Raw genomic sequence first — 57,671 nt, forward strand, 5'->3', positions numbered from 1 at the left:
TGCTTGAGGAGTGAGAATTTCAGCTAATAAGACCACGTCCAACCGCCAGTCTTTTCGGGATCATAGACAACTTGGCCCGAATCGAAGGGCGAATCGAGCATGAGTTGTCCGTGCACGGTATCGCCGGCACCTACGGCGATATCCAGTGCGTTCGGCACCTCGCAAGAGTAGGAGGCAATAGTATCCAGTTGGTAACTAACATTCTTGTTCTCCCCCGCGGATACTCCGAAGGCCGAAGCATCTAAAGGCATCAACGCAACATCAGCATCCACGGCATCCGCTGCCGAAGCGGCCAGGGTAGCGCTGACGTCTAACAATAAGAATGACCCGTTCTCAGGTTTGATAGTTTCCCCGAAACCACGCAGTGTGCAGCTTTTGAGTACCTGCACTTTGTTAATAGTGATTTTGAATGAAGGTTCTTTTTGACCTTCTACGGTGAGTTTCCCTGCCTCGCCAAGTTCTTTCACCACTTGTGATTCCGAGTCTACGTATACTTTCATTCCGGTTTGCGGGTCGGCCGCAGCCACACCGGCTACCTGGCCCTCCTGAGTTTCTACAGCTTGGGCCGCAGGGGTTTCGTTGTGTTGATTTACCAGCACCGCAGAGGTGACGGTGCCCGCGATTACTATGACGGCGGTAGCCGTTCCGATCAGTCGCTTTTTCTGGTTCATGGTGGGGTCCTTCCCCTTTGGTCTCCTCGAAGACGATTTGAAGAGAGTTAAGAACGTTGGAGGAAATCACCGGAGGAAATATACCGGCCGGAATTCTTCACGACTTTCTCAGATTCGCTGGTGGTCTTATATGTCCACGACTCAGACCCATCAGTCATGCGGACTTTTTGCCTGGTGTACATAGGCTTACCGTTGTATTTCAACTGGCTTTCGTAGACATCAAGCTTTTGAAGCATGTTTGATCCACGAGTATCCGAATATTGGAACTGTTCGTTGACCACGGTTCCCCCACCGTTAGTGAGGAAAGTCCAGTTAGGATTCCACAACTGATACAAAGAGGAACTAGCAAAACGTTGATTCATAATCTTCTGCTGGAAACCTGCCATCAGGTTGTAGGCTGACTGTCCAGTGCGCAGGGTGCCGTATACGGCTACTGAATAGGGGCCATCACGGCGTAAATCGTAGGACTCATTGACGTAGCCGGTGTAATTGCCGTACTTAACTCGGACCCATCCACCATCAGCCTTACCGGTGATGGTGACCTTGTCTCCCTTTTTCAAGGTGACCAGAATACTGTCATATGGATCGCTGCGCGGGGTTTTACGTAAGGGAGCATTCTTTGCAGCAAAACGGCCATAAGGAGATACCGAGATGGTCTCGGGAATCGTTCCAGCGGGCTTAGTACGGTCAGTAACACCGGTCCAAACCCAACGACCGTTTAGCAAAATCTCGTCACGGCGATTTGCCGAACTCCACGCACCCCAGCGCACCTTAGTACCACGGGTAATGGTGCCAACTTTAGTATCACTGGATTTGTCTGCACGGTTGTAGGTGCTACCGGTTTCTTGGGCATAACGGTATTCCCGGGCAACATATGGCTTTTGGGTTACGGGGCTCCACACCCACCGGCCGCCAACCAGAATCTCATCGCGTCGATTGGCCGAATCCCAGCGCCGGTATTCATACTTTTCCGAGTGGTGGATGCGTCCAACAACTTTGGAATTGGACTTGTCCTGGTGGGAGTAGACTGAACTGCTCTTGGCCACATAACGGTAAGCCTTAGCGGGGCGCGCCTTAGTGACCTTGGAGGAAGGCACCCAGCCGTAGTAATACGCGGTCTTGATCTGCGACCACGAGCCACTGACATTGAGCAGGCTCACCTGGGTGCGGAAGTTCACGCCGCCCACCGCGCGATTAAAGTTGGGTTCGGCGAAGATCTGAGTAAAAGAGGTCATGTACCTGACCGATAAGTCTTTGGTGTAAGTCCGCGTTTCCAGAAATTGACTCGCTGCCCATCCAGTTTTGGAACCCCAGGTGAGTTGGCTCCAACTGCCACTCTTCTTTCCAGTCAGCTTCACCACGGTTCCCTTGGTCATGACGCCATAGGATGTGGAACTGGTGGAAGCCTTAGCGCGAAGATTGAGATTTGCGGTGGTTCGCGTCTCGGTCACTTTGGTGATGTATTTGGATGGCGGTGCGTTCTCGTCGTCGTAGGTGCCGGTGGCGACCAGTAGGTTTTTGCCTTCCACTGCTGCGTGGGCCAGCGGCTGCGTGATGACCGGAGCGCTAAGGCCGAATGTCAGTAAAGCGCATAAGGTCACCCACGCGGTCACAGAATTGTAGGATTTTGGTTTTGAAGGTTCCATGGGATATTCCTTTGATCCCCGCGCCATTGCGGGAGCTCATTTTCTCCGGGCGTCAGCTGCCTGCAAAGTGACCCGGTGTGGAGCCTTTGATCATAGGCTCATCTATCCATTAGTACAACACTTATATGTTTAACTAGTTTATGGACAGGCTGGTTTCAGTTAAGCCAAAAGGCATCCGTGTCTGACGCCGGTTAAAGCGCCAGACACGGATGCCTAGTGAGAACCTCGAAGGATTAGCCTTCGAGTAGTGCGTCTACGAATGCTTCAGGATCAAACGGTGCAAGATCATCTGGACCTTCGCCTAGACCAACAAGCTTCACCGGTACACCCAGCTGACGCTGGATGGCCACGACAATACCGCCCTTGGCGGTGCCATCTAGTTTGGTGAGCACGATGCCCGACACGTTGACTACCTCGGAGAACACCTTGGCCTGAGCCAAGCCGTTCTGGCCGGTAGTCGCGTCCAAGACCAACAGGACTTCATCAATGGCTGCCTTCTTCTCAACAACACGCTTGATCTTGCCCAGCTCATCCATCAGGCCGACCTTGTTCTGCAAACGTCCGGCGGTGTCGATCATGACAATGTCGACTTCCTGATCAATACCAGCAGATACAGCTTCAAAAGCTACCGAGGCTGGGTCTGCGCCATCAATGTGAGAACGCACGGTTGGAACACCAACGCGGTCTCCCCAGGTTGCCAGCTGTTCAGCCGCTGCCGCGCGGAAGGTGTCAGCTGCACCGAGCAGCACGTCCTTGTCTTCAGCAACGAGCACACGGGCCAGTTTGCCGATGGTGGTCGTCTTACCGACACCATTAACACCAACCACCATGATGATGCTTGGACGGCCCGGGTGTGGTTCAGGCAGGTAGCTACGGTCCAGAGTTGGATCCACAAGCTTCAACAGCTCTTCGCGGAGCATTGCCTTCACCTTGAGCGGGTCCCGGCTACCTTCAATTTTCACGCGTTCACGCAGTGCGTCAACGAGTTCAAGGGCAGGCTCGGTACCGAGATCCGCCAACAGCAGCGTCTCTTCGATTTCTTCCCAGACATCCTCATCAATTGAGTCTTGGCTGAGCAGGGCCAGTAGGCCCTTGGAGAACATGTTGTTCGACTTGGTCAGGCGAGCGCGCAGACGGGCAAGGCGACCCTGGACTGGCTCTGGAACATCCAGTGCCGGTGCGGCGGGGGCCGCTGGCTCTACCGGAGGTTCTTCGGTCAGTACCGTGCCGTCTGGGGACTGCCCAGCAGCTGGGGTCTCACTCGTTTCGGTACCTGCGGCGCTAGATGGCGAATCATCTGCGTCGCGCTCGGAGGTGTACGGAGTCTTGGGCTTACGCCCCTTGGCCACAAACGCGATGACAGCAATGGCCACCACGGCAATGACCGCGACAATGATAATGGTAAGTAATAGCGATTCGGTCACGAGTGAAATTCTCTCATAGTCTGCTCTGGCCAATACTGTGAGGCACCCTTCGAGTCCTCGGTCACCTGTTAAAGACGAGTACGCCTAGAGAGCATAGACTTGCGTTGGCGTTCATGCCAGTAGATTTGCAGTTCTAGAGAAAGGTCCTTCCTTACCGTAATTCAGGGGTAGGGAAACGGTCATCATGCAGCGTCAACGTTCGTCTAAGTCACGCCCTCCTATCCCACGCGAAATAGCAATTCTTTTGGTTGCAGCTTTCATCATTGCTCTCGGTTTTGGGCTGATTGCACCGATCCTTCCGCAATATGCAGTGAGTTTTGATGTTGGTGCCGCGGCGGCCAGCGTGATTGTCTCTATCTTTGCCTTTACTCGGCTCATCTTTGCCCCGGTGGCAGGAATCCTGGTGGGGAAACTAGGCGAACCGCGCATCTACGTCACCGGAGTACTGCTGGTGGCGGTCTCCACACTGTTATGTGCCGTGGTTCAGGACTACACACAGCTGCTCATTGCCCGTGGACTGGGTGGCTTTGGTTCCACCATGTTTACAATCTCTGCGATGGCGCTCATTGCCCGGCTGGCACCTAATGAATCACGCGGCCGCATCTCTGGCATGTATGCCGGCTCTTTCCTTTTGGGCAACGTCATTGGCCCGGTGCTTGGCAGCCTGCTGGCTCCCTTTGGCATGCGCATCCCATTCGTCATTTACGGTACCGCGTTAGTCATCGCGGCCGCGGTGGTCTATTTTGCTTTGGGACGACGGCGCGACTTGGATAAGGATCCAACGAAGTCCGGTGCAATGTCAGCGGTAGAAGTAGTGACCACTCGTGAGGCACTGAGCTCGCCGGCTTACCGTGCGGCGTTGGCCTCCGGTTTCAGCTACGGCTGGTTGGCCTTTGGTATCCGCACCAGCATGATCCCACTGTTTGCTCTTGCGGTCTTCGGTGAAGACCTCGGCCCGAAAGTCGCCGGCATCTCGTTGGCAATCTTCGCCGTGGGCAATGGCATCGCGCTGACATTCTCTGGAAAACTCACCGATTCGATTGGGCGCAAGATCCCTATCTTGGTGGGCATGGTGGTCCTTCTGGGTTCCATTGTGGCCATGGGTTACTTCACTTCGTTGACCGGGTTTATCTTCTTCTCAATTCTGGCTGGTTTTGGTGGCGGCATCTTGGGCCCTGCACAGCAGGCTGCGGTGGCAGACGTCATTGGTTCAGGACGTAATGGTGGCAAGGCATTGGCCGGCTTCCAGATGTTTACAGATCTTGGAGCAATTATCGGCCCACTAATAGCCGGAGTGATGGCAGATGCCATCAGCTACCAGGTGGCGTTGAGTGCTTCGGGTGCGGTCTGTTTGATTGGTGTGGTCGCTTGGCTCCTGGTACCAAAAACGATTCGTCCCGTCGCAGTAGAGCCTGAGCCGACGGTCCAAGGCAAATAACCGTTGGATCTCGTCTCCTTTCGACCACCAACGAGACTTTCCTGACTGGCCTTTATATACTGTGAGGAATCACCGATCACACTCGCAATTCTTCACAGGAGATTTTATGCCTGAAAACCGCTTTGCAGGCAGACGCCTGCTCGCGTTATCGCTCGGGGCCGCGCTGGTCCTGCCGCTGGCTGCAACCGCTCCAGCAGTAGCATCACCCACCAAGGAAACAGCTCCTAGCGTTTCAAGCTCCGCTACAGCGAGTCCGTCTCCAGCTGAGTCCAGCAAACCGGAAGCACCGCAGACTCCTGAACCAGCGAGCACGCCAAGTGTTGCCAGTTCAGCAGCAAAGGCTATTGAACAAGGACTAACTCAAAAGACGGATCTCTCGGCCAAGGAAAGAATTTCCTTGGCCGCTTTGGCGCTAGATGCTTTAGACAAAGATTTCATTGACGCCACCATGGGCCAAGGCCAAAAGCGCATCGATGAGTCTGGAGATCCAGCTGCTCCGACACTTGCCGAACTTGCTACTCTCGCACAAGAAGTAGCCACTGACACAGAGCAGAATCTGGATCTTGCAGTACCAGGCTCACTTGAAGATCTCCGCACCTGGCGTCCACCGGGAACTTTGGGCATCGACGTTTCCCACCATCAAGGGACCATCGATTGGAAACAGGCTTATAACAACGGTGCACGTTTTGGCTACATCAAGGCCACGCAGTCGTGGCCTACGTCCTTGTTCAAAGATTCACAGTTCAACACAAACTACGCCGCTTCGGGTTCTGCGGGCGTAATTCGCGGTGCCTACCACTTTGCAATGCCCGCGCACTCCAGTGGAGCTACCCAAGCTAAGGAATTCCTCGCTAATGGTGGCGGGTGGACCGCGGATGGCAAGACCATGCCACCACTGCTAGATATCGAGTGGAATCCATATAAAGCGAAAGATTACCCTCAGGGTAAAGGCGATATCTGCTACGGTCTGAGCCCGGCACAGATGGTGACCTGGATCAAGAGCTTCGGCAATACCATCAAGGCCAGCACCGGCCGCTTGCCAATGATCTATACCGCTCAGTCATGGTGGGATCAGTGCACCGGTGATTCCGAGGCCTTCAAGTACTGGCCGCTGCATGTTTCGGTCTTCCCTACTTCGGATACCTCGACCAAGAATCCGCGCGAGCTTCCCGAAGGCTGGAAGACCTTTAACGTCTGGCAGTACGCGTCAAACTCAAACCTTATTGGTAATGCAAAGAATGTCGATGCCAATGTTTGGAACGGCAATCTGACGTCGCTGAAGGATTTCGCCAAGAATACCCGCAGCACCCCATACAAGATGGTGACCTCTTATTTGGGCGACATGGACGTCTGGCCAACCCGGTTAGATCCCGTACGCCTATATGGAAACCGCTGGTTTGATACTCCTGTAGCAATTTCCAAGCGCACATTTCCTTCCACTGCTTCCACCGTGGTGATCACCTCGGGTGAACGCTTCCCCGACGCTCTGGCAGGTTCCCCTCTCGCGGCTTTGAAGAACGCACCGCTGTTACTGACGCAGAAGAACGAACTACCTGCTTCGGTGGCAACAGAACTCAAACGCCTCAAACCCAAGAACATCATTATTCTCGGTGGCCCCATTGCCATCAGTGAATCCACCGTCAAGACGATTAAAACCTACGGCCCGGTGACCAGGGTATGGGGTAATGATCTCTACGACACCAGCGCATTGATTTCTAAGAAATGGCAAACCTCTAATCAGGTATTTTTGGCGACCGGTGAACGTTTTGAAGACGCGATGTCTTTGGCAGCAGTGGCTTCCGGGCGTGAAGCTCCGATGTTGCTGACTAAAAAGGCCTCCGTGCCAGCAGCAACTATTCGTGAGTTGAAGCGTTTGAAGCCAACGCGGGTTTATATGGCCGGTGGCCCACTGACTATCTCAGCTAATACTGAACGCCAGGTACGTGCCGCCGTTCCCAATGCAAAGATCATCCGCTTTGAAGGTGCTACTCGTTACGACACCAGCGCCCTGATTGCAAAGACTTTCTGGACCAAGGGTTCGCAACGTCAGTTCGTTGCTACCGCAGATGATTTCCGTGATGGTCTGACCGGCGCTGTAATCGCTTCTTACAACGATGCACCATTGTTGCTGACGAAGAAGGATTGCATGCCTTCCTCCGTGGCCGGTGCCATGCGTTCCATGAAGGGCTGGACCAATATCCTGCTCGGTGGACCGAAGGTCTTGGATGAGACCGTGGCCTATAAAACGAATGGCCAGCAGAATATCTGCTGACCATGCTTAGCTAAGTACTTTTGGAAGGCTCGGAGGGTTAGTCTCTCCGAGCTTTTCGCGTATCTACACTCAGATATCCATAGGCGGTGCGGTAAGCACGCACTCCCCCGTGTACAACTTCAGCCGTATGCTCTGAGACTCCAATTCTGCGCAGATCCTTCACGGAGTAGCGCACGCGTGCATTACCCAGACGCGCAATCTTATCAATCAAGTCTGACAAAGCGAACGTCGCCACATAGGTATGTGGATCGTTACCGGCGACAAGCTCGGCCTCGACGAATTCGGCCGATTTCCGATCTTCAAAATATAAGACGCTCGGCACCACAGCGCCTGCTGGTGAGGCGATAACCAGCTCCAGCGTGGAATTTGTGGCGGAAATACTCTGGACCACGGGATTCGCAGCAGCTTCTATTTCCGCACTTGCCAGACGTTCTAAGCCCGCCACGTCCCCATTGATGATCAGCTCCACTTTTATGAGCCGAGTTGGGTTGAAGACGCTTTGGGGTTCGGTACCGATGAACTCGTTGAGGAACTCACCGTGGTGCTCTACCCATGCCTGGCGGGCCTCCGGCTCGTAACGCATGAACCGGCGACCTTCATAGAAGGACAAAGCTTTCCGGGAAAAGAGTCCAGCTAGGAGACGGCGGGTGTATTCGGCGTCTTTGCCGGTATGAGCGCTGACTGTTTGGGCGATATGCCGCAGCGAGCCGACATAGCCAGCCGGGTCGATTAGTCCCACACTAATATTTTGTCCGTCAGAGCGCAGACGGATTTCGTAGTAATCGTAATCGGCAAGAATACTGATGCGTTCTGCAGCCACATAAGCCTGAACCATGGCCATGCCATCTTCGAGACGCACTTTATCTTCGCGGAATCTGATGTTGTGCTTTTCCATGAGTTCACGGCGAATCATCTTCTGCGGAGAAAGTGATTCCAGCGCTAATTCCAACGAGATTTCCGGACGAGTTTTGGAGAAAAATCCGGCCTGTACCCGACGTCCGCCAATTCCCACCATACGTGGAATAAGGATATCCAGATCGTGTTTAGCTGCGTAGGACGTCATGCGCCTCAGGGCTTCGGTTCCCAACCGATCATCGGCATCACAGAAGAAGACGTATTTACCCCGAGCAGCATCCATGCCCACGTTGCGAGGTTTACCGGGCCATCCGCTGTTCGCCTGATGAATGATGGTGAAGTTTGAATTGCGTTTGGCATACGTATCAAGAATCTCGTTGCCGTAGTCGGTGGAGCCGTCATTGACTGCAATGACTTCAAATCTATCGGCTGCCAGATCCTGAGTTTCCAACGAGTTCAGCAACTCGGTGAGGTAAGGCATGGAGTTATATACGGGGATAATCACGCTGACCAAAGGGGCCAAGTCGCCTTTCGAGTCCGCGACCGCCGATTGCAGTTTCTCGGGGACTGGCGAAACAACATTTTTGTCCCGCTTAAGATTCTTAAAAAACGCCATATTAACCCGCATTATCACTTGTCACGAAGCTGAACTTGATAGTCCATGACAAGTATATCCAGAGCCTACGAGTAGTTGCTAAACAGGTTCCGGTCGCGCCAATTTCTGGCTAATAACGGTCGAAACTCCGTCGCCGCGCATGGTCACGCCATACAGCGCATCTGCAACTTCCATGGTCTTCTTCTGATGGGTGATGACAATCAGCTGAGACGCTTCACGAAGCTCTTCAAAGATCGTGATGAGTCGGCCCAAATTCACATCATCGAGTGCCGCTTCGACCTCGTCCATCACGTAGAACGGCGAGGGGCGCGCCTTGAAGATAGCAACCAGCAATGCTACGGCCGTCAAAGAACGTTCACCGCCAGAGAGCAATGAAAGTCGTTTGATCCGTTTCCCTGCAGGACGAGCTTCGACCTCAATGCCGGTAGTCAACATATTCTCCGGATCAGTGAGGACAAGCTGTCCTTCTCCCCCAGGGAAAAGACGCTCAAAGATTCGTTTGAACTGCACAGCGGTGTCGTTGTAAGCCTCGGTGAAAACCCGCTCCACGTGAGCGTCTACATCCTTGATGATCTGTTGCAGGTCATTACGCGACTTCTTCAGGTCCTCCAGCTGTCCGCTGAGGAATTTGTGGCGTTCTTCTAAAGCAGCAAATTCTTCCAGCGCCAACGGGTTGACCTTGCCAAGTGCCGCTAAGTCCCGCTCCGCTTTCTTCAGACGCTTCTCTTGCTCAGCTCGGTCAAAGGGCTTGGTACCGATGAGGTTGCCCTCGTCATCAACATTCTGATGAAGTTCTGCCCACTTATCTTCTGGATCAACATCCTCAGGAATCAGTTGATCCGGACCAAAGTGTGCAATCAAATGATCTGGAGTGAATCCAAGATCTTCTAAGGACTTCGTTTCTAGAGTTTCAATACGAAGCCTCAACTCAGCACGAGCCATCTCGTCACGGTGCACCGCGTCAGATAGGCGAGCAAGTTCTGCGGTGAGTTGTTCTGCCTGGGTACGTTGGCTCGATAGTAGCCGGTCCAGCTCACCCTGCTTGCCGGTGAGCGTCTCTCGTTCCTTTGCCGCGATATCTACGGATATTTCAATGAAACGCAAGACCCGTTCGGCTGCCTGCTCGACACGTTGCGCGTTAACAGCCTGAGCCCGGCGATCTTCCGCCCTCCGCGCTGCGACCTCGCGGTGGGAACGTTCTGCTGCTGCGGTTCTGCGTAGGCCCTCAACACGGGAACGCAGACCGCTAACACGCTCCTCACTACTACGCAGTGCCAACCTGGCCTCCAGCTCACGCTGTCGGGCCGCCGAGGCAGCGTCTGCCAAGGCCGCACGTCCGGCATCATCTATGGAGTCTTCATCTTGGTCCTCGGAGGCCAGTTCCATGCGCTCGGTGATTTCTTCAAGAGATTCCTGTTCAATCTCAAGTTTTTCTCCGGTCGTTTGTATCCGCTGGGCCAACGCTTCTTTGTCGGCGCGCGCGGTACGTAGCTTGTGCCCAAGTTTTGCTAAGTATGTGGAGATCTCGTCGATGGTGGCATCTGACTCTGCTAGCGCTCCTTGCGCATCCTCAAAGGCGAGCTGGGCTTGTGAGAGCAATGGTGCACGTTCGGCTAACTGGGCCTCGCATTCACTAAGTTCATTGCATGCAGTAGTTAGTTCCGCCGCGGTTTGTTCCACTAGTGCTTGTTGGGCAATGAGCGAAGCCCCGGCAGAATCTCCTACAGAACTACGTAGGGCTGAGACCGTGGCACCATCCAAGGTGGTGATTTGTGCTTTGGGATGTGCCTCTAGTAGTTCACTGGCTTCGTCTAGGTGTTGTACTACGTAGTGATTAGCAAAGATCACATCAAGTAGAGCATTCAGCATTGGGTCTGCGGAGACAACTTCGCGCGCAGATATTCCAACAACTGAGTTCGTGAGGCCGCGGGAGCTCTCTACGGACGCGTGAACAAAACTAGCATGAGTCGAATGATCATTTGCCAGTGATTTTAAGAGCTGCAACGCAGATGCTTGGTCGCGTGCAACCAGGGCTTCGGCTGATTCTCGGAGAATTGCCGAGATCGCTTGTTCATAGCCAGCGGAAACCGAAATAAGTTCGCCTAGCCGACCCAAAATTGCTTCGGGAGCCTGAGAGATGATCTGTTCAGATTGATCATCTCGTTTGGTGTTGAGTTGCAGTGCATCGAGGCGTGCATTGAGCCCAGATATTTGGACCGAAAGTTCTCTTTCGCGAGCCGAAGTTTCAGACTGAGCTTTTGAGAGGAGCACATAGTCTGACTCTGCCCGTTCAAATTCCTCATTGAGCGTGGACTCTGTGGCCAACTTCTGTTCAAGCTCTGCAGAGAGCTCGGCATGTGATCTTGCATCAGCCTCTAAGTCCGCATCAAAGGAACGCAGCCCGTCTTGTAAGCGTGCAATTTCTGCGTGTGTCACATCAACTCGGCTTCGCGCCGAGGCCACCTGTGAGGCAAGACGCGACATGCCCTCACGTCGGTCAGCGGCTGCGCGCAGCATGGCTGCCATTCGCTGCTGTTCCGCGCGGGCTTGTTCTTCGGCATGCTCCTTGGCTTCGATAGCCTCCGCGAGAATCTCATGGCGGTCCTCTACCGACTCTTCAAGCTCTGCGAGTTCTTCGGTTAGGCGTTCAGCCTGCGCTTCGAGTCGGTCAGGGTCACGGCTGGAATCAAAGTGGGTCTGATTTCCTTCGAGAAGCTTTCCGCGTTCCCTGGCTAGGGCCGCCAGAGAACGGAAACGCTCTCCCTGCGTAGTCAGCGAGACCCAAGTTTCGTTGATCAAGCTAAGCCGGGGCGTGAGTAGCTCAATTTCTTCACTCAGCTTGCTTACGTGTGTTTTCACATGTTCAAGGCGCTGAGTGGTTTCCTGTTGACGGGCCTGGATTTTGGTCTCATCATCAATATCCTGGGCAAGCTTATTATTCAGAGAAACAAGATCGTCAGCCAAAAGCCTAGCTTTTGCATCGCGTACGTCCAGTTGTACGCTCTGCGCACGACGGGCAATCTTTGCTTGTCGCCCTAAGGGTGCTAATTGCCTGCGTACTTCCGAGCTCAAGTCTTCAAGACGGTCTAGATTGCCTTGCATACCTTGAAGCTTACGTAGTGTCTTTTCTTTACGCCGGCGGTGTTTGAGTACGCCGGCGGCTTCTTCGATAAACCCACGGCGGTCTTCAGCGGTGGCATGTAAAATTTTGTCGAGCTGGCCTTGACCGACAATGACATGCATTTCTCGGCCCAGTCCGGAGTCTGAGAGTAATTCCTGGATATCAAGCAGTCTGCACGACGAGCCATTGATAGCGTATTCGGATCCACCGGCACGGAACAATGTTCTAGAGATTGTCACTTCGGCATAGTCGATAGGAAGCTTTCCATCAGCATTATCGATGGTCAACGAAACATGGGCGCGGCCTAGCGGAGCACGGCCAGAGGTACCAGCAAAAATGACATCTTCCATTTTGCCGCCACGAAGGGTCTTAGCTCCCTGCTCCCCCATAACCCAGGCGAGCGCATCCACGACATTAGATTTGCCTGAACCGTTAGGTCCTACAACGGCAGTGACGCCCGGCTCAAACTCAAACGTGGTCGCTGAAGCAAAAGACTTGAATCCGCGAACGGTGAGAGTCTTCAGATGCACGGCGTAAAATTCCTATGTTTGGTCTAGTGTCGATATGGTTGACTAGGGAAAGCTATCCAATTCCTGCTCGTAATTCTAGCGAAGCGATGCCACGATTGGGTGATTCCCGCTCGCAATCACGAGAACGAATAATGAGGGATTGGTCTAACCATGAGTGTTTTAGCCCAGATTGAACAATGGCCGGTAGATAACGCGGTATCTGTAGTCATCAATGGGGACGGCGCGATAGTGGCCGAGCATGGAGATACCACGCGTGTTTACCCTCTGGCCTCAGTTACCAAACTGTTGAGCACGTACGCCTTCCTTATCGCTCTTGAAGAAGAAGCAATCACGTTAGAGGATCCAGCGGGTCCTGAAGGTTCAACGGTCCACCATCTACTTGCGCATACGGCCGGATATGACTTTGACTCGACAACTATCCGTTTCGCGGTAGGAACTAAACGAGGATATTCAAACACCGGTTTTGAAGTTCTAGCCGAACATCTTGAAAAAGAAACCGGAATGAGCTTCTCGGAGTATGCGCAAGAAGCCGTATTCACTCCTCTAGGTATGAGTAACACGGAGATTGCCGGTAGCTGCGCCAAAGACGGGCGATCAAACGCTTCGGACCTTGCGTTGTTTGCTGCTGAACTACTCAACCCCACGCTAATAGCGGCAGAAACCATGCATGATGCCACCCGCGTGCATTTCGAAAATCTTGCGGGGATCTTACCTGGTTATGGGCGCCAAAACCCGAATGATTGGGGTCTAGGATTTGAGATCAGGTCAACAAAAAATCCTCATTGGACTGGTCAGAACCACCCATCAAGCACCTTTGGACACTTCGGACAGTCCGGCACCTTCCTATGGGTTGACCCGGAACATCGTCTTGCCTGCGTGACGCTCACTGATCGAAAATTCAGTAAATGGTCTTTAGCTATCTGGCCGGATTACAACAAATCAATTTTAACAGACTATTCCTAGCGCGAATTACATTAGTCAACATTTAGTATTATATTTAATCACAATACAATTATTCTATAACGGAATAACATAAGTCAGGGAAAACTCCATGAAACCTAGCAATTATCGCCAGTGGAAAGTCCTACATTATTGGTGGGACAACATTGAGGACTTCTCAAATCGTTGGAAAGGTCTATCAGGTATTCATTCCGTAATTTTCCCGGGATCGCCCCGTCCTATAGATATCTACGTGAATGAGCATGTGCATAATGCCGAGCAAAAAGCGATTACGACGTTTTTCAGTGGAGCGATCTCAAGCCGCGGAAATAAACAGGGCCCCTTCTTTTCCGGTATTAAATTGAGTTCCCAGAATAATTTACCCATGATCAGCATCGCGGATTCGAGTTTGGATGATGATCCAGAACTGAGTCTGGCATGGTACACCGGCGGAGCTCATGATAACTTCGAAGCTAATCTCACCACTATGCTCAACGCGATAGCGGACTCATTGAAAACTGAGTTAATTCTAGTTGGCGGTTCCGGTGGTGGATATGCTTCATTGAACTACGCTAAACGCTTGGCAAAGCCGGCGACTGTTGTAGTTTGGAATCCACAAACGGATATTTATAGCTACTACGAGCGTTTCGTCAAAGCATACTTGAAAAGTCGATTTAATTTTGCGCATTCAACGCTTGCCCAAGATAACTGGAAGCAGTATTGCAGACCACGAACGGATAAATTAGTAAGCACAAACGTTCTCGTGCCTGAGACAATCAATTCGATCCGGCGCTTGGTTTACTTACAGAATAAAACCGACTGGCATCTTCAAAAACATCTATCACCACTGTGGTCCAAAATATCAAAGCATCCCATTGAGCCAGGGGTGCATGCATATACCGATCAGCATATTTTCGCGGTGCAAGATTTTGCAGAAGGTCACAACCCTCCAGACTCAAACCTAATAGCCTCGATTTTGCTTCAACTTTCAAATACAGACATGAAAGCAATCGATGTTCAACTCGATCTGGCACCAAATTCTGGTTCACAATACTAACTTATTCGCAAAGTTGCCCTCCACAAACGAATTAGGATTTCACCGTTTTTATCCATAACTAAAGGATCGTCGAATGACCAATACCATGTTAGTAGCACCCGTAATAGTTAGCACTCCAGCGCGCAAAAACGACCTCGAATCCGCAGCTAAAGTAATGAGCGATGAGCCGCCAGTCAGACGGGGGAATAGGGAATTCTGGCTCGACGGAAGCGTCGTAATTTCAGGAATTGCTGCACTTAGAACAGCAGATCTCGAAATCTGTATTCCGCGTTCCGCCGCAGAGTGGAAAATTCAGCAAATTGCAGATTGGTGGGCAATAAATGCTAAAAATCCTGGTGCACTTTATATCCACGACAATAGTGAAGGGTGGAGCGCCTGTTTACCTGATCCTTTGGGTGGTGCGCTTGCCTTTACATTACAACGAGATGGGCACGTTTTTGTAAGCACAAGTACAACCGCGCTCGTCACCAAAGCAGCAGACCACGGAATCAAAGTCTCAAAAGACCCATTGTTTCAAATTGAACGGTTGCTACTGGGAAACGGTGGCCTCGTAAATAACAGTTTTGAGAATGTTCATAGCATTGAACCCTTTCAGTATGTATACATTTCTGATAACCAAGCGCAAAACCGTGCATATAAGTCAACGCATAGTCTAATGGCGCTCACAAACTTCGAATTGTTTCAGATGCTTCGAAACGAAGTGCTAAGTACCATTTCGGCATTAGTCAATTCTAACTCCGATCAAGTGATCTCACATTTAACCGGTGGATTCGATTCGCGTATCGTATTGTCTGCGATATTGCATCTCGGTGTTGAAGATCGCACACTACTTTTCTGTTCCGGCCCGGAGGGCTCGACAGATCGTGTCATTGCCGATGGCTTATCTCGACAGTTCGGCTTACGTCGAACGTTGGGCGCAGGCCTGACCCCTGCGCCCACGACCAACATGTCAGAGCGATTAATGGGACCACTATTTGCAAGTGGCGGTATCACCAATACTGGACCGTTAGGCAGAGAAGTTTCAGCGAATGTTGTAGCAATGGGGGGTGGATACGGTGAAGTGCTACGTACTTTTTATGGCAATCGCGAAATAACCTCAGAAGGTAGCCTAAGTGACGAACTAATACTTAAGCGTTATCTTCCTTTCGATTCGCAAGCGAATAAGCATATTTCTCCAGCGGCGATTAGCACTCTCGGTTCTAAGCTAATCCAAAACTTTCGACGCATAAACACGATTTACGACGACCCCGAGTTTCTCGGGGATGCATACTATACTCACACCAGAAATCGCTACCATATTGGTCAATCCTCGCTTTTGTGGAGCAGAATTGGTTCTAGGTTCGATCCACTATATTCGCTCGCCGGTTTTGAACTCTCTCGTCGCGCTACCCAAAGTACAAGGGCAGCGAACGAAATTGGACATGATCTCATGGAGTCTTTTTCATCCAAACTTCTAGAATTTCCATTTGACTACGAGCGCTTCAGTGACGAACTTCTAAAACGGCGCAAAAAACCGGTTCAAGCATCTTGGCCAAGCACCTCCAGAAAAATTTCGTTTGAAGAATCTATTCAGCCGAAGACCGTAAGTGAAAGCAAATTTCTGAACGCTCTTTCCGGTCTCGATATCCCACAACCACAGCACACAACTGCGCAACGTCAAGCCATGACGGCTCAGGCCAACAAGCAAGGTGTAAATTTTTGGCAAATCATGTATAAAACCACAGGTCAAGAGCTTCTTAGAAAGGCATTCGAGACTTCGCCATCAAGTCCAGTGTATGAATACATTGATCCAAATTATATTAAGTCAATTGCAAGCAAGCCGAGCCTCAACAAGAGAGAGCTTAGAGACCTCTACTCACTTGGAAGTATTATTACCTGGTGCAGTCTCGGGTAGTCGTTCATAATGGATTCTAAAAATTGATGTGTCTCGTATAATAAACAAAAATTAGTTTATTAGTCTTGACACATCAATTATAGATACTTAACTTTTATTCAATCTTTGTTGTATCTCTTTCCCTATCCATTCATACGCCCCCGCGGAGTAATGGTATTGAGCAATGCCCCACTGATGCTGACGAGTTGTAACGGCCAGCCTTTCAGGCATATCAATAACTTCAAGGCCTGTCCTGCTGAGAATTTGAGATAGGTTTGCTATTTTTAGCGACATATCTCTCGCGGAAATACCGCGAAACACGGGAACCTCGGTGCCTTCCACAGAAGTAGCAGCCCATGGCGTATTAATGACTAGAGTTTTCTCAGAAAGACCGAGATTTTCTAAATAATTGTAGAATTTTAAAGCGGCGTTTTCCCAGAAAGAAGTATGCCTTTCTGTTCCAATCTCAATTCTTCCCGGCTTCGGACTCACCGCATTCAGCCATTCTGAACGTGAAAGCTCTACAGAACTCGTCACGAAAGAGTTATCGGGTAATTTGTGAACACCTAGTCTTTCATCAGTAAGGTCCACTAGTAACAAATCAATGTCGTCAGCGTGTTCTCTGAGTGATTTTAATAAATTAGAATCCAAATCACCGGTCAGCATCCGATTTTGAAAATTGGAATCTAAAGGTGGGCCTTTGGTCAAGGATGAAGGCCGATTCATTGCGCTTATGAGAGACTGACGGGCTACGTATCCGAGCAGGTTGCAACTATCCGGGAGATACTGAAATGTGTCACGGCTTACGCAGCTACCGTAAATGAAGAGATTAGGCATACATCTAAACTACAGCAATCTGGTGCTTCGCATTAGAGTACCACTGGATGCTAAAATTAACACTATGGCTTTACGTACGAGAAACATCGAAAAATACAGGTTGAATGGCGTCCGCACTTTTACGACAATTGAAGCGCTTCTCGCGAGTCCGATTAGACCTGGTCTAAATTCAGTTAAGTCAAACAATCGATTCTTTGACTTTTTTTTCGAAGACCGAGGCTCGAATGTCACTTTGGTCGCCTTTCACGCAGCTCTAGGAACAAAAACAGAGCATTACCCTATATTCTCAGGACACAATTTTGCCAAAGAACTAGGCGTCAATCTACTTTCATTTGCAGATCCTGCATGTGGCGGCGCAGAATCGATGCTAACATTTTGGCATCAATCCACTAAACGTGTTGATTCTTCAGCTTTCATCGTAGATATTGTCAAGAATATTGTAAATTCTAGCTCCGGTAGAAACCTTATCTTCTTCGGCTCATCCGCAGGCGGATTTGCAGCTCTCCGTTACAGCGCTTTATTTGCTGGTTCCGTATGTGTCGTAATGAATCCGAGAATAGAGTTAGAATCCAAACCATACAGGTTTGACTCATATTCTCGAAGAGCATTCCCTGGGTGGTTGCCTGAACAAGTAGCTAAAAGATTTCCTACCAGCATGTCGAATTATTACTCGATTCCTCGAAAAAACAAGGTTTTTTATCTCCAAAATTCGAACGATGAGCTATATTTTAATTTTCATTTTATGCCATTTAAAGTTGCAACTAAAAGTCGAGATAATATTCAATTCAAAATTGAAAATTGGGGTAAAGGTCATGTCGTTCCACCTAAAAACGAGTATATGGATCTACTGAAGCAACTCGTCTCATCTGCACCGAACTGGTCGTCCAGGCCGGATGGATTCATCAACGGAGGAATGATTGACAATGACGGCTCTCAGCACACGCCCTCAAAATCGGTGGCAGTGATTCACCAAGAAATTGAGCGTATCCATTCACAAATCAATGATATCGACAAAAAATCAGTTGCTCCAGAACTTAGGCAAATCCTACAAGTAGCATATTCGGATTTGGAAATGCTGATTAAGGATTTGGCATAACTCTTTGAGAGAACACTCCTGTTTACTCACGTGTTTAAACGTATGCAAAAGCGTTGACTCCACATCCTCGGTTACAAAATTTATTCGTATTGAAACGAAGCGAAACGCAGCCTGATCAACGCCGGGGCCGTGGCTGGCGCAATGGGCAACTGTAAGATGAACGTCCCATAAATGGGTCACGGCGGATAAGCGATTCACGGCCGTTGTCGGCGCAACGAAGACACGGCTTGCTTTCGCGACCGTAGGCATTGAGCGACCGCGAAAAGTAACCGCTTGCACCGTTGACATTGACGTATAACGAATCAAAGCTAGTTCCGCCCGCTTCCAGCGCCCGGGTCATTACATCGACCAGGGCTTCGTCCAGTCGTGTAACTTCTGGACGTCGCATAGTTGCTGTATTTCTCAGCCCGGAAAGACCCGCCTGCCACAACGCTTCATCGGCGTAGATGTTCCCCACCCCGGAGATAATTCCCTGGTCAAGGATGGCACGCTTTAGATCTGTGGAGCGTTTACGTAGTGCCAAGTACAGATCGTTTTGGTCTCTATGTGGATCCAAGACGTCGCGGGCGATGTGCGAAGCAGCCTGAGCAATGAACGGCTGACTACTACCTGCTCCTCCAGGGTATCCGTCTGTTGTGAGCACTAACGGGGAGAGAAACATCCCGCCGAAAATACGCTGGTCAACAAAACGCAGTTCGCTAGGCGCATCAGAGCGCTCGGCAAGAGATAGGCGCACCTTGAGATGTTTTTCATCCTCAGCATCAGGTTCTTCGACGAGTAACTGCCCGCTCATCCCTAGATGAGCTACGAGTGCTGTAGGTTCTGGCAGTCCTTCGAGATCCATCCAGAGAAATTTGCCGCGGCGCGCTACTGATCTTAACGTGCAACCGGTGAGCGTTTCTTCAAAGTCTTGGGCGCCATCGATGTGCCGGCGAACCGAACGCGGATCAAGTACCTGTACGGACTCAATTAAACGGGCCCTAACCCACTTGTCGAGTCCGACGCGTACTACTTCTACTTCGGGCAGCTCAGGCATGACGCAACTCTAATTTGTCGGGAGGTCTTCACCGGGGTGAAGCATATTCCAGGTATTGCGCGCGGCTTCTTGTTCGGCTTCCTTCTTAGAAGGGCCAGTGCCAGTGCCATAGACCTTGTCTGCAATAAGAAGTTCAGCCACATAGGAGCGTGCATGGTCTGGGCCAGAGCCGGTGACCGCATATCGCATATCGCCATTTTTGGCGGCTGCGACTTCTTCTTGAATGACGGTTTTCCAGTCGGTGGCAGCGCCGAGCAACTGGGGATCCGAAAGAAGCGGTCCAATAAAGCGCATGACCATTTGGCGTGCTTCGTCCATGCCGTGGGACAGGTAGACAGCACCAATGAGTGCTTCCATGGTGTCGGCAAGGATGGAGGACTTATCTGCACCATTGGACTGGCTTTCGCCACGCCCTAAAAGAATATGTTTGCCGACTTCTAGCTCACGAGCAATGCTAGCCAGTGCGCGCGTGCTGACAACCGCGGCACGACGCTTCGCAAGATCACCCTCGGCAAGATCCGGGGAGCTTTTATAGAGATGTTCTGCAACGCAGAATCCCAGAATGGAGTCGCCGAGGAACTCTAGGCGCTCATTGGTGGGTATGCCACCGTTTTCGTAGGAATACGAGCGGTGGGTCAATGAAAGATGAAGCGTCTCGGAATCAAGTTCGATTCCGAGACGCTTCAAAAGTTCTTCTTTAGAAGACATGTCTTAGACGTCTGCTACCTTGCGGCCCTTGTATTCAAGGAACAACTCGGTACCTGCTGAGTCAGTGACAACCTTTGCCTGGTGAGGCAGGCTGTAGGTAACGCGACCGTTTTCCATGGTTTTCACCAAGCTCGGCGCGGTAGCCTTCCACTGTGCACGGCGGGCACGAGTATTCGCACGGGACATCTTCCGCTTTGGAACAGCCACGACTACTTCTCTTCTCTCTCGTCTGACGTTTTGTCTGTTGCCACATCTTCTGTGGCGGCCTCGGACAACTGCGCAAGCGCTGCCCAACGAGGATCAACTACCTCGTGGTGGTGCTCAGGATCATCATTTAGGTTGGCTCCGCATTCATTGCAAAGTCCTAAACAATCGTCCCGGCATACCGGCTGAAACGGCAGGACAGTTCCCACTGCGTTCCGCAATACCGGATCGATGTCCATGTGGTCACCGATAACCCAATACTGATCTACATCATCATCTTCTTCGAATTCATCACTATCTTCATAGTAGAAGAGTTCCTGAATATCAGCCCCGTACTTGAACCCGATAGGATTCAGGCACCGTCCACATTCGCCAGCGATTTCCACCGTGGCGATGCCGGATACCAAAATGCCCTCGTGTACAGCTTCAAGGCGAAGATCTAAGGAAACCTCAGATCCTCCACGAATACCAATGAGTGCGTTACCCACATCTGCGGGTGCCGGGACTTGCTCGTTGAGAGTCCTCATGGATCCTGGTGCACGACCGAGCTCCATGGCTGATATAACCAATGGCGACTTGCGATCGAGTTCGCCGTGTGACGATCGATCAGAACGCTTACCGCTAATGATGACTCCTACTTATACATAGTCCGACATTTCATCTTAGCTTGCGCGGAGCCTAGTTCCCAAACTGAAAACCGTTCCACGCACTAAGATTCATTGTTGCACTGAACACACTTTATCCCACGGACAGCAGAAGCAGGAAGTTGAACACCCCTGCACTAGGGCATGTCTTTTGGATAAACAATGGATCTCACGCATAGGATTGACTCAGCTTTCATCATCACTAAGGGTTCTCATGCGTGCTTTACCAGTCTTGGCCAGTGCAGTTGGCTTCGCTAAAAAACGTCTCATAGCGCGACAACAACGCGTTCAAGTTAATCGTTATGCGAAGCATCTGTTCCATCTGCCACAAGGCGAGCAACGCTACCGAGTGGGACTGTACTTTGCAGACGACATGGTCAATGCTTATCAATTGCGTCAGTGGTACGCGCCGTTACAACAGCTGGCACAATCAGTTCCGGTAGTCGTTATTGCTCGCCAGCCCGGGACAGCATTGGCGCTATCTGAAGAATGCCCCTTGCCGGTACATCTTGCACCAACAATCGGAGACGTCGAAGCTTTAGTTGATTCACAACGTATAGATGTTGTGTTTTACGTCAATCAGAACATCAAGAACTTCCAGATGATTCGATTCAACGAACCTGACCATGTGTTCATCTGTCATGGCGAAAGCGAAAAGGCGTACATGTGGTCAAATCAGTTGAAGTCTTATGATTATGTTTTTGGTGCTGGCACGGCAGCACGGGATCGACTAGCGAAAAATTTGCGTAACTACGACGCCACAGCGCGCACCCGTCTCGTGGGGCGTCCACAGATAGACACTGAGTATCTGGCTCCCTATTCATTGAATACCAAGCTACCCACCGTGTTGTATGCCCCTACCTGGGAGGGTGACCGTCCCTCAATGAATTATGGCTCGGTAACTAGTCACGGCGTCAAAATTATTGAATCACTGATTGCCGACGGCGGCTTCAACGTTATTTTCCGTCCGCACCCTCGTTCCGGGGTCAACGTAGAAGAATACGGTGCTGATGTTGCCCGGATTCGGCAAAAACTATCTGAAGCGAATCCTGGTTCAGCAGGGCGACTGCTTTTTGACGACACCGCGCATTGGGGTTGGCAGTGGTCCAAGGCTGACGCGTGTATTACAGATATCTCCGCTGTTGCCTATGACTTCCTTGCCACCGGCAAACCTATTTTTATTACTACTCCGGTGTCGCCCGAAGCAGTCGTGGCGGACTCTCCTGCGCTAGAGCAACTGCCCAGTCTGAGTTCAGTACAGGCTGAGAATGCGGCAGAGCTAATTCACCAGGCGCTGGAAATGGAAGACGCCGAACGTAACGCTCTGATTGAGCGTTACTTCGGCGACATCACTCCAGGAGCCAGCATGTCCAGGTTTATTTCTGAAACGCTGGACTTGCTGGAAAGCTAGTTATTTATTGCCCTACATGCGCGGGTTGACTCACTAGTGATTCAAACTGCCTTAGGGCTCGTTTCTGATACCTAGCAGCATCAAAGTCTCGTTCGGCTCGATAGCCTTCAAGGTGCTTTTCCATACCCTCTTTTAGCCCTGCAACGGAATTCTCTACTAGTAGTCCGTAGCCGCCAATAAGCACACTATGTGAACCTACAACGTCAGTAGAAATCGCTGGAAGGCCCAGCATCATTGCCTCAATCATGGCTAGACCCTGCCCCTCATAGTCAGATGAGAACACAAAACAATCTGCCGATTTTAAGGTAGGGAATGGGTTGGCCAGTAGTCCAGTAATAGCGACTTTGCCTTCCAATTCCAGCTGGATGATCTGTTCTTCTAGGCTCATTCGTAGTGGGCCATCCCCGATGAGCAGCAAGCGTGTGTTCGGATGAGTTGCATGAACCTCCGCGAATGCACGCAAGAGTTTGGCTTGTCCTTTTTCTGGGGAAAGACGCGCCATATTGGCGAAGACCGTTAAGTCTTCGCCGGGGAACTCATGCACCGGTTCAGAGAGCTCTGACCATTGCGCAGGTTTGACGAGGTCCAACAGATTCTCGGAAACGGTAAACGAAGCCGGGTCGATATCAAACCGTTGACCCAATTCTCGTTCGTTAACTTCACCAACACTATCCGTGACGGACACTAAGCGATCATAATGTGGGTAGGTGGCGAAGAGTCCGGGCATACTGCCAAAGCGTAGAAGCCACTCGCCTACCATATCGTTGTGAAGGTAAATGCACGTCTTAGTTGCGTGACTGTGAGCGGCACCAAACAGTGCGGCCCAGAACCGCGAGTATCCTTCAAAGTTAATCGCGACATCGAATTGCGCGTCACCAAAACTGCGACGCATTTCTCTGACCATGGTGTTGAAATGAATTTTTTCTGCCTCGGGCGAGCTGAATCCACGTTGAGCATGATAGGAATCCGAAACCCAGCGTTCCTCGGCGGACATGGCAGTGGCGCCCGCGCGCGGAAGCACCTGCACATGGCCCGGTAGCGAGTTGAGAATCTCCAGCGCTGCCGGGTCAGCAGCCGTTGCATTCATGTCTACCGCCACAGTGACCAAGTACTTACTTGGGTCCAGCGAACCAATCAAGTTAACAAATGCTGTGGCAATGCCGTTGGGCTTAAACGGGCCCTGATAGAACAACAATTTGGTGCGACGGTCCAATGCAGGAACAAGCACCTGTGAAGCATCGTCAAAGAAGAAGAACTCAATCACGCGCTTACTGGCTGCCCCATCCTCCATTGGCGCGAATTTAGCAACGTTATCCGCAAAGTTTTCATGCAATTCGGCCGCAGGAGCATCCAGCACCTGGTGCAATTCATCAACTAACTCGTGGATGCTGTCGCTGACCGGGCCTGGCCACGTTGCCCTGTCGAAATACAGTCCACGTTCGGAATCATAAGCTTCAAAGTCCGGCGTATAGAAGAGAACTGGTTTACGGGCTGGCAAGTAGTCGTAGAAGATCGAGGAGTAATCGGTGATGAGCACATCAACTACAGCCAGTAGCTCATTGGTATCGATTGAAGCAGGCACAATTGTTGCGTTTAGTTCTGCATCACCAATGAGTTGCTCGGCAAAGCGGTGGGCACGAAACAGCATGTGATGCTCGCCCTTGGCCATCTGAGCAACGTCCGAGACTAGAGAATTCACATCGTAGCTTCGGTCGTTGAGCTGGCCACGCCAGGTAGGTGCAAAAAGAACCACAGGTTCTTCACTCTGTGAATCAATTCCAAGCAGACTGAGGATCTCGTCTTTTCGTTGTTGGGTAAGATTCAGCATCGAGTCAATTCGAGGGCTGCCAGTCAAGGCGACCTTGGCCGGGAAGATTCCATCCAAGTCATGGTCTATAGAGAGGGTCTTCAACGTGTGTTCGTTGGGCACCATCATGTGCGTGGTTTGCAGGAAATTGCGCTGCACATTCCTATGCTCGCCAACTACACCTTTAACCAGTTTGCCCATAAATTTCAGCGGCGTGCCGTGCCAGGTATTAAGTACTTGTTGTCCCTCACGACGCGCATAATATGTGGGGAACGTTGCGTTATTTACGAGGTACTTAGCTGTACCGAGCAATCTAATGTAAGCATCCGAATGTTGCTTGATGATTGCTACGTCGCTGTAGTCCGCCAGTTGTGCGGGAGTCTGCGTATGGTCGTTATAAACCCATGCGTAGCGAAAACCCTCAAAACGTGGATCGTTGCGCATCTGGAGGAAGATCGCCAAAGGATGACAATGAATGTTCTTACCATGGGAGGATTCAAAAACTATGAGCTTTTCGTCCAACGGCAATTGTTCGGTTGCATGAATGAATAGTGCCCCACGATGACGTCCTACACCTTTGAGCGCGTTCCCGATTCCGGCGACTGAGATTTCGTTGAAAAGTAGCATATTCTCAAAGTATTCGCAGGCCTGTTGTGGCTCACCAATTTTACTCAGAGCCTGACCGGCGCGGGCTTGCCACATACGCTGGGTGGTTGAGGTGTGCCACAAAGCGTCCTGGTATGCATTTGCGGCTTGCTGCCATTGCCCACGCTCCTCGGCGCTTTGGGCTAGTGCGATACATTCTGCGGCGCGTGGGCCAGCTATAGCTGGCACTTTGAGCGCATCAGTGAGGTATCCCCAAGCCTCTGCGGCTTGTAAATAGATATTCGTAGCTTGTTCATAGCTACCTAGCTGATGTAACGCGTGTGCATACCGGTAAAGCGCTACAGAAATTTCTACCCGGCTCTGTTCAGGAAGTAATTCGACAAAGGTGGAGTAGGTGTTGGCAGCACTGGCATAATCTTCTGCACGCGCATAAGCGCGCGCTTGGGCGTAGGCCGAGATGACTTGTTCTTCAATGCTCGTAGCCGTGGCCCGAGATTCGCCGAAGTGCTTAGCAGCAGCTTCTAGGTTGAATAATCTACTATTCACTTCGCCGGCTCGGTAATTTAATGCCTGCCGAATTTCTGGATCTCCGGATTCGTCCAGAGCTCGGCGATAGGACTGCTCCGCTCTGTTCCAGTCGCTTTCTCGCTCATGCAACCGGCCAATGCCAAGCTTTAGTATCCGCTCGTTCCCACTGGTGAACACGGCTTGTGCATCTGCGTTCCTGGAATTTTCGTAGTCTCCCAGCTCTTCGTAAGCGCGTGCTAGACCGTACCAGACCTTTGAATGCTGTGTCTCTAAGGCGGTGGCTTCTAGATAAAAGTCACGTGCTTGTTCGAAGCGCGACATGAATTGTGCCGCCTGCCCCGAGAGGAACAACCACTGTGCGTCTTGCCTGTGGACTTCAATGAAGTTGCTTCGTACTTCGAGTTCTCTCCAACGCTGACCGGTAACCAACAGATGGTTCGCGAGGGCCTTGGAAGTTTCCGGATCTAAGGGGTACTTTGTTACCAAAGTTTCCAGGATATTCCCGGCCAAATCTTTATTGCGCGCGGCGACCGCACATTTGGCATACCGCTGATGCCAGCGCACATTCTGGGGCTGTCCTGCACAGGCAACGGCAAACAATTCCAGTGCACGATCGAATTTTTTCATGCGTTGCATGTTCAACGCCAACGATTGGATCCAGCCGTAGCGATGGGGCTGACGGGCAATAGCCATTTCCATGTTGGACATGGCTAGTGAGTACTTCTTTGTCTTGTATTGGCACAGTCCTAAACGGAACCGGATGTCGTCGGAACTTAGGAATTTGGCTTTCAGTACCCGTTGATAAAAAACTGTAGCGAGGCGGTACCTTCCGCGACGTTCGAGACGTCGTCCAATTCCTAAGACAACCCGGAGACTATACCTGTTCACGTTAACCCTTTGACCATCGACCTAAGACGTTCCACGGAAGCGATCATTCCGTGGTTGCATGCCCACCAGATGATTCTGCCTTATAACGCCATCCAGACTTGGTAATTACTCCCGTGTTGGTATCAAGACGCGCGAAAACCCGGCAGTCCTACGGACTGCCGGGTTAGGAGTTGATGCTACTTACTCTGTGGGAAAAACTTCTGCACTACCCGGCGCGAGGCAAAGCCATCATCTTGAGGGGCGAACCGTTTGACAAACGCTTCTCGTTCCACTCCCCCGATGTCTTTACCCTCTAGTGCATCCGCGACGGTATCCCAAAGTTCGGCTTCGGTTTCGACAATTGGGCCAGGCATTTCATTCTGGTAATCAAGATAGAATCCACGCAAGTTATCTCGATAATTTTCCAGATCATATGCGTAGAAGACGATAGGTCGACGAAGCAACGAGTAGTCAAAGAACACTGACGAGTAGTCGGTGATCAACACGTCTGTGGCGAGGTACAGTTCCTGAATATCTGGGTATCCAGAAACGTCCAAGATCCGTGCATTGAGTTCCTCAGGAATACTGATTGCGTTAGACACCAGTACGTGCATACGCAATAACAGGACGGTGTCCTCGCCAAACCTACGGTCAAACTCTTCAAGGTCCATCGGTAGCTCAAACTTAAAGCGTCCATGCCCGGTTCCGGCATCATCTCGGAAGGTTGGAGCATAAAGCACCGTGCGCGTATCTGGGGCTAGCCCCAATCCTTCGCGTATAGAGACTTCCCGTGCCTGAGCATCCGGAGCCATGAGGATGTCATTGCGCGGATACCCCAGCTCGGTGGCCATTCCGGAGAACGAGTATGCCGACTTCATAATGTCGGTGGTGTATTTTGACGGTGAAATCAGATGAGACCACTGGTTGGTCGCGTTAAGAACACGTTCCACATAACCTTCATCGCGACCATGGATTTCTTCGATATCCAAAGCCATATGCTTCAACGGGGTACCGTGCCACGTCTGTAGATAAATGCCGTTCTTCCGTCGGCGCAAGTAATGCGGGAAGCTCTGGTTAGAGACCCAGTACTTAGCCCGGGCCAAGTACCAGAAGTACTCCGGCGACAGCCGCTGAATAACAATGGTATTTGGGTCTGTGAAGCGATGCGCGCCTGAGTAAATCCAAACTTTCTTTCGAGTGTCACCACTACGTACGAGTTCCTCGTAAATGTACCGCGGTGAGTCGCCATATTGTTTGCCCAACCCGGACTCAAATACCACGATATTCTCATCCAGTGGGGTTCGTGAGACAGTCTTGAACATCGCCCGCATCACCGAAAAGTACCGTTTGTTCTTACGGAAGCGCCGTTTGAGCTTGTCCGGGAGCTCAGCCTTCCAACCATCCTGCGAACGCTTTCGAAGAGACGCCTGCTCAATTTCCTCGGTCACACGCTGGCTGTTGTTCTGGTCACGGTGCGACATGAAAACATCTGCGCGCTGAATATACTGTGGCTCCATGGTCTTGCCACGGTCCATGGTCTCGGCAAGATCAGTGAGGAGGCTACCGCTATCGAAGGCGATGCGGCCTGGAAGCTCAGCATCTAGGTCAAGGTGCGAACCCTTTTTCCCTAAGAATCTTGCGCGGTCAAATTGGAAATAATGCACGGGTTTATGCAAGAAGCTGAAGTCAAAAGCGACGGATGAGTAGTCAGTGACCATGACCGCCGCAGTTTTGATCAGTTCTTGGACGTCCACTTCACCTTGAACGATTAATCGCGCAGGTGTGTCTTGGAAATGCTCACGGAAGTGCTGCATGTTTGGATGAAGACTGAAAACCACTTCCAATGAGTGCTTGGCTGCCATCTGCGCTAATTCTGGAGAAGACAGCAGGTCCTTCCATTCCTGGAGGTACGCCGATTCTAAGAATGCTTCCTCATTTTGCAACCAGTCCCTCCAAGTAGGGATGATCAGAAGCATATTCTTATTCGTTGGAATGTCATTTGCCAACAGTGAATCGAAGCGTGAGAGCCCGGTGACCTTGACGTCTTCCGGTGAATACAAGAAATCAGAAACTATGTAATGTTTTTCTCGCTCCGATGAAACCATAAATAAGTCGGTGGTGAAGCCCGGCGAGTTCTTGCCGTAATTCGGCACCATCCACTTGGTTCCCATAACGCCGTGCTGTAGGAACACGCGGGTCGCGCGAGTCCTTGCCGAGAAACTCTGATGCCGAGTCGGATATAGGTAATCAGCATGATGCGTACCGACAAATCGCGAAGCACGCGTTGCTAGTTCGAAATGTTCTTTGCTTCCGTGGAAAACAACGTGATCCATGGTGTCAAAGTTGCGCAGGTCTGGGGAATTTTCATCGATAACGTAATAAGCATCGATGTCTTGTCGGTGGGTCCGAAGATAGCGGAAAAGGTGGAGCGCGTTATCTTGCGCTTTATAAGAAAGTTCGCCAACAATCCAGATTGGTTTGCGTCCACTCTCAAGTATGGGGAAGCTCTTTGCACGAGAATCCTCCAGTACTGCGAAGGCTTCTTTCTCGTACACCTCAAGGATCAACGATGTCGATTTTGCTTTGAAGGTGAAGTACGGCGAAATTGCCAGTGTTTGATTGCCTTTGTGGACCGCGCCGGCTTGCGTAGTAGAGCGAACAATATAAGGAGTCCTTGTTACACGAACTCGCCGTTCCTCAACGCTACCTTCGTGGGTAACCATGAGGTAGATGTCGTAATTGTCGCCTCGGTCAAATAACTCCCAATCCTGCGCAGTGAAATCCAGGTCGGCTTGCCACTTATAAGTAGCCTTACCGAAGCGACGGTCTGCGAGGTTTGAGTCAAGGGTCAACTGTATTGGTGTTTGAAACTCAGTTTGAGTACGGCGCCCAACAACACTCAATCGCGCCCCGGTCAGGCGATCAGTTTGAGTGTCTAGAATACCGGCTAGCGAGAGAATGCCACCGCGGACTTGGGTTACATCTGTCCGAATACGATAGGAGTGCGACACTTCGCGGTTGATACCAATCGAAACCTCGGCGCGTTTGTTGACATACACCCCAGTACTGCGCTCATTGGAGCGGTACCGCGCAGCTCCGAGAAGTTCCGTCTTTTCAAAGCGCCCCATAATTCGGTGAGCAATCACCGGGCTGTTTAGGGCTATTTCGCCTTCTTCAATTAGCCCTTTGACTTCTTTTCGACGAAGCATTTCGCCATTTGGTTCGAGTTGGATCCATGCGATAGCGCTTGGGAGTGCCTCGAATTCGCATTCGAAAGTGAATGCGAGCCGGACGGTTCCGGCATGAAGTCCGTTTTCGTCTTCAACCTCTTCGACCTCGGTATCGGGATGTCCTTCTTCCGATGATTCCAATTCAGCTGAGTTCGAAATCGCAAGTTCGCGATAGTCCTCCCACGAGTTCAATACTCTGTCGAGTTCTAACGTGGCTGTGGCACTGTAACGATCGGCTGACCCCTGCACTTTCGAGACCACTGGTTCAGAAAACACGATGTGACGTCCGTGAAGTACTGCTACTGAGTAAGGTGCATAGTTTAGTTCAGCATTCAGGAGTAAACGACCATCACGAGACTCTGCAGCTAGCGCATGATGCCCCGAATAATAGCGGTAGGATTTCCGCTTCAGCCGCTGGGCTCGCAAATCGCTGACGAGCGACTGTACTAGTGCTTGCGCGGAATGCTTCTTGAATGCCACTAAGTTGTGTTCCTTAATATTGTTCGCCATTTATTGCAAGCTTAGATTGAGACGCATGTTCGTGTTGCGTAAACTTCACGGATACTCAACTCATCGGCGAACATAAATGGTCAGCAAAAATTCCTTCAGATGCTAGATAGCCAAGGGTTCATCAATGAAAGTCTTTGCGTTTCAGATTCCTAGACCAACACCGAACGTGCATATAAAGTGATTCGTTGCCTGATGACGCTAAGCAACGTAGGTGTAGTAAACGAAGGAAGTAGCTCCCCGAAACGCTCCTGATCCTCACTGAGGTTCACTTGTCCATGCATCCTCTATTTACGTTGAGTTCTACTGGTATTCTACGTAACTAAACGGCCCTAACAGCGGGTATTGAGTGCGTCGACCCCGAGTTTTAGCTGTTAATTTCCTAGCTATGCCATTGACGGAAACCGATGAGCTTTTTTGCGCGCTCTTCGATGAGCTGTTCAATGATCTGTTCAAAACGGAGAGTCGACTCTCCAATGGCAAGATCACCGAAATAGAAACTGCGCATTTTCTGTCGGTCATTCACGTGCTCGTCTTCAAACAATGCTGCGTGTAGAAACTCTGAATTCAGTGCTATCGAATTCGAATCTATGACCTGGCATGCCTGCGAAACGGGAGCATCGCGCAGTAAATTTGCCGGATTTGTGCGACGGTCCGAAAGCACGATAGGTCGTTCAGGATGAAGGTAGAGGTAGTCCAAAGCCACACTCGATACGTCGGTGATCAGTGCGTCAGTAGATGCGAACATAGCGAGAATATTTCCTTGAAGGCAAACCAAATGATTAGCCCCCAGAGCATTGGACTCATCAATTAAGTTCAAGATATTTTCATGTGCTTCCGCAACGGACGGATTGGTACTACTTTGCACGCGCGGATGAGGCTTATACACGATTCGTATAGCTGGACTTCCAAGCAACAAATTGATGATTTGTTCCCCATAGAGGTCTATAGACGTGTAATTGTTGTCATCGTTCTCGCCCTCCCAAGTAGGCGCGTACATGACATCGAACTTGTCTGAGGCTTCCAGCTCGGGCGCAAAATCGATATCTAACTGTGGACGCCCAGTCACGAGAAGCTTACTGAAATCAAAATCGACCAGCATCGATTCATGACGTTTGATCGCAGCCGGTCCAGCTACCAGAACTTTGTCATAGGCTTTGGCGCGATTTGAAACCATCGAGAGTTTGTCACTCTCCCCATGATTTACATGCACATGGACCAGACGAGGGTGCTCGATAGACTGAAAATTCGAATAGGAATTATTTACGTATATCACCAGACGCAGATCATTATCGTTATACAACTTGATCAGGTCTGCGTATTTACGGATATAAATTTTGGGCAGCGACGTCAGCTTTGAAGCAGCTCTAAACGCGCTTAGAGAACGAAAAACAAGCAAGACCTCTAGTTTCTCGTTCAGTTGTTCCAGTACAGGTAGCCACTGGGTCACTTGATATATCTTGCTCGCGGTGTCACCGAAATACATGACAACTCTGCCAGGAACCGGCATATCAGCCATTCCGATTCCAGGACCAACAGAAGAAGCGCCGAACAGGCCGGCTACTTTCTTAACTGCTGGTCGACGCCCTAAATTTTTAAGTACCGACTTCACATTGGACGTAAAAATCTCAGGAAAATGTTCGAATGTCATGGAAGCTCTTCTGCGAGTGGTTAGTTGCTATGTCAAAAGAACTAGCTGAGTTCTTTAACAATCTGGCTTAACGAGTCGAGGGTGTTCTTCAATGCCTCGACATGACGCTCATCAAATTCGCTCAGCACGCGTTTCATTTCGGTAGTCGAGATTCCAGCGGTACGAGGCAAGTAGACAACTTCAACTTCGTCGCCTAGATCATCAAATTTTCCCTGCCAGTCTTCGCCAATTCCGAAGACTTTAGCATCATACTTTTTGATGTCAAGACGCTTCTGTGCCCAATTTTCTTCGGGGATAGCCAGATCTACGTACTTGATGGCCTGAACGATCTCTAGTCGCTGATCAAATGGAACAACAGGCTTTTTACCCTTGATCGCATTGAACTCATCGGTTGAGACGCCAACTACAAGACGGTCACCCTTTTCCTTGAGTCGCTTGAGAATGTTCAGATGCCCAATATGGAACAAATCGAACGTACCGTAAGTAAGAACTGTTTTAGCCATGTTTACCTCCACGTCATGAAACTGATGCATAGTAATTGTGGTGAGCTCTGTAGCCCTCCAATAAGTTTAAAGAACTGGCGGTCGTCCTGCCATAGTCATTCTAAGCACGGTAGACCACTTCAGCTTAGGGCGAGTCTCACGATGCCAAGGGCTACCGCTCCAGCCGGCGCGCCAACCAGCCAAATACTGACGAACCGCAGAGCGGTTTTTCCGCATTCTCAGGCACTCCACCAGTAACCAAGAGGTTGGATAGATCCAACATAAAGGTGCTGGGAGGTTTCTTCGCGCAAGCCATACTCGGTTACGTGCATTCAGACGGTAAAACTCGTCATGGCGGCGTGGGTCAACGACCGGGTGACCAATGCGCATATCCCCCGCGTACCAAACATAATGCCCGGTATCCCATATGCGCCAAGCGAGTTCGATTCCTTCATGCGCGTACCAAAATCCTGCGGCCCAACCGCCGGTGGCATCGAAAAGCGCTCGGGGACTAACTAAGCAAGTCTCCCCCACATGAAAGACCTTGCTAGGTTCTTCGGCCGTACGCTTGTTTAACCGTGGAATCCAACGTGTGGGATCATTCTCCAACGATTTAGGATCCGTAATTCGTGGCTGTAAGAGACCCATTTTCGGATACCGCTTGAACCGTTCAACAGCAGTGATCAAAAAATCTTCATCCAGGAACCATGAATCATCATCTAGAAAGCAAAGGAATTCGCCTTGCACATGGCTCACGCCCGCATTACGGCCGGCAGGAATACCTAGGTTCTCAGGGAGGAAGTGTGTTTTGATGGACGACGGAACGTCAGTTGGATCCCAACCGTTACCCACGACGACGGCGTCAATCTGAACACTCTTCTGCGCAAGTAGAGACTCTAATGCGCGTTTCAATTCGATGGGACGGTTTCCCATGGTCAGAACAACGACGCCAATGTGCGGCATCTTTTCAGTCGACATCGGTTTCCTCCCTTCTAACTAATTAGCTTTGAGCCTAGTTGAGGCCATATTTGCAATGAAATGTCCTACGTTAACTAGCACCGTAGCTGGAAGCAAGATCCAGATCATCCATTTCTCGGCAATCCCTGGTTCTCCAACGAGAGCCGAGATGATGGCACAAGCAAGGATCACGAGGCTAAGTTCCACCGCATGCAGCATCCGGTGAAAAGGCACGAAACGCGCTAAATAACGTAAACGTCCTACCAGTGACGTCACTGGTATAGAGCGCGCTTCTGCCGTATCAGGAAGCTTGCCCAGTCCTGCCATGCTACGGGCGGCATGCACCATCAGTGATTGCGACCTGTTGAGTACAAGCAGAACAGCCAGACATGCTCCCATAAACAACGTTGGCCATGCCTGCGTTGCATTGTCGCTACTTCCAGAGAGCTCCATGAACACGCGGTAGCCCAGGGCAATAGGGATCAGCGCTTCGGTTGTATGGTGACCGACCATATCGATGAATATTCCGCGCGGGGACTGAGTGCCACGCCAGCGAGCCACTTCTCCATCTGAACAGTCAAAGTAGAGCTGTACCTGTGAGAGTACGACGGCCAGTAGTGGTCCCCAGATTCCAGGGATTAGCAACGCTATAGACATACACCAGCCGGCGAGGATCATCAACCCGGTGACACCGTTGGCAGAGATACGGGTTCGCACCAATACCGCTGTGAGGTAGATAGAGATGTGACGAAGGTAGAGCTCGGCGGTCCAGTGTTCTGCATTTTTTCGCGCACGGACTTCAGGTGGTTGGCAAACCGCACGAAGTTCCTGAAGCGTCGGTCGTGATGGACGTTCTGAACTCATTTGACCCTGCCTTTATCCAAAGTACTGCCGGCGCCAGATATACGTCCTTTAATGTAGCCGAGCGCCCATGGAAGGTGGATGGAAGGGAAAGCTACTGCGGTAAGCAGCTTTTCTTTGAGTCCCTGCCCTTTGGCGCGTATTCCTTCTACAGCACAGATCGATGCGTAAAGCACGGGGACAATCTTGCTCAGTTTCATCAAGGAATTTACTGGGTTCGGAAGCGATGCACCAGCAAACGGCTGAACAACTGAGGAGATCATTCCCACGCCTACTCCCACAAGTAGCAGCGGAGGCAGATCATGTCGCAAGGATTTCCCCTCGGGGAATCGCCGGGCAATTTCACCACGCCAGGTTCCAGATGCGAACGACTGTTTGATTAACGCGCGGAAGTTATCGCGCGGGTAATAACCGACTTTTAGCTCTGGATCAAACCAAACCTTATGGCCTGCCTGTCTAATTCTGAGGCAAAGCTCCCAGTCTTGAGCTCGCCACATGTTCTCGTCAAAGTATCCGACCTCGTCGAACACTTCCCGACGAAAGATTCCTAAGTAAGCAGACTCGGCTTCACCTTCGGGGGCACCTGAATGATAGGCAGGTCCACCAAAGCCAAATTTCGAGTGATAGGCAGCAGCGATTGCTTGTTGTAGTGGCGTACGGCCACGAGCGTCCATTAGGCCACCAACATCATGTGCACCAACACGATTGAGAGTCTCAATGCCACGTTTTGTGTAATTAGTAGGAAGCTCACTATGCGCGTCGACGCGAACCACAATTGGATAAGTTGAATTACGGATGGCAAGATTCAATGCAATTGGGGTTCGCCCTTGGGGGTTGTCCACCAGAGTTATCCGTGAATCTTGAGCTGCTAGTTGCCGGGCAACAAGATTTGTTTCATCCGTGCTCGGACCCAATGCAAGCACCAGTTCCTTGTCGCCCGCGTAGTCCTGCGCGAGAATCGATGCGACTGCCTCTTCGAGGTACTCGGCTTCATTCAGCACAGGCATTACGTAAGCAACGCCTGGATTTTCAGTCATCCGTCCCTTTACTTCTTCTTCAAATGAGCTTGGTAAGCCTTAATTACTGCGTCAGGGTCGCCGTCCATCTTTTGAACGCCCTTTTCGATCCAAATACAGCGATTACAAGTTTCCTTAATTGAATTCATGGAATGCGAAACGTTGAAAATCGTTCCCGCGTGTTCTTGAATCTCTCGAATCTTAGCTTCACTCCGCTTACGGAATTTCGCATCGCCCACGGCCAAAGCTTCGTCAATAATCAGAATATCGTGTTTTTTTGATGCTGCAATTGCAAATTTTAGACGAGCTCCCATGCCAGACGAGTAGGTACGCATCGGCAAGTCAATAAATTCTTCGAGCTCAGCGAATTTTATGATCTCTTCTCGCATCTTCTCAACTTCTTCACGGCTATAACCGAGTGCGAGACCGCCCAGAGTAATATTCTTATCGCCTGAAAGCCCAGGGATAAGAGCAGCGCCCACGCCCAGCAGGCTAGGCCGAGATCTCGCGTAGACACTTCCAGAAGCCGGCGGGGTCAACCCAGTAATGGCTTTAAGGAGAGTTGACTTGCCTGACCCATTTGAACCAATGATCCCAATGGACTCATTCTCGTACGCAACAAACGAGATCCCTTTCAGTGCATGGACTGTACGAACGCCACGCATATTCGACTGGAGTAACCGCCTGGCGCCTGCAGCTCCGACGGCTTTACCGCTGGAAAACACTTCGTACTTGACATGAAGATTGTCTACCATCACCACTGGTTGACGGTTAGGGTCAATTTTCAGGCTCGCGCCCTTTACATCTTCAGGAGAGACCACATCGATAAACGACGTGTCGTCTGAAAAGATCCGCTCAGGTTCATATTCCGGATGCAATTCAGGGTTTATTAGATCATCGAAGTTAATTCTCACGACCGTACCGCTCCTCCGCTTTCCAGAAGTAAACAAGACCGAATGCTAGAGTTCCAAAAGCCCAGATCCCTACCACAAGCCACGCACGGGGTTCATAAACTGCATTGTCCATGATCATCGCACGTGCAATTTGCAATGTTTGGTACAGAGGATGGTAATCAAATGCTGTAACCATCCATGGCCATTTATTTAGGATTCGATCAACGCTAAAAAGAACGCCGGATGTGTAGAACAAAACTCGCCCGATCAGCGGCAAGATATTTGTGAAGTCACGTATATGCACCGTAATTCGCGCGCAGATCAACGCAATACCCATGTTGAAAACACTGAAGAGAAGTACAAGAGGAATGATCACAAACCAAGTCCACTTCGGTGAAGTCCCCAAGATAAGTGCGTAAAGAAACATGACGGCGAGCATCGGAACCAACGTCAGAAGATTCTGAGTTACCTGAGCAACGGGAAGCGACAAACGGGGAAATGCCAATGACTGCACTAACGCAGTATTTCCAGTGATCGACTTCGCACCACCATTCATCGACGTCGTAAAGAATTCGAATAGGAACACACCAATGACAACAAAAACGGGGAAATCCACGCCTCTACTGCCGCCCTGCAAGATCCCAAAGATGAACCCATACATAATCGCGTTGAATGTAGGTTTCAGCACCACCCAAACAGAGCCCAACCGGTTACGCTCGTTCTGCGACTGCACGCGAGCCTTTGCTAGTTCATAAATGAACTCTCTCCGGCTCCAGGTCTGCTTCAGGTAATCGACCAATGACGGTCTTGCCCCTACTCGGTGCAAGCCGTACTTTTCGGCTTCCTCCGCAACTGTCATGTGGAAAATGTCCTCTTGTCGAATGCTAACTACTACTTGAATTCGTAAGCACAGATGATCAAAGTCTAGTTTATGCGCGGGGCTATCACGTGATTTCAGGCGCTAAGCGCGCGTGCAGTTAATCCCACTCAGTGTTACAGGTGTTTATTGCGGTGGATTCTCCGCAAGATATTTCGCCATCATATCTGTTTGCAAAGCTTCGGAAATTTGAGCGACGGCTAGTTCGCTGGCGAGTTCAATTGATTGGCCGTCCGGACTTGTTGAACTACCAGCGGTTGGCATGGTGAACATTTCAAGCTTCTCGGTATCAACGTTTTTTAGTTGCATACCCAATCCGACCATCGTCGCAGCATCAAACTCTGAGTCAAAGGTCAGATACGGCGAGACCTTATCTACGATGTTATAAAGCTTCGTTGGATTTGTGAGCGTATCGTTTGACAACATTTGGTTCACCGCGGCCATCAAGAAGGTCCGTTGGTTCTTTACTCGCTGGTAGTCGCCATCGCTGAACGATTTGCGTTCGCGCACAAAGCGCAGAGCGCGGTCGCCTTCGAGGGTGATCTCGCCCTCTGGGTAGAAGTAGTCGGTGTCGTTTGCGGTGAAAGGTATTTCGTTGGTCACCTTCACACCGCCGAGAGCAGTGGAAAGTTCGCGGAAACCTGCGAAGTCGATCATAGCTACGTGATCAACTTTCGTATCGAATAAGCCCTCTACCGTTTGCATCAGTAACGGGACACCCCCAAGCTCAACGGCGGCGTTTAGCTTGTTCTGTCCATAACCTGGAACATCCACCCACATGTCTCTAACTAATGACATGACATAGATCTGTTTTCGGTCCTCCGGAATATGAACCAGCATCATCGAGTCACTTCGCTGACTTACAGCGCCCTCTAGTGCCGCTGAATCTGTCTCATTCTCATCCGCGTGATCAACACCCAGCATCAGAATGTTCATCGATCCGTCATCTGGGTTTTTAACCGGACGCGAGCTCTGCTGCTCATCGGTGTAGTTGATGGCTAAGGTGTTAGATTTCGAATTGAAATTATGTTGAAGGTTAAAAACATAAAACCCAGCACCCAAGGCAGCAACAACAACAAGAGCAACAACAGTCATCAAAACGCCGCGCATGCGTCGTTTTCGCTTGCGCTCCACTCCGTAGCGGGCGCTACGAGAGGTGAAGGTTTGGCTCTTGTTTGGGATATTCATTCCTGCAGCTTCTCAAAGAAAATCTATGGTCTTCCCATGTGGCAAGTGTTTGCTCGCTACAGTGGCAATGAAAAAGACTACTCAAGATAAATGTGATTATCCTGAGTAGTCCCTTTACGCCTAGTTATCTAGAGTAGCCACGAAAGTTTTGAGCCAGCTTTTCATACCCTCACCGAGCTCTTCATTTTCTACGGCAAGCGTCACGTTTGCCTGCAGGTAGCTCAGCTTGTCTCCGGTGTCATAGCGGCGTCCTCGGAAAATAACCGCATGGACCCCTCCGCCTTCGTTGTTGTTACCGGTAGCCAGTTCCTGAAGCGCGTCGGTTAACTGTATTTCCCCGCCCCGACCTGGGGCAGTGTGCTCCAATACCTCAAAGACTTGTGGATGCAACAAATAACGACCGATTATCGCTAGGTTACTTGGTGCTTCTTCAACGCTTGGCTTCTCAACGAGTGCATTGACCTTGACGTAGTCTTCACCTTCGACTGAAGAAACATCTGCACAACCGTAAGCACTAATCTGCTCAGGCTCAACTTCCATGAGCGCAATGACGGAGCCACCTGTTTTCTGCTGCGTTTCCACCATCAACGACAACAGTTCATCACGTGAATCAATGAGATCATCGCCAAGAAGGACGGCAAACGGTTCGTTGCCTACATGTTGCTTAGCGCATAGAACTGCGTGACCGAGACCACGAGGGTCACGCTGGCGCACGTAGTGGATATCGCCCAGTTCAGTCGCTTCTTGGACCGAACGCAGTTTTTTAGTGTCGCCTTTGGCTTCCAATGATGCTTCGAGAGAAGGAACTCGATCGAAATGATCTTCGAGAGCGCGCTTACTACGACCTGTAATCATCAGGACATCATTGAGACCAGCTTTGACTGCCTCAGCAACAACATATTGGATCGCTGGCTTGTCGACAACGGGCAGCATCTCCTTGGGCATTGCCTTTGTTGCCGGCAGGAATCTCGTTCCAAGACCCGCTGCTGGGATAACCGCTTTAGTAATTTTTGGATTTAGTGCCACGGTGATAGTCCCCCACCATTCTCAAATGTAAATAAAATTTTGCGAACCATTCCCTGCTCGTTACAGGAACCTGAATTTAACTCTTTTTCGACAGTCGTTTAATGACCGCGCGTGGGAAGTACTCGTTAACATCCCCACCCAGTGACTGCACCTCTTTGAGCAGCGACGACGATAGGTGAGTAAATCTCGTATCGGCCTGCAGAAAGACTGTCTCCACTCCGGTGAGATGACGGTTCATCGTAGCCATAGGAATTTCATAGGCATAGTCCACTGTGCTTCGCAGCCCTTTCACTATTGCCTCTGCTCCTTGCTCCTTGCAAAAGTCCGCAAGGAGACCTTGCCCCATAGGTATGGCCGAGACACCACGAAGACCTCCCACCGTCTCTTCGACGATGGCAACCCGCTCTTCTTCAGAAAAACGATACTTCTTTGAGTAGTTTGTCGATACGGCAACAATGACCTCGTCAAAGAGACTTGCCGCTCGGGCAATGATCTCAACATGGCCATTGTGAAGGGGATCAAAAGATCCTGGGCATACAGCTCTGCGCATATCTAGAATCTATCAACAAACCTTAGATAACACGTGATTTTGATACTACTGTCGTGTAACGATTCATGTGTGTTCGCTTAGACCATCCAGAGGCCACGAAGCATAATTGAGCTATGACCATTGAATCTACCCCCTGGCGACGAACTGCTCAGAGCGCAAATCTCTTGGGAGCAAACGGTGAACCCAGCGTCACGATCTTTGAAGAAATTACCGGCCTTGCCAATAAACATCAGGCAATTAACCTAGGTCAAGGTTTCCCAGATACGGAAGGTCCACAAGAAATTCGTGAGCTTGCAGTCAAGGCTATCCACGACGGGGCCAACCAATACGCCCCTGGCAGCGGGATTCCCGTGCTACGAAATGCGATAGCAAAGCATCAACACCGGTTTTACGGGTTGACCATTGATCCTGACACTCAGGTGGTCGTCTCCACGGGAGCAACGGAAGCAATAGCTGCGGCAGTTTTGGCTTTTGTCGAAGCTGGGGACGAGGTAGTCACCTTTGAGCCGTTCTACGATTCCTACGCCGCCATGATTGGACTGGCTAACGCAACTCACAAGGTAGTGAAATTGCGCGCTCCCGCCTTCGCGCCTGATCTTGATGAGCTTCGTAATGCCGTTACGAGTAAAACTCGGATGATTATTGTCAATAATCCCCATAACCCTACTGGGACCATCTTTGACACTGAGGTCTTAGACGAAATCATTGCTCTTGCGCACAAGCACGATTGCATTATCCTTTCGGATGAAGTGTACGAACATCTCACTTTCGCTTCCGTACATGTTCCCATCGCTAGCCGCACCGGCGGCTTTGAACGAACCATTACGCTTTCCTCCGCAGGCAAATCCTTTTCCTTTACAGGTTGGAAAGTCGGCTGGGCAACCGGGCCACGAGAGCTAATAACTGCTCTGCGCACAGTCAAACAGTTCCTTTCATACTCTTCTGGGCCTGCCTTCCAGCCTGCCGTAGCGCAGGCATTAGAACTACCCGATACATTCTTTGAAGGTTTTGCCGCAGATCTTGGTGCTCGTGGCGATCAACTTGCCAAAGGACTTGAAGACGTTGGTATTCAAGTGATTAGGCCCAAGGGTACGTATTTTTTGGTTGCAGATTTACAGGGCCTGGGCAATAACAGCGCGTTGGACGTTGCGAAACTGATGCCGGAGCGTATCGGTGTAGCTGCGATTCCAATGTCCGTATTCGCTCTTCAAGAAAACCAGAAGGACCATTCCTCCTTGCTGCGGTTTGCTTTCTGCAAAAGACCTGAAGTTATCAGCGAAGCGGTAGAGCGGCTCCAACATCTTCCTAAGGTACTAGCAAAATGAGTATGAAACCGCTGAAACGCTGGCTTGGTGGGATCCAAGAACACGCAAGTATTTATCCTGATGATCTCGTTCCAGGAGCGATGATCTTAGCGATTGGTGGCGCCGAACAGTCACACGTTAATCTGACTCACCCAGAGGAAATCTTCTACGAATACCTCGCGCGGATTGCGAATCACCTCGACGTGCTACGCCCACAGCCTGACCCGCTCAAATTCTTGCATTTGGGCGCAGGTGCCCTGACCTTGGCCAGGTGGGCTGCATTACGGTACCCCGAGAGCCAACATGTGGCTGTTGATATTGAGCGTGAGCTACTTGATTTTGTTTTGACTCATCTGCCTTTGCCAGAACAATGCAATTTGCAGACACTGGTGGCGGATGCCCGAGCAGTCTTGAAAGAAGAATTGCTGGAAGAGAAACATGACGTAATCGTCTTAGATATTTTCAGCGGCCCGGAAGCACCAGAGCATCTGACTAGACCCGAATACTATGAAGAACTGGCTCAGGCGCTAGTACCTGAGGGTTTGCTCTTCGTAAATATTGGTGACGACCCACCACTGGCGTTTACGGACCGCCAAGTTCAAGCCGCGCAATCTGTGTTCGACTATGTCCTGCTAAGTTCAACCCCGGAAATGTTTACGCGCAAATTCCCTGGCAACTTGATACTTACCGCTTCAAAGAAGCAAATCGACCAAGTAACTATTCAAGCTTGCGAGGCTGCTGGTCCGTACCCATCAGAGGTCAAACACTCTTTAGCTCTGGACCGGTTCGGCAAACCATAATCTCGTTTCGCCGTATTTTTTGTCAGCGATCTTTTCCAAGTTTGCGGGCCATATCGGTTCTGGCGAACGGCTTGAACGCTCGACAATGACCGTTGCGTCTTCTGCCAAAACTCTAGAAACTTTGTCGAGGGTGACAGCGAGTTCCTGATCAGTCAATGGATATGGAGGATCCATGAAGATTAGGTCAAAGGTTCTTTTTGGAGCATTCGTCTCTTCGTCGAAAAAGCTGGAGAGAACCGTATCAACTTTTCCTCGTTGGACCGAGACAACTTCACTCTTCAGCGCCTCATTGATTTTGGTGGCGTTGTGCTGACAGACGCTCACCGCTTTAGGAGCTAGCTCAACGAGCAATACCTGGCGTGCTCCACGACTTGCGGTCTCTAGCCCTAGGGAGCCAGAACCAGCAAAGAGATCCAATACACGGGCCGACGAAATGACGTTCCAGCTTTCGAGGCGAGAAAACAGTGCTTCTTTGACTCGGTCGGTAGTCGGTCTTGTTGCATCTCCGGGTACTGATTTCAGGCTAGTGCCCCCGGCAATTCCGGAGATAATACGGCTCATGTCTTGTTACTACTTTCCAAGTGTCAACGTTAGTTCTTATTCAGAAATTCTCTAGTGGACTGGTCTATCCATGATTCAGCGACGACGAAGAGTTCTGGATACTTGGTAGCCCAGGCACCATCTTTGATGAGTCCCTGCACGTCTTCTCGTGCAGACTCTATGAGCCCACGGTCTTTGATAATACTTAGTTCTCGTAGCGTTGAGCGACTACCAGACTGCTGTATTCCAAGGATATTGCCCTCCTTGCGTTCGGCTAGGTCCGCCTCGGCTAATTCAAACCCATCAAGGGTTGATTCAATGGTGCGTAACCTATTGACTGATTGATGATCCGCATCCAACCATGTGGTGAGTAAGCAAGTACCGGGTAAACCGCCACGGCCCACTCGACCTCGTAACTGGTGAAGCTGCGAGATGCCGAATCTTTCGGCATCCATGATTACCATCAACGTTGCGTTGTGAACGTCCACGCCAACTTCAATCACAGTGGTAGAGACCAAAACATCTATCTGCCCATCAGCAAACTCATCCATGATTTCTTGTTTATCTTGGGAATCAAGTTGCGAATGCAAGGCTTCAATACGCACACTGTCAAAAGATTGCATCGAGGAAAGCAACTCAAACATTGATTCAACGCTCATGGTCTGGTTGGCGCCGTCTTCAGCGGTGGCCACCAAAATTCCTTGTTCGGCAGCGGTCTCCGAAATTCGTGGACACACCACATAAACTTGATGCCCCTTGGTCACTTCTTCACGGATCCGTGAGAATAGCCTGTCCCGGTAACCGGTCAACTGCATCGGGACAATATGTGTTGAAATCGGGGCACGCCCTGCTGGCAGCTTTTTAATTGTCGAAGTATCTAGGTCTCCAAAAACCGTCATTGCAACGGTACGTGGAATTGGTGTGGCCGTCATGACCAACGTATGCGGTACGTTTTCTTCGCCCTTAGCACGCAACGCGTCTCGTTGCTCCACGCCGAAACGATGCTGCTCATCGATTACCACGAGGCCAAGCTCCGCGAAGCGCACATGATCGCCCAAAAGCGCATGCGTTCCAATGATCAGTCCAATTTCCCCGCTGGCAATACCCAGAAGCGCTTGACGGCGCTGCGCCGTCTTTGCCGACCCGGTGAGCAGGGCTACCCCGGTGCCTTCACCCTCACCAAATAAGCCGGGTTCGGCCAAGTCTCCCAGCATCTTCTTGATGGAGGAATGGTGCTGGGCTGCAAGAACTTCAGTGGGCGCAAGTAACGCGGCTTGTCCACCGGAATCGATGACCTGCAAAATAGCTCGCAAAGCGACAACGGTTTTACCTGAGCCGACTTCACCTTGGAGAAGGCGGTGCATCGGATGCTCATTGAGCAGATCTGCCGAGATCTCTTTGCCAACCTCTATTTGATCTTCGGTGAGTGTAAAAGGCAGTCTTGAATCAAACTTTTCGGCTAACCCGCCTTTGACCGGTTTGCGCGCAATGGCTGGCTGGTTTCCTACGGCACGGTTTCGTTCTGCCAGTGAGAGTTGCAGCATGAAGGCTTCTTCGAAGGCAAAACGCTGGCGGGCAATATAGGCATGTTTGATTTCACGCGGGTGGTGTCTGTCTAGGTAGGCCTTGGCCCTAGGCGGGTAGTGATGCTTTGCCAGGAGTTGTTCTGGCAGAAATTCGGGAAGTTGTTCCTCTGTCATTTCATCCATGAGCAGTGAGAGTAAGTCTCGAATTTTCTTATTTGGCATTTTTGCCGAGGCCGGATAGATCGGTATGGGCCGCGGATCAGCCTCGGCTACCGTGTCTAAGATGGCGTAATCGGGTTGGCTAAGCTGCAGGTGGTCCTGATACCAGCCAACTTTGCCGCTGAACATCGCAATGGTTCCGACTTGTAAGTCTTGACGCGCTTGATAGCCGTTGAAAAAGGTCATCTTCAGTTCTTGGCTATTCTGGTCAAGTTCGTCACTGACTGTCACTTCAAAGATGAAGCCACGACGTGAGTGCATTTGCCGCTGGCTCACGTTAGTCACTTGGGCTACGACGGTGACGTGCTCGTCAAAAGGTAATTCTGCAATGGGGGTCAGCTCCCCCACATCGACGTAGCGCCGAGGAAAATGCCAGAGGAATTGACCAACAGTGGTGTATCCAAAGGCCTTTTCTAGGGCACCAGCATTCTTGGCCCCGAGCACGAGCGAAAGTTCAGCTTGCTCCAAAGATACCGCTTTGGTCTCATCCATCATGAGTACACAAGTCGGTGATGCTGATGTTCACCGGCTCCCCCTGCTGACGGATAAGTTCTAATGCCATGTCCGCCTCGGCCACGTGCACGTGGACCCTCCACCGGTAAACTTCTTCGCCGGTGGGATTGACCGGGGACATGATCACCGAGTCACCCACTCGATCCAGTTGCCCGCGCAGTGTGGCTGCTCCCAGCGCATCAAGGGTAATGGTGCACATGACTTCGACGCCCTGAGCATCATTTTGGATCAAATGTACATGTGGATCTTGTACTTGGTATCCGTTGAACCCTTCATAGGATTCAAAGTCTGTTTCGGTACCACGAACCGCAGCGCAGAGCTCGTCTAAAATCACCAGCATTCCTACGGCACCGGCATCAACTACGCCAGCATTTTCAAGGCTAGGTAATTCGTTTTCGGTACCGCGTACAGCCATCCGCGAGGCCTGAGCCACTTGATGAAGCACGGTATCCAGGGCTGCGCGGCTCTCCACATCTGTTTTAATATGAGCCAAAGTTGAACCGGCAGCCAACGCTGCAGCACTGATGACCGAAAGCATGGTGCCTTCTACCGGCTCACTCAGCGCAGACCAAGAACGGACCTTTGCCCGTTCAAGGCCTTTGGAGAGCAGGCTCGCGGTCAGCCGGTCGTGGCCCCGCCATGGTTCTGCGAGGCCACTGAGGAACACCGCCAGCAGGGTTCCTGAGTTGCCGCGCGCTGACTCCATGGACGCGCGAGCGGCAACTTCTAAGAACCCACCGATGTCATCACTTTCCAGCTTGCTGACTGCGTCATGTCCGGCCCGAGCGGTGAGATATAGGTTAGTTCCTGTATCCCCATCGGCAACCGGAAATACATTGATGGCATTGAGCCTATCTGAATGATTCCCGAGACTCTTCACACTCCGTTGCAACCATTCACGAATGGCGCGCACGGAGGTATCGAGTTTTTGTGTCATGGGAAATCGGGTCTTTCAGTTTTATTTGGAAACGTCCGTGGTTGCCACGAACTCATCCATTTTGTCTTCCTGCAACGCCTTACCAAACTTATCAATAGTTTCCATGTCAGGTATGACTATCGACTGGCCGTCTGCGGAACGCCCTGGTCCCTTATTTGGCAAGGTAAAGAAGGTCATGTCGCTTGGACGCACGTTAATCATTGAGGCTGCATAGCCGGCGACTTTGGACGCATCCAATGTTTCATCCACGGCAATAAATGGCGCAATCTCGGTGACAACATTGTTAAGCTTACCCGGGTTGGTCAGGGTGTCTTTGGACATGATTTGTCCAAGCATTGCCTTGACGAAGAGCTGCTGGTTCTTCACACGTCCATAGTCACTACCTGGGAACGACTTACGCTCACGTACAAAGGCTAGTGCTTGTTCGCCATCTAGTGTCTGCACGCCGGCAGGGAAATACATGCCGTTAGTAATCGACTGGCGGAAAGCCTGAGGGTTGTTTACCGTCACTCCTCCGAGCGCGTCGGTCAAACCTTTGAAGCCTTCAAAGTCTACGGAGGCTACGTGGTTGATACGAACTCCGAAGAGTCCTTCCAAGGTTTCTACGGCCTTAGGAACGCCACCGCTAGCGAATGCGCGATTGATCTTCGCAGTTCCAACACCCGGAATATCCAACCAGGTATCACGCATCACCGAGGTGACGTACATGCCCTTACGGTCAGCTGGGATATGTACCAGCATCATGGTGTCCGAGCGGCCACCGTTTGGAAGGGTTCCGAACTCCTCACTTGATTCGTCTGTTTCGCGAGTGGCGCGGGTATCACTACCAAGAAGCAGGATGTTCACTGCATCTTTAGATTCTTCTTTAACCTCTGGGCGATTTTCTTCGGCAGGGAATGCCTCGGCAATCTTGTCACTCTTCGAGTCGAAGGTGCGACCAAGATTCCAAACGTACCCGCCGGCCACGAGGCCGGCAATCACTACTAGCGCCAGAATGCCAATGAGGATTCCACGACCAGTGCGTTTTTTCTTCGCACGTGGACGTACGGGCTGTTCTTCGAAGGACATATGCTACCTTTCACAGTTTCATCTTTTTACATCTTATCTTTCAGAAACGAACGGTACGCTGTTAAAGTGTCCGTTTTCAGTAATAAGAGTCAAGAGTCATCAAAACTTAATCTAAAGATTAGGCGTACGGCTACTTTAGCCGTAGCCGCCATGGTGATCACACCCACACTTGCAGCTTGCGCTTCCTTAGCAGCCGTAGAGCCAGCAAGTGATGCCGGAAATCCAGTCTGCGCCGAGATGATGGTGATTCTCCCGCAGTTCATTGGTGATGCTGAGCGCCGTAGTACTAACTCTCAGGCTACCGCCGCGTGGGGTGACCCATCTCAGGTTGTCCTACGGTGTGGGGTTCAAGTCCCCGGCCCAACGACAGATCCCTGTGTCTCAGTGAACGAGGTAGATTGGATTGCTCACGAAGGTGAGGATGGTGTGTGGACGTTAACCACCTACGGCCGTACCCCGGCTACCGAAGTCGTTTTAGACCCGCAGGTAATTCCGTCTAGTACTGTGCTCGCTTCGCTATCTCAGGCCGCCTCACGCATTCCCGCGGAAGGTGCTTGCGTCAGCGTCGAGAAGAACGTAGACCTCTAAGCCAGCCTGGCCAACGCCAAAGCCGTTCAAACATGAGGACCGTCATAGATCAGAGATCTTTGACGGTCCTCATCAGTTAAATTTCTTTAGCGTAAACCAATTTTTCGTTCGCATGCTAATGCGATGAGCTCATTGATTAGTTCGCTGTAGCCGATACCCGTCTTGGCCCACATTTGTGGATACATACTCGAGGGCGTGAAGCCCGGCATGGTGTTGATCTCATTGATAATCCACTCGCCATCTGCGGTGTAGAAGAAATCAACCCGAGATAGCCCTTCAGCATCAATGGCGTCGAATGCTTTCACTGCCAACTCGCGAATGGCCGAGGTCGCCTCATCGCTGAGGACAGCCGGGCAGCTGAGCTTTGCCGCTGCACCATCAACGTATTTTGCCTCAAAATCGTAGAAGGTATGGTCGTTTCCGGCTACTGCAATCTCGCCGGGCATAGACGCCCGGGACTCTAGCGAGCCATGGCCTTCCAGGACACCACATTCGATTTCTCGCCCGCTGATCCCCTGTTCCACGATGACCTTTGGGTCTTCTTCGCGTGCTAGCTCAATGGCTGCCTGCAGCTGCGTGGGTTCATCAACCTTGGTGATACCAACTGAGGAACCTGCACGAGCGGGTTTAACGAACAACGGGTACTGCAAAGACTTGCATCGATCCAACGCGACAGCACTGTCACGCAGCCACTGTTTATTAGTGATGACCTGGTACGGGCCCACGTTAAATCCGGCATTTTCGAAGACGACCTTCATGAAATGCTTGTCCATACCCATGGCGCTAGCTGCGATGCCCGAACCGACATAGGAAACGCCAGACATTTCCAGCATTCCCTGAATCGAGCCATCTTCACCAAAAGGACCGTGCAGCAATGGGAAGACCACATCAATGGGACCTAGATCAGTGATTTCCGAGCCAGAATACTGCAAGAGGCAAGTTCGCTGACCATCATTGGACAGGTGCACGGGCTTATCAGCCACCGATATTTCTGGACGAGCACCCGAACTCAAAGTCCAATCTGAAGAGTCCTGATCAACCAGGGTCCAAGCCCCAGCGCGAGTAATTCCCACGGGAATGACTTCAAAGCGATTTTTGTCGATTTCCTGCATCACACCGGCGGCGGTCACACAGGAAACAGAATGTTCTGAGGAACGACCGCCAAAGAGCAGGAGGACTCGTGGTTTTGGCTCGCTCATTTTTGCAGCTCTCCTTCAGATTTCAGTTCTCGCGACAACAGGCGCTCCGCCATATTCTCAACGCTCAATTTGCCTTCCAGGACCATAACCACCGACTCGGTAATTGGCATGTCCACCTGATGGCTTACCGACAGGTCTAATACGGCGCGCGCCGATTTGATACCTTCGGCGGTTTGGGACATACGATCGTTTACTTCTTCAAGGAAAAGTCCCTGTCCAAGCAAGCGTCCGGCAGTATTATTTCGTGACAGCGACGAGGAACAGGTAGCAACCAGGTCGCCGAGCCCCGAAAGGCCGGACAAGGTCTCCAATCGGCCACCAAGAGCAAGTACCAAACGCGTGGTTTCCGCCAATCCACGAGTGATGACGGTGGATTTGGTGTTATCGCCCATTCCCATGCCATCACACATTCCGACGGCCAAAGCGATAATGTTTTTGACGATTCCGCCAAGTTCAACACCCAGTACATCGTCATTGGTATACGGACGGAAGTACGGTGCGGAGCACAACTGCGCAATCCAATGCGCAGTCTGCGCGTCGGAGCAGGCCACCACCGAGGCCGTTGGTTGCTCACGGGCAATTTCCATGGCCAAGTTTGGTCCGGAGAGGACCGCGATGCGATCAGCTGGAATACCAGTGACCTCGGCCATTACTTCGCTCATCCGAAGATCGGTGCCGCGCTCAAGGCCCTTCATCAATGACAACAAAACAACATCTTGTTCAAAGTACTGAACAAATTTGGCCAGTTCTTCACTTAAGGACTGGGCGGGGATAGCCAAGACCACAAGGTCCGCGCCAGTTAATACTTCAGCAATCTGAGCCGAGGCGGAAATGTTGGCAGGAAGTTTCGTATCGCGCAAATAGCGCGAGTTGGTGTGACGCTCGTTGATCTCACGAGCAGCTTCTTCACGACGGGCCCAGATCTGTACCGGAATGTCCTGGTCAGAAACTGCGTCCGCCAGAACCTTCGCAAAGGTGGTTCCCCAGCTTCCGGCCCCCATGACGGCGATCTTACGTGGTAGCGGCTTACTCAAGGCTTTTCCTTCGCTAGGTGATCAGACTTAGTCGTTTGGTTGTTTCGGGGAATCAAAATCTCGACCCGTAGTTGCTTGTCCATGCTCACTCGGGTTCCACGGTGTCTGTGGTGCAGTCTCTTGGCGCAGTTCAGCTTCTAGCTCGGTAATGGAGGCCATGATTCGTGCCGTGGCTTCTTGCAGTACCGTGCGGGTACGTGGCCCGACACGTAAATCATCGAGTTGTACTTGTTCCCCCACAGACAAGGTCACGTGTTTACGAGGGAATGGATACATTTTCTTGGAATACCTGGGAAATAATTCTTGATCTCCCCAGTGAGCCATTGGCACCACCGGTGCCCCTGTTTGCAAAGCTAGACGTGCGGCACCGGTACGGCCAACCATTGGCCAAAGATTAGGATCACGAGTCAGCGTGCCTTCAGGGTAAATAACAATCACACCCCCTGCTTCAAGGACCTTTTTCGCAGCTTCCAGAGATTCAGCGGCACTTGAAGTTTTACGAGAAACCGGAATTTGTCCGGTTGCACGTAATGCTGATCCAAGAACTGGAACTTTAAATAAGGAGTCCTTGGTCAGCCAACGTGGCAAACGTCCACTACTATATACCGCGTGGCCAACGACCAAAGGATCAATTTCGGTCAGGTGGTTAGGGCAAAGAATAAACCCGCCGGCAGGAAGCCTGTCAAAGTTTTGCCAGGTCCTGCCTATCAAGGCATTCATAACCGGACGAACTATACCGGCCAGAATTGCAAAGACGGTTTTACTTTTGACGGTTTCCCGATGCACTGAGTTATCTGTCACGAACTAACGCTCCCCTAGTTGCTCAATTCAACGTTTGCACCTAGTGCGGTGAGCTTTTCCATGAAGTGCTCGTAGCCTCGGTTGATAATCTCAATACCGGTAACCTTGCTGGTGCCTTCGGCGGCCAGTGCGGCAATCATATGTGAGAATCCGCCACGCAAATCAGGAACGTCAATGTTTGCGCCCTTCAACTTTGCTGGGCCAAGAACTACCGCTGAGTGCTTAAAGTTACGCTGACCGAAGCGGCAAGGAGTGGAACCCAGGCAGTCGGTATGCACCTGGACGGTAGCTCCCATACGCACCAAAGCGTCGGTGAAGCCGAAGCGGTTTTCATAAACGGTTTCATGGATAACAGACACGCCGCTAGCCTGCGTCAATGCGACCACAAGAGGTTGCTGCCAGTCGGTCATGAAGCCTGGGTGCACATCGGTTTCAAGGATCAGCGGGTTCAGCTCTCCACCCGGGTGGTAGAAGCGAATACCGTTCTGCTTCACTTCGAACTCTCCACCAATCTGACGGTAGACGTGAAGGAAGGCGGTGAGGTCACGCTGCTGTGCTTCTTCAACGAAGATATCGCCCTTGGTAACCAGTGCCGCAGAGGCCCAGGAGGCAGCTTCGTTTCGATCCGGCAAGGCGTAGTGGTCATAACCTCGGAGTTCATCAACACCTTGGATACGGATGACTCGGTCACGGTGCACCGAGATAATGGCACCCATTTTCTGCAGCAAAGAAATCAGATCCAGGATTTCCGGCTCAATCGCCGCGTTGCTCACCTCGGTGACTCCCTTTGCGCGCACTGCGGAAAGTAGAACCTGCTCGGTAGTGCCAACACTTGGGTACTGAAGTGCTAGTTTCGCTCCGGTTAGTCCCAATGGAGCGGAGATACGGATGCCAGCGGCTTCTTTATCTACTATAGCGCCAAATTCGCGTAAGACTTCCAAATGGAAGTCGATAGGACGGTCACCAATACGGCAGCCACCTAGGTCTGGGATGAAAGCTTCCCCGAGAGAGTGGATCAGTGGTCCACAGAAGAGAATGGGGATACGTGAGTCGCCTGCGTGAGCATCAATGGCCTGATTTGAGGCGCTCTTCGCGGCGGATGGATCCATGGTGAGGTCACCGGTCTCGGGGTCTTGAGAAACCTTAACCCCGTGGATCTCTAAAAGGCTACGCACGACTGCGACGTCTTTGATCTCCGGTACGTTGCGTAGTACCGAAGGAGAGTTTCCGAGCAGTGCCGCAACCATAGCCTTTGGAACCAGGTTCTTAGCGCCGCCTACTCGAACGGTTCCCTTCAAAGGGACACCGCCATGGACCGTTAGAATCTTACCCATGTATGAATAAACCTCATCGCGTAGTCGTTTTCTCCTGCCCGGGCCGGTAGGCCAATAAAACAGGCAGGACTAAGCAAGCATACCGTCATTGCCGGGGCACTTCGGAGCAGTTCTGCCCGTGGCGCACACATTGTGAGGATGCTTTCAGGGAAGACCTGCAGATGGTGAGGCAGTTGTTTGTCATAAAGAAGGAAGGCCCCGTTCGAATACACCTACTGGTGAGTACGAACGGGGCCTGCCTATCAACTTAGTCAGCAGTTCTGGCCGGCAAAGTCTGAGGCTTAAATGCTGGGCGCGTAGCTTCAAAGGACGTAATGTCAGCTTCTTGCTTCAGCGTCAACCCAATATCATCTAGGCCTTCCATCAGACGCCATCGGGTGTAGTCATCAATCTGGAACGGGGCAACGATTGATCCGCACTGCACGGTACGTGCATCCAGGTTGACCGTGACTTCAGTGCCTGGATTATTTTCGAGTTCTTTCCAGATCAGTTCAATGTCGCTCTGTGCAACCTCTGCAGCAACTAATCCCTGCTTACCAGAGTTTCCGCGGAAGATATCGGCAAAGCGGGCCGAGATAACAGCTTTGAACCCATAATCTTTCAGGGCCCAGACCGCGTGCTCACGCGAAGATCCCGTACCAAAATCCGGACCTGCAACCAAGACCGAACCCTTATTATATGGCTCAGTATTCAAGATGAAGTTCTCGTCTCGGCGCCAGCCAGCGAACAGCGCATCTTCAAAGCCTGTGCGTGTAATCCGCTTCAAGTAGACCGCAGGAATGATCTGGTCAGTATCGATGTTGCTCTGACGCAGCGGGACACCAATTCCAGTGTGGGTAACAACTTTTTCCATGATGGTGTTCCTTCCTAGGCCGAAACCGGAGTGTTGGCGATATCCGAAGGTGATGCGAGAGTGCCACGAATAGCCGTAGCCGCAGCTACCAGTGGCGAGACCAGGTGGGTACGCCCGCCCTTACCCTGACGGCCTTCAAAGTTTCGGTTAGAGGTAGAAGCGCAACGCTCCCCTTCCGCAAGTTGGTCTGGGTTCATTCCCAGACACATGGAACAACCAGCAAAGCGCCACTCGGCACCGAAGTCCTTGAAAATCCTATCCAGTCCCTCGGCTTCCGCTTCGAGGCGAACTCGGGCGGAGCCTGGCACCACAATCATGCGGATCTGCGGGTCCTTTTCACGGCCCTTCACGATTTCGGCCGCCGCGCGTAGGTCTTCCATCCGTGAGTTGGTGCAAGAACCTAAGAACACGGTGTCCACACGGATTTCCTTCATAGGGGTTCCGCCGGTCAGGCCCATATATGTCAACGCACGTTCGCAGGCCTTGCGATCATTTTCGTCTTCAAAATCTTCGGGGACCGGTACGTTGGATGACAGTGAGACACCCTGACCAGGGTTGGTTCCCCAGGTGACGAATGGTTCAAGTTCGTCAGCATTCAGGAACACTTCGTTATCGAAGCGTGCGCCTTCGTCACTTTGCAAGGTCTTCCAGTAGTCAACGGCAGCGTCCCAGTCATCACCTTCAGGTGCGTGGGGGCGGCCCTTGACGTATTCAAAGGTCGTTTCATCCGGTGCAATCATGCCGGCGCGAGCGCCGGCTTCAATGGACATGTTGCAGATAGTCATGCGCGCATCCATAGACAATGCGCGAATTGCGGATCCGCGGTATTCCAGAACATAGCCTTGTCCACCGCCGGTGCCAATCTTTGCAATAACTGCCAAGATAATATCTTTTGCGGTCACACCTGACTTCAGTGTTCCTTCAACGTTGATTGACATCGTCTTGAAAGGCTTCAGACTCAAAGACTGAGTGGCCATGACATGTTCAACCTCAGAAGTTCCGATACCAAAAGCCAGAGCACCGAAGGCGCCGTGGGTTGAAGTATGGGAGTCACCGCAGACAACGGTCATACCTGGCTGGGTCAGACCCAGCTGGGGGCCGACTACGTGAACAATTCCTTGTTCCTTGTCCCCCAGTGAGTGCAGGCGGACGCCAAATTCCTTGCAATTATCTCGTAAGGTGAAGATCTGTGTCCGGCTCGTCAAATCTGCAATGGGCTTGTCAATATCAAGCGTCGGGGTGTTGTGATCCTCGGTCGCGATAGTGAGATCTGGGCGGCGAAGTTTGCGCCCTGCCAGACGCAAGCCCTCGAAGGCTTGCGGTGAGGTGACCTCGTGTAGCAGGTGAAGGTCAATGTAGATCAAATCGGGTTGGCGAGCTTCGCCTTCCCCTTCTCCATGGCGCACTACGTGCGCATTCCAGACCTTTTCTGCCAGGGTCTGGGGCGACTGCATGGTGGACATGCGACACACTCCTCAAGCTACGAACTATCAACACCTTTACTTTGACACTTCTTAGAACACCATTTCCAGTATCTGGACTTGAATCTCAAATACTGAGACGCAATAATGGTTTTATGACTACAGGTAGCGGTGTTGGTGTCCTCGATAAGGCAGCAGCCATTCTTAACGCATTAGAAAATGGCCCGACCACCCTTTCACAGCTGGTCGAGGTCACCCAGATCTCCCGCCCCACGGTGCACCGCATCGCTCAGTCACTGGTTCATCATGGGTTGGTGGGGCGAGATCTACATGGCCGCTTTGAGCTTGGAGGGCGCCTGGTAGAACTAGCCAGCGCTGCGGGAGAAGACAGGCTAGTGAGTACCGCAGGGCCGGTACTCATGAAATTGCGGGATCTCACCGGCGAAAGTACTCAGGTATTCCGCAAACAAGGTGATTTCCGTGTGTGTATCGCCAGTGCCGAACGACCTGTTGGATTGCGCGACACTATTCCGGTGGGTACCCAACTATCCATGAAGGCCGGCTCCGCGGCCCAAGTTCTCTTAGCTTGGGAAGACAATGAACGCATGATTGATGGCCTACATCACGCGCGCTTTACCCCGACCATTTTGGCCGGGGTTCGGCGCCGCGGATGGGCTCAGTCACTGGGCGAACGTGAACCCGGAGTTGCCTCGGTCTCTGCCCCAATTCGGGGGCAGTCCGGACGGGTGATTGCAGCGCTGTCCATGTCTGGACCCATTGAGCGTTTGACTCGCCAACCAGGAAAGATTCATCACGAGTCGGTAGTGAACGCTGGACGGGAATTGTCAGACTTGTTACGTATTCAGTCCGAGGGCTAAAATCCAGTAAAGCTCTAACCGAAGTGATCAAAACCGTTTCGGTAATCCAGCTGTTGTCCATCGAGACGAATTGTTGAACGTCGGCCGGTGGTGCGTAGGACCTTTCCAACAACAGTAAATTCCTCAGGAATTTCGGCCTCGGCGGGGAATGTTGCGAGCAGACCAAAGTCTTCTCCGCCGCGCAACACCCACTCCATGGGGTCTGTTTTCAAGAGCGTTGTGGCAGGTTCCAAACGCTGAGCGAAAACCTCAAGTGCCTGCCGGTCTAAGTCGAGACTGACGCAGCTGGCCTTTGCCAGTCTTCCAGCATCTCGGAGCAATCCGTCTGAAATGTCCATCATTGCGCTTGCCCCTGCTTGTGCCGCACGCGGACCAGATTCCAAAGGTGGTACCGGCTTGCACTGTGCCTCAACTAAACGAAGTACCGCGCGGTTCCAACTAGTTGAATCGTGGAGCGCATCCAGAAGGGCCAATCCCGCACCAGCGGAGCCTAGCCTGCCTGCAACTGCCAGCAGATCCCCCGGCTTCGCTCCAGTACGCAGGACTTTACCGTGCTCACATTCGCCCAGAACGGTAGTGGTCACAGAAATTTCGGAAGATTTGCTTAAATCTCCGCCTAAGATCGCCAAGCGATCAGCGCCAAGCGACGTAATCGCTCCTGCGATTCCCCGGGCAAATTCTTTTGCCCATGACAAAGTGACGTCTGTAGGCATGGACAGCGACACGACTGCTCCGGTGGGCACACCGCCCATGGCGTTAATGTCTGAAACATTTTGCGCAATGGACTTCCAGCCAATGTCATAAGCTTTATGTTCGTGACCACTGGGCCAAACTAAACGGAAATCTTGGTCTTGGACAATAGTGTCTACCGAGACGACTACTTCGCCCCCGGCCACGCGAAGCGCTCCAGCATCATCCCCTGGGCCGAGCCCGGCGTCCTTGGCATCTAACAGTGGAAGAATCTCGTTAAGAATCCCCTGTTCGCCAATGTCGCCTACGGTCAAGTTTTTCTCTGTCTGTTGATTAGTCAAAGGCTGCTATTCGACTTTCTTCGCCGCACTGGTAATCAGCGACGCATAACTGTTGTATTGCTCTAAATGGTGTGATGTTGGATCTACGATAAATCGCCGAACCACTGAACCCACTGAATTTTGAAGATTTTTTAGTGCTTTCCTTCGCTTCAGTCTAGCGACCATTTTATTTATAAATGACCCGAAGATTCCTAATACTATGCCCAGCAGTACGCCCACGAAGACCATCAAGGTTGGAATCGCGAATCCTTCCACGCGCGGAGTCTCTGGAAGATTAAATTGGAAGTAAGCAGCTAAGGCGATTCCTCCCAGCCATAACGCACCGACGAGCGCCACCACGACTCCAAGCCACTGAACAAATTTTGTCGCCGGCCACCACCAAGACTTCTTTTCGACTCCGAGGGGGCAACTAGCTATGGCAATATCAATTTCGTTTGCTAGTTCTGTTTTCTGCTCGTGGATGCCGTTCTTGAGTGACTGGGACCAACGTGGCGACAGATCTTCTGTTGCAGTGTTCAGATACTTCACGGCTGCTTGGTCAACAGCAGCGTTCTCTGCAACTGATAGTTCTGGACGTGACGTGAGCGAAATTTCAGGATTTTCAATTCCGCGGCCAAGATTCATTCGTTTAAGTGGGTCATTACGCAACCTGGTCAGCCAGCTAGTCAACGGCCACCCGGTGTTAGTCGAAGCACGCAACTTGTACGAGGTCTGGACCGCATCAGCGATTCGGTGGGTACCATGCGCTTTGGCAATGCTGCGCTCTAGCTCACTCTGTTCCATAATCCCGGGAGGACGAACCTTGGGCACAGCTAGTTCACCGTCCAGCACGCGCAACAATCCATCCACGTCTGCGCGCAAGCGTCTGGTTGCCTGAACCTTGTTTTTCAGCGCTACCGCAAATTTATCCCGAACGGCATCTAGGCCTTCGCCCGAACGTGCCGAGGCCAAAAGAATGGGCACTTGGCCGATTCCTTCATCTTCAAGCAATGTTTTTAATGACGCTTTGACCGGTTCACGGTCACGTTCCGCGATGGTATCAACTTGGTTAAGCACCACCAAAAGATTTCCGCGTTGGCCAGTCAGTTCACTGAGGTAGCCATGGTGAATCGAAGCATCGGCATACTTCTGTGGGTCAAGGACCCAGACAAGGTAATCAACTTGTCCTGCCAGCCGTGAGGCAATGAGGTGATGCTCAGTTGAGGTTGAGTCCATATCTGGAAGATCAAGCAGAATAAGTCCTCCACCTAGATCTTGAGACTTTTTGGAGTCTTTACCCAAGACCTGAGAACTCAATATATGGCGCTCACTGACTTCTAGCCAGTCAAGTAGTGCGTCAGCGCCCACAGGCTGCCAGATGGCGGCCACGGTTTTGGTGGTGGTTGGTCTAATGACGCCGGTTTGTGCTATCTCGGAACCGATGAGCGCATTAAACAGTGAGGATTTGCCACTGCCAGTGGCGCCAAAGAGTCCTACCACCACATGATCAGCCGAGAGTTGCCGGCGTGCTTCAGCACGTTCAATGATCACCGCGGCTTGGTCAACAACCTCGGGTTCAAGATACGGTTCAGCAATTTGCATTGCTGAGACTACCGCATCAATTTGTTCGCTAAGTCCCGTATGTGCACGAGTCACTTTGCGCTCGCTCATGCTTTATACCCTCCACCACGTAAAGGCTTCACTTGATTAAGTAGTTCTTGAACAATCTCTGGCTGAAGATGAGCATCAATTTCATTGAGGTACATGGAGAGATTCTCATCAATGAGTTCTTGGGTTCGAGATTCGAGCATGGTGCGGGCGCGTGTAGCCATGCGCCTCACCGCGTCTTCACCAAATATTGCTTCCAACAATTTTTGTCCCACCACTGCAGAGCCTCCAGCGATTCCTACTTCCAATCCTGTGACTCCGGCCGTGGAAGCAAAGACCACCACCATGAGCGCCACCGCCACACCGTTAACACCGAAAGCAGCGATTCTGGCTGTTTTACGTTTCCCCGCACCTTCACTGCGAATCATTTCCAGCACATCTTTTTGCCAGGCACGGATCGTGTCGGCCGCCCTAGTTTCCAGTTCTTTGGGCGGACGGAGGGCAGGCAAAGAAGAGAGAAGTTGGATTCCAATAGGCGTGTTGCGCCAGCTTCGGTCCACGTCATGGAATGCATTGGTGATCTCAACAACCAAAACCGCATGAATTCCTGACTC

46 protein-coding genes (1 of these 46 running past the window's edge) are annotated in these 57,671 nt (G+C 51.3%); 11 read left to right on the forward strand and 35 right to left on the reverse strand.

Annotated elements, in window-relative coordinates:
• Window positions 1-23 precede the first annotated feature (23 nt).
• The 3 genes from CQ011_RS03290 to ftsY form a co-directional block, all read right to left on the reverse strand.
• On the reverse strand, window positions 24-671 hold the full coding sequence (locus CQ011_RS03290) for a hypothetical protein (RefSeq protein WP_105674576.1): 648 nt from the start codon (window positions 669-671) through the stop codon (window positions 24-26).
• Window positions 672-718: 47 nt separating this feature from the next.
• Window positions 719-2,317, reverse strand: a complete 1,599-nt coding sequence (locus tag CQ011_RS03295; protein ID WP_181147969.1) for an SH3 domain-containing protein — start codon at window positions 2,315-2,317, stop codon at window positions 719-721.
• 233 nt (window positions 2,318-2,550) lie between these two features.
• Window positions 2,551-3,741 carry a signal recognition particle-docking protein FtsY gene (gene ftsY / locus CQ011_RS03300; RefSeq protein WP_105674580.1) on the reverse strand — a complete coding sequence of 397 codons (1,191 nt, stop codon included), beginning with the start codon at window positions 3,739-3,741 and terminating at the stop codon, window positions 2,551-2,553.
• Between the two features lie 184 nt (window positions 3,742-3,925).
• On the opposite strand from ftsY, the gene CQ011_RS03305 reads away from it, so the two are divergent.
• A complete protein-coding gene (locus CQ011_RS03305; RefSeq protein ID WP_105674581.1) occupies window positions 3,926-5,179 on the forward strand; it encodes an MFS transporter in 1,254 nt (417 codons plus the stop codon).
• A gap of 106 nt (window positions 5,180-5,285) precedes the next feature.
• Entirely contained in the window at window positions 5,286-7,451 is a 2,166-nt protein-coding gene (locus tag CQ011_RS03310) for a cell wall-binding repeat-containing protein (RefSeq protein ID WP_105674583.1), read from the forward strand.
• 37 nt (window positions 7,452-7,488) lie between these two features.
• Here the strand turns inward: CQ011_RS03310 and CQ011_RS03315 are convergent, their stop codons facing one another.
• Together CQ011_RS03315 and smc are read right to left on the reverse strand one after the other, a co-directional pair.
• Entirely contained in the window at window positions 7,489-8,829 is a 1,341-nt protein-coding gene (locus CQ011_RS03315; protein WP_219844176.1) for a glycosyltransferase, read from the reverse strand.
• Window positions 8,830-9,000: 171 nt separating this feature from the next.
• Window positions 9,001-12,573 carry a chromosome segregation protein SMC gene (gene smc / locus CQ011_RS03320; RefSeq protein WP_105674586.1) on the reverse strand — a complete coding sequence of 1,191 codons (3,573 nt, stop codon included), beginning with the start codon at window positions 12,571-12,573 and terminating at the stop codon, window positions 9,001-9,003.
• 150 nt (window positions 12,574-12,723) lie between these two features.
• On the opposite strand from smc, the gene CQ011_RS03325 reads away from it, so the two are divergent.
• From CQ011_RS03325 to CQ011_RS03335, 3 genes are all read left to right on the forward strand, one after another.
• Window positions 12,724-13,536: a serine hydrolase domain-containing protein gene (locus CQ011_RS03325; RefSeq protein WP_105674588.1), complete on the forward strand. Its 813-nt coding sequence runs from the start codon at window positions 12,724-12,726 to the stop codon at window positions 13,534-13,536.
• 88 nt (window positions 13,537-13,624) lie between these two features.
• Window positions 13,625-14,569, forward strand: coding sequence for a hypothetical protein (locus CQ011_RS03330; protein WP_146112548.1), 945 nt, complete (start codon window positions 13,625-13,627; stop codon window positions 14,567-14,569).
• A 73-nt stretch (window positions 14,570-14,642) separates the two neighbouring features.
• A complete protein-coding gene (locus CQ011_RS03335; RefSeq protein ID WP_105674592.1) occupies window positions 14,643-16,463 on the forward strand; it encodes a hypothetical protein in 1,821 nt (606 codons plus the stop codon).
• A gap of 87 nt (window positions 16,464-16,550) precedes the next feature.
• On the opposite strand, the gene CQ011_RS03340 is transcribed toward CQ011_RS03335, so the two are convergent.
• Entirely contained in the window at window positions 16,551-17,279 is a 729-nt protein-coding gene (locus CQ011_RS03340; protein WP_219844177.1) for a DUF6270 domain-containing protein, read from the reverse strand.
• Between the two features lie 64 nt (window positions 17,280-17,343).
• On the opposite strand from CQ011_RS03340, the gene CQ011_RS17650 reads away from it, so the two are divergent.
• Window positions 17,344-18,375 (forward strand): alpha/beta hydrolase, encoded by a 1,032-nt coding sequence (locus tag CQ011_RS17650; RefSeq protein ID WP_146112550.1) that lies wholly within the window; start codon window positions 17,344-17,346, stop codon window positions 18,373-18,375.
• Window positions 18,376-18,490: 115 nt separating this feature from the next.
• Here the strand turns inward: CQ011_RS17650 and mutM are convergent, their stop codons facing one another.
• The 4 genes from mutM to CQ011_RS03365 are packed head-to-tail and all read right to left on the reverse strand — an operon-like array spanning window position 18,491 to window position 20,850.
• Entirely contained in the window at window positions 18,491-19,411 is a 921-nt protein-coding gene (gene mutM, locus CQ011_RS03350) for a bifunctional DNA-formamidopyrimidine glycosylase/DNA-(apurinic or apyrimidinic site) lyase (RefSeq protein ID WP_105674598.1), read from the reverse strand.
• Between the two features lie 9 nt (window positions 19,412-19,420).
• Entirely contained in the window at window positions 19,421-20,119 is a 699-nt protein-coding gene (gene rnc, locus CQ011_RS03355; RefSeq protein ID WP_105674600.1) for a ribonuclease III, read from the reverse strand.
• Between the two features lie 3 nt (window positions 20,120-20,122).
• Window positions 20,123-20,326 carry a 50S ribosomal protein L32 gene (rpmF, locus tag CQ011_RS03360; protein ID WP_096255361.1) on the reverse strand — a complete coding sequence of 68 codons (204 nt, stop codon included), beginning with the start codon at window positions 20,324-20,326 and terminating at the stop codon, window positions 20,123-20,125.
• A 2-nt stretch (window positions 20,327-20,328) separates the two neighbouring features.
• On the reverse strand, window positions 20,329-20,850 hold the full coding sequence (locus CQ011_RS03365; protein WP_096255359.1) for a YceD family protein: 522 nt from the start codon (window positions 20,848-20,850) through the stop codon (window positions 20,329-20,331).
• A 331-nt stretch (window positions 20,851-21,181) separates the two neighbouring features.
• On the opposite strand from CQ011_RS03365, the gene CQ011_RS03370 reads away from it, so the two are divergent.
• Window positions 21,182-22,378, forward strand: a complete 1,197-nt coding sequence (locus tag CQ011_RS03370) for a CDP-glycerol glycerophosphotransferase family protein (RefSeq protein WP_105674602.1) — start codon at window positions 21,182-21,184, stop codon at window positions 22,376-22,378.
• A gap of 4 nt (window positions 22,379-22,382) precedes the next feature.
• Here CQ011_RS03370 and CQ011_RS03375 read toward each other — a convergent pair whose 3' ends face one another.
• From CQ011_RS03375 to coaD, 12 genes are all read right to left on the reverse strand, one after another.
• The gene (locus CQ011_RS03375) at window positions 22,383-26,027 is read right to left on the reverse strand and encodes a CDP-glycerol glycerophosphotransferase family protein (RefSeq protein ID WP_105674604.1); all 3,645 of its coding nucleotides are present in this window, start codon (window positions 26,025-26,027) and stop codon (window positions 22,383-22,385) included.
• Between the two features lie 356 nt (window positions 26,028-26,383).
• A complete protein-coding gene (locus tag CQ011_RS03380) occupies window positions 26,384-29,896 on the reverse strand; it encodes a CDP-glycerol glycerophosphotransferase family protein (protein WP_181147971.1) in 3,513 nt (1,170 codons plus the stop codon).
• 409 nt (window positions 29,897-30,305) lie between these two features.
• Window positions 30,306-31,574: a CDP-glycerol glycerophosphotransferase family protein gene (locus CQ011_RS03385; RefSeq protein WP_105674608.1), complete on the reverse strand. Its 1,269-nt coding sequence runs from the start codon at window positions 31,572-31,574 to the stop codon at window positions 30,306-30,308.
• 41 nt (window positions 31,575-31,615) lie between these two features.
• On the reverse strand, window positions 31,616-32,077 hold the full coding sequence (locus tag CQ011_RS03390; RefSeq protein ID WP_105674610.1) for an FAD synthase family protein: 462 nt from the start codon (window positions 32,075-32,077) through the stop codon (window positions 31,616-31,618).
• 66 nt (window positions 32,078-32,143) lie between these two features.
• Entirely contained in the window at window positions 32,144-33,034 is an 891-nt protein-coding gene (locus CQ011_RS03395) for a glycosyltransferase family 2 protein (protein WP_105674612.1), read from the reverse strand.
• An 18-nt stretch (window positions 33,035-33,052) separates the two neighbouring features.
• Complete coding sequence (locus CQ011_RS03400; RefSeq protein ID WP_105674614.1) at window positions 33,053-33,877, reverse strand: CDP-alcohol phosphatidyltransferase family protein; 825 nt, start codon at window positions 33,875-33,877, stop codon at window positions 33,053-33,055.
• Window positions 33,874-34,911, reverse strand: coding sequence for a glycosyltransferase family 2 protein (locus CQ011_RS03405; protein ID WP_105674616.1), 1,038 nt, complete (start codon window positions 34,909-34,911; stop codon window positions 33,874-33,876). Before CQ011_RS03405 ends, CQ011_RS03400 begins: the two co-directional genes overlap by 4 nt.
• 8 nt (window positions 34,912-34,919) lie before the next feature.
• Window positions 34,920-35,645 (reverse strand): ABC transporter ATP-binding protein, encoded by a 726-nt coding sequence (locus CQ011_RS03410; protein ID WP_105675027.1) that lies wholly within the window; start codon window positions 35,643-35,645, stop codon window positions 34,920-34,922.
• A gap of 148 nt (window positions 35,646-35,793) precedes the next feature.
• Complete coding sequence (locus CQ011_RS03415) at window positions 35,794-36,642, reverse strand: ABC transporter permease (RefSeq protein ID WP_105674618.1); 849 nt, start codon at window positions 36,640-36,642, stop codon at window positions 35,794-35,796.
• A gap of 144 nt (window positions 36,643-36,786) precedes the next feature.
• Window positions 36,787-37,848 (reverse strand): LCP family protein, encoded by a 1,062-nt coding sequence (locus CQ011_RS03420; protein ID WP_105674620.1) that lies wholly within the window; start codon window positions 37,846-37,848, stop codon window positions 36,787-36,789.
• A 120-nt stretch (window positions 37,849-37,968) separates the two neighbouring features.
• Window positions 37,969-38,874, reverse strand: coding sequence for a UTP--glucose-1-phosphate uridylyltransferase GalU (gene galU, locus CQ011_RS03425; protein ID WP_105674622.1), 906 nt, complete (start codon window positions 38,872-38,874; stop codon window positions 37,969-37,971).
• A 76-nt stretch (window positions 38,875-38,950) separates the two neighbouring features.
• Entirely contained in the window at window positions 38,951-39,424 is a 474-nt protein-coding gene (gene coaD, locus CQ011_RS03430) for a pantetheine-phosphate adenylyltransferase (protein WP_105674624.1), read from the reverse strand.
• Between the two features lie 113 nt (window positions 39,425-39,537).
• Here coaD and CQ011_RS03435 point away from each other — a divergent pair, with 113 nt between their 5' ends.
• Window positions 39,538-40,749 carry an aminotransferase class I/II-fold pyridoxal phosphate-dependent enzyme gene (locus CQ011_RS03435; protein WP_105674626.1) on the forward strand — a complete coding sequence of 404 codons (1,212 nt, stop codon included), beginning with the start codon at window positions 39,538-39,540 and terminating at the stop codon, window positions 40,747-40,749.
• A complete protein-coding gene (locus CQ011_RS03440; protein WP_286161070.1) occupies window positions 40,746-41,528 on the forward strand; it encodes a spermidine synthase in 783 nt (260 codons plus the stop codon). Before CQ011_RS03435 ends, CQ011_RS03440 begins: the two co-directional genes overlap by 4 nt.
• Here the strand turns inward: CQ011_RS03440 and rsmD are convergent.
• Genes rsmD through CQ011_RS03460 form a run of 4 tightly spaced genes read right to left on the reverse strand, consistent with a single transcriptional unit; the run spans window position 41,499 to window position 46,331 of the window.
• Window positions 41,499-42,089 (reverse strand): 16S rRNA (guanine(966)-N(2))-methyltransferase RsmD, encoded by a 591-nt coding sequence (gene rsmD, locus CQ011_RS03445; RefSeq protein WP_105674628.1) that lies wholly within the window; start codon window positions 42,087-42,089, stop codon window positions 41,499-41,501. The genes CQ011_RS03440 and rsmD overlap by 30 nt on opposite strands.
• 29 nt (window positions 42,090-42,118) lie before the next feature.
• Window positions 42,119-44,305, reverse strand: a complete 2,187-nt coding sequence (recG, locus tag CQ011_RS03450) for an ATP-dependent DNA helicase RecG (protein WP_105674630.1) — start codon at window positions 44,303-44,305, stop codon at window positions 42,119-42,121.
• Entirely contained in the window at window positions 44,298-45,263 is a 966-nt protein-coding gene (locus CQ011_RS03455) for a DAK2 domain-containing protein (protein WP_181147972.1), read from the reverse strand. Before CQ011_RS03455 ends, recG begins: the two co-directional genes overlap by 8 nt.
• Before the next feature lie 21 nt (window positions 45,264-45,284).
• Complete coding sequence (locus tag CQ011_RS03460) at window positions 45,285-46,331, reverse strand: LCP family protein (RefSeq protein WP_105674632.1); 1,047 nt, start codon at window positions 46,329-46,331, stop codon at window positions 45,285-45,287.
• Between the two features lie 66 nt (window positions 46,332-46,397).
• On the opposite strand from CQ011_RS03460, the gene CQ011_RS03465 reads away from it, so the two are divergent.
• Window positions 46,398-46,919 carry a DUF3515 domain-containing protein gene (locus CQ011_RS03465; RefSeq protein ID WP_502692872.1) on the forward strand — a complete coding sequence of 174 codons (522 nt, stop codon included), beginning with the start codon at window positions 46,398-46,400 and terminating at the stop codon, window positions 46,917-46,919.
• Between the two features lie 86 nt (window positions 46,920-47,005).
• Here CQ011_RS03465 and CQ011_RS03470 read toward each other — a convergent pair whose 3' ends face one another.
• From CQ011_RS03470 to leuC, 6 genes are all read right to left on the reverse strand, one after another.
• Window positions 47,006-48,118 (reverse strand): D-alanine--D-alanine ligase family protein, encoded by a 1,113-nt coding sequence (locus CQ011_RS03470; protein ID WP_105674636.1) that lies wholly within the window; start codon window positions 48,116-48,118, stop codon window positions 47,006-47,008.
• On the reverse strand, window positions 48,115-49,152 hold the full coding sequence (locus CQ011_RS03475) for an NAD(P)H-dependent glycerol-3-phosphate dehydrogenase (RefSeq protein WP_286161071.1): 1,038 nt from the start codon (window positions 49,150-49,152) through the stop codon (window positions 48,115-48,117). Before CQ011_RS03475 ends, CQ011_RS03470 begins: the two co-directional genes overlap by 4 nt.
• A 27-nt stretch (window positions 49,153-49,179) precedes the next feature.
• Window positions 49,180-49,872 (reverse strand): lysophospholipid acyltransferase family protein, encoded by a 693-nt coding sequence (locus CQ011_RS03480; RefSeq protein WP_105675035.1) that lies wholly within the window; start codon window positions 49,870-49,872, stop codon window positions 49,180-49,182.
• 95 nt (window positions 49,873-49,967) lie between these two features.
• Window positions 49,968-51,287 (reverse strand): UDP-N-acetylglucosamine 1-carboxyvinyltransferase, encoded by a 1,320-nt coding sequence (gene murA / locus CQ011_RS03485; RefSeq protein ID WP_105674638.1) that lies wholly within the window; start codon window positions 51,285-51,287, stop codon window positions 49,968-49,970.
• A gap of 247 nt (window positions 51,288-51,534) precedes the next feature.
• Entirely contained in the window at window positions 51,535-52,140 is a 606-nt protein-coding gene (gene leuD, locus CQ011_RS03490) for a 3-isopropylmalate dehydratase small subunit (protein ID WP_105674640.1), read from the reverse strand.
• A 14-nt stretch (window positions 52,141-52,154) separates the two neighbouring features.
• Window positions 52,155-53,594: a 3-isopropylmalate dehydratase large subunit gene (gene leuC / locus CQ011_RS03495; protein ID WP_105675037.1), complete on the reverse strand. Its 1,440-nt coding sequence runs from the start codon at window positions 53,592-53,594 to the stop codon at window positions 52,155-52,157.
• Between the two features lie 122 nt (window positions 53,595-53,716).
• Here leuC and CQ011_RS03500 point away from each other — a divergent pair, with 122 nt between their 5' ends.
• Window positions 53,717-54,439: an IclR family transcriptional regulator gene (locus CQ011_RS03500; RefSeq protein ID WP_105674642.1), complete on the forward strand. Its 723-nt coding sequence runs from the start codon at window positions 53,717-53,719 to the stop codon at window positions 54,437-54,439.
• A gap of 14 nt (window positions 54,440-54,453) precedes the next feature.
• On the opposite strand, the gene thiL is transcribed toward CQ011_RS03500, so the two are convergent.
• The 3 genes in view from thiL to CQ011_RS03515 are tightly spaced (at most 6 nt apart) and all read right to left on the reverse strand, a layout consistent with a single transcriptional unit that may run on beyond the window.
• Complete coding sequence (gene thiL / locus CQ011_RS03505; RefSeq protein WP_105674644.1) at window positions 54,454-55,470, reverse strand: thiamine-phosphate kinase; 1,017 nt, start codon at window positions 55,468-55,470, stop codon at window positions 54,454-54,456.
• Window positions 55,471-55,476: 6 nt separating this feature from the next.
• The gene (locus CQ011_RS03510) at window positions 55,477-57,120 is read right to left on the reverse strand and encodes a GTPase (RefSeq protein WP_105674646.1); all 1,644 of its coding nucleotides are present in this window, start codon (window positions 57,118-57,120) and stop codon (window positions 55,477-55,479) included.
• Window positions 57,117-57,671, reverse strand: the 3' end of a protein-coding gene (locus CQ011_RS03515) for a dynamin family protein (RefSeq protein ID WP_105674648.1). The gene runs 1,206 nt beyond the window's last position; 555 of the gene's 1,761 nt are visible here — the last part of the coding sequence; the start codon falls outside the window, past its right edge — the gene reads right to left on this strand; it ends in the stop codon at window positions 57,117-57,119. The genes CQ011_RS03510 and CQ011_RS03515 overlap by 4 nt, the downstream gene beginning before the upstream one ends.

The organism is Arthrobacter sp. MYb213, from assembly GCF_002979915.1.
In the GTDB taxonomy this organism is placed as follows: Bacteria; Actinomycetota; Actinomycetes; order Actinomycetales; family Micrococcaceae; genus Glutamicibacter.

Coding starts and splice junctions, on each gene's coding strand:
- CQ011_RS03290 (WP_105674576.1), bottom strand. CDS start 671: ATGAACCAGAAAAAGCGACTGATCGGAACGGCTACCGCCGTCATAGTA.
- CQ011_RS03295 (WP_181147969.1), bottom strand. CDS start 2,317: ATGGAACCTTCAAAACCAAAATCCTACAATTCTGTGACCGCGTGGGTG.
- CQ011_RS03305 (WP_105674581.1), top strand. CDS start 3,926: ATGCAGCGTCAACGTTCGTCTAAGTCACGCCCTCCTATCCCACGCGAA.
- CQ011_RS03310 (WP_105674583.1), top strand. CDS start 5,286: ATGCCTGAAAACCGCTTTGCAGGCAGACGCCTGCTCGCGTTATCGCTC.
- CQ011_RS03325 (WP_105674588.1), top strand. CDS start 12,724: ATGAGTGTTTTAGCCCAGATTGAACAATGGCCGGTAGATAACGCGGTA.
- CQ011_RS03330 (WP_146112548.1), top strand. CDS start 13,625: ATGAAACCTAGCAATTATCGCCAGTGGAAAGTCCTACATTATTGGTGG.
- CQ011_RS03335 (WP_105674592.1), top strand. CDS start 14,643: ATGACCAATACCATGTTAGTAGCACCCGTAATAGTTAGCACTCCAGCG.
- CQ011_RS03340 (WP_219844177.1), bottom strand. CDS start 17,279: ATGCCTAATCTCTTCATTTACGGTAGCTGCGTAAGCCGTGACACATTT.
- CQ011_RS17650 (WP_146112550.1), top strand. CDS start 17,344: ATGGCTTTACGTACGAGAAACATCGAAAAATACAGGTTGAATGGCGTC.
- mutM (WP_105674598.1), bottom strand. CDS start 19,411: ATGCCTGAGCTGCCCGAAGTAGAAGTAGTACGCGTCGGACTCGACAAG.
- rnc (WP_105674600.1), bottom strand. CDS start 20,119: ATGTCTTCTAAAGAAGAACTTTTGAAGCGTCTCGGAATCGAACTTGAT.
- CQ011_RS03365 (WP_096255359.1), bottom strand. CDS start 20,850: ATGAGGACTCTCAACGAGCAAGTCCCGGCACCCGCAGATGTGGGTAAC.
- CQ011_RS03370 (WP_105674602.1), top strand. CDS start 21,182: ATGCGTGCTTTACCAGTCTTGGCCAGTGCAGTTGGCTTCGCTAAAAAA.
- CQ011_RS03375 (WP_105674604.1), bottom strand. CDS start 26,027: ATGTCCAACATGGAAATGGCTATTGCCCGTCAGCCCCATCGCTACGGC.
- CQ011_RS03385 (WP_105674608.1), bottom strand. CDS start 31,574: ATGACATTCGAACATTTTCCTGAGATTTTTACGTCCAATGTGAAGTCG.
- CQ011_RS03390 (WP_105674610.1), bottom strand. CDS start 32,077: ATGGCTAAAACAGTTCTTACTTACGGTACGTTCGATTTGTTCCATATT.
- CQ011_RS03395 (WP_105674612.1), bottom strand. CDS start 33,034: ATGTCGACTGAAAAGATGCCGCACATTGGCGTCGTTGTTCTGACCATG.
- CQ011_RS03400 (WP_105674614.1), bottom strand. CDS start 33,877: ATGAGTTCAGAACGTCCATCACGACCGACGCTTCAGGAACTTCGTGCG.
- CQ011_RS03405 (WP_105674616.1), bottom strand. CDS start 34,911: ATGACTGAAAATCCAGGCGTTGCTTACGTAATGCCTGTGCTGAATGAA.
- CQ011_RS03410 (WP_105675027.1), bottom strand. CDS start 35,645: ATGGTAGACAATCTTCATGTCAAGTACGAAGTGTTTTCCAGCGGTAAA.
- CQ011_RS03415 (WP_105674618.1), bottom strand. CDS start 36,642: ATGACAGTTGCGGAGGAAGCCGAAAAGTACGGCTTGCACCGAGTAGGG.
- CQ011_RS03420 (WP_105674620.1), bottom strand. CDS start 37,848: ATGAATATCCCAAACAAGAGCCAAACCTTCACCTCTCGTAGCGCCCGC.
- coaD (WP_105674624.1), bottom strand. CDS start 39,424: ATGCGCAGAGCTGTATGCCCAGGATCTTTTGATCCCCTTCACAATGGC.
- CQ011_RS03435 (WP_105674626.1), top strand. CDS start 39,538: ATGACCATTGAATCTACCCCCTGGCGACGAACTGCTCAGAGCGCAAAT.
- CQ011_RS03440 (WP_286161070.1), top strand. CDS start 40,746: ATGAGTATGAAACCGCTGAAACGCTGGCTTGGTGGGATCCAAGAACAC.
- rsmD (WP_105674628.1), bottom strand. CDS start 42,089: ATGAGCCGTATTATCTCCGGAATTGCCGGGGGCACTAGCCTGAAATCA.
- recG (WP_105674630.1), bottom strand. CDS start 44,305: ATGGATGAGACCAAAGCGGTATCTTTGGAGCAAGCTGAACTTTCGCTC.
- CQ011_RS03455 (WP_181147972.1), bottom strand. CDS start 45,263: ATGACACAAAAACTCGATACCTCCGTGCGCGCCATTCGTGAATGGTTG.
- CQ011_RS03460 (WP_105674632.1), bottom strand. CDS start 46,331: ATGTCCTTCGAAGAACAGCCCGTACGTCCACGTGCGAAGAAAAAACGC.
- CQ011_RS03470 (WP_105674636.1), bottom strand. CDS start 48,118: ATGAGCGAGCCAAAACCACGAGTCCTCCTGCTCTTTGGCGGTCGTTCC.
- CQ011_RS03480 (WP_105675035.1), bottom strand. CDS start 49,872: ATGAATGCCTTGATAGGCAGGACCTGGCAAAACTTTGACAGGCTTCCT.
- murA (WP_105674638.1), bottom strand. CDS start 51,287: ATGGGTAAGATTCTAACGGTCCATGGCGGTGTCCCTTTGAAGGGAACC.
- leuD (WP_105674640.1), bottom strand. CDS start 52,140: ATGGAAAAAGTTGTTACCCACACTGGAATTGGTGTCCCGCTGCGTCAG.
- leuC (WP_105675037.1), bottom strand. CDS start 53,594: ATGCAGTCGCCCCAGACCCTGGCAGAAAAGGTCTGGAATGCGCACGTA.
- CQ011_RS03500 (WP_105674642.1), top strand. CDS start 53,717: ATGACTACAGGTAGCGGTGTTGGTGTCCTCGATAAGGCAGCAGCCATT.
- CQ011_RS03510 (WP_105674646.1), bottom strand. CDS start 57,120: ATGAGCGAGCGCAAAGTGACTCGTGCACATACGGGACTTAGCGAACAA.